This is a genomic window from Bartonella tribocorum CIP 105476 (assembly GCF_000196435.1).
GTDB classification, from domain to species: Bacteria; Pseudomonadota; Alphaproteobacteria; order Rhizobiales; family Rhizobiaceae; genus Bartonella; species Bartonella tribocorum.
Genome location: NC_010161.1, coordinates 1,786,854 through 1,844,524 on the forward strand (window position 1 = coordinate 1,786,854; position 57,671 = coordinate 1,844,524).

42 protein-coding genes and 1 pseudogene (2 of these 43 cut by a window edge) are annotated in these 57,671 nt (G+C 38.3%); 29 read left to right on the plus strand and 14 right to left on the minus strand.

Going from position 1 to position 57,671, the window contains the following annotated elements; genetic code table 11:
- The 5 genes from BTR_RS07960 to parA form a co-directional block, all read right to left on the minus strand.
- Positions 1–345: the 5' portion of a hypothetical protein gene (locus BTR_RS07960; protein ID WP_012232107.1), read on the minus strand. It extends 60 nt beyond the left edge of the window; 345 of the gene's 405 nt are visible here — the first part of the coding sequence; the start codon lies at positions 343–345; its stop codon lies off the left edge, out of view.
- Between the two features lie 3,450 nt (positions 346–3,795).
- Positions 3,796–4,008: an EexN family lipoprotein gene (locus BTR_RS07970; protein WP_038473794.1), complete on the minus strand. Its 213-nt coding sequence runs from the start codon at positions 4,006–4,008 to the stop codon at positions 3,796–3,798.
- A gap of 186 nt (positions 4,009–4,194) precedes the next feature.
- Positions 4,195–4,482 (minus strand): EexN family lipoprotein, encoded by a 288-nt coding sequence (locus tag BTR_RS07975; RefSeq protein ID WP_038473797.1) that lies wholly within the window; start codon positions 4,480–4,482, stop codon positions 4,195–4,197.
- 1,085 nt (positions 4,483–5,567) lie between these two features.
- A complete protein-coding gene (locus tag BTR_RS07980; protein ID WP_012232108.1) occupies positions 5,568–5,795 on the minus strand; it encodes a hypothetical protein in 228 nt (75 codons plus the stop codon).
- Positions 5,795–6,421 (minus strand): ParA family partition ATPase, encoded by a 627-nt coding sequence (gene parA, locus BTR_RS07985; RefSeq protein ID WP_012232109.1) that lies wholly within the window; start codon positions 6,419–6,421, stop codon positions 5,795–5,797. Before parA ends, BTR_RS07980 begins: the two co-directional genes overlap by 1 nt.
- 1,310 nt (positions 6,422–7,731) lie before the next feature.
- Between parA and BTR_RS07990 the strand changes: the two genes are divergently transcribed.
- Entirely contained in the window at positions 7,732–8,061 is a 330-nt protein-coding gene (locus BTR_RS07990; protein ID WP_012232110.1) for a protein tyrosine phosphatase family protein, read from the plus strand.
- 591 nt (positions 8,062–8,652) lie between these two features.
- Here BTR_RS07990 and BTR_RS08000 read toward each other — a convergent pair.
- Positions 8,653–9,669, minus strand: a complete 1,017-nt coding sequence (locus BTR_RS08000) for a bifunctional riboflavin kinase/FAD synthetase (protein ID WP_038473803.1) — start codon at positions 9,667–9,669, stop codon at positions 8,653–8,655.
- The gene (locus BTR_RS08005; protein ID WP_012232112.1) at positions 9,669–10,514 is read right to left on the minus strand and encodes a TIGR01459 family HAD-type hydrolase; all 846 of its coding nucleotides are present in this window, start codon (positions 10,512–10,514) and stop codon (positions 9,669–9,671) included. The genes BTR_RS08000 and BTR_RS08005 overlap by 1 nt, the downstream gene beginning before the upstream one ends.
- A gap of 1,236 nt (positions 10,515–11,750) precedes the next feature.
- Here BTR_RS08005 and BTR_RS08015 point away from each other — a divergent pair.
- A complete protein-coding gene (locus tag BTR_RS08015) occupies positions 11,751–12,110 on the plus strand; it encodes a helix-turn-helix domain-containing protein (protein WP_012232113.1) in 360 nt (119 codons plus the stop codon).
- A 137-nt stretch (positions 12,111–12,247) separates the two neighbouring features.
- On the opposite strand, the gene BTR_RS08020 is transcribed toward BTR_RS08015, so the two are convergent.
- A complete protein-coding gene (locus BTR_RS08020) occupies positions 12,248–12,964 on the minus strand; it encodes a hypothetical protein (protein WP_038473809.1) in 717 nt (238 codons plus the stop codon).
- A gap of 397 nt (positions 12,965–13,361) precedes the next feature.
- Here BTR_RS08020 and BTR_RS08025 point away from each other — a divergent pair, with 397 nt between their 5' ends.
- From BTR_RS08025 to BTR_RS08150, 24 genes are all read left to right on the plus strand, one after another.
- On the plus strand, positions 13,362–13,682 hold the full coding sequence (locus BTR_RS08025) for a TrbC/VirB2 family protein (RefSeq protein ID WP_012232115.1): 321 nt from the start codon (positions 13,362–13,364) through the stop codon (positions 13,680–13,682).
- Positions 13,683–13,991, plus strand: a complete 309-nt coding sequence (locus BTR_RS08030; RefSeq protein ID WP_012232116.1) for a VirB3 family type IV secretion system protein — start codon at positions 13,683–13,685, stop codon at positions 13,989–13,991.
- 22 nt (positions 13,992–14,013) lie between these two features.
- Positions 14,014–16,368 (plus strand): VirB4 family type IV secretion/conjugal transfer ATPase, encoded by a 2,355-nt coding sequence (locus tag BTR_RS08035; RefSeq protein WP_012232117.1) that lies wholly within the window; start codon positions 14,014–14,016, stop codon positions 16,366–16,368.
- Entirely contained in the window at positions 16,365–16,850 is a 486-nt protein-coding gene (locus tag BTR_RS08040; RefSeq protein WP_012232118.1) for a TrbJ/VirB5 family protein, read from the plus strand. Before BTR_RS08035 ends, BTR_RS08040 begins: the two co-directional genes overlap by 4 nt.
- The gene (locus BTR_RS08045) at positions 16,837–17,814 is read left to right on the plus strand and encodes a TrbL/VirB6 family protein (RefSeq protein WP_012232119.1); all 978 of its coding nucleotides are present in this window, start codon (positions 16,837–16,839) and stop codon (positions 17,812–17,814) included. The genes BTR_RS08040 and BTR_RS08045 overlap by 14 nt, the downstream gene beginning before the upstream one ends.
- Positions 17,815–18,025: 211 nt before the next feature.
- A complete protein-coding gene (locus tag BTR_RS08050) occupies positions 18,026–18,340 on the plus strand; it encodes a hypothetical protein (RefSeq protein ID WP_012232120.1) in 315 nt (104 codons plus the stop codon).
- Positions 18,294–18,998 carry a VirB8 family type IV secretion system protein gene (locus BTR_RS08055; protein ID WP_197537137.1) on the plus strand — a complete coding sequence of 235 codons (705 nt, stop codon included), beginning with the start codon at positions 18,294–18,296 and terminating at the stop codon, positions 18,996–18,998. The genes BTR_RS08050 and BTR_RS08055 overlap by 47 nt, the downstream gene beginning before the upstream one ends.
- Complete coding sequence (virB9, locus tag BTR_RS08060) at positions 18,995–19,861, plus strand: P-type conjugative transfer protein VirB9 (protein ID WP_012232122.1); 867 nt, start codon at positions 18,995–18,997, stop codon at positions 19,859–19,861. The genes BTR_RS08055 and virB9 overlap by 4 nt, the downstream gene beginning before the upstream one ends.
- Positions 19,854–21,026, plus strand: a complete 1,173-nt coding sequence (virB10, locus tag BTR_RS08065; protein WP_012232123.1) for a type IV secretion system protein VirB10 — start codon at positions 19,854–19,856, stop codon at positions 21,024–21,026. Before virB9 ends, virB10 begins: the two co-directional genes overlap by 8 nt.
- Positions 21,023–22,093 (plus strand): P-type DNA transfer ATPase VirB11, encoded by a 1,071-nt coding sequence (virB11, locus tag BTR_RS08070; RefSeq protein ID WP_012232124.1) that lies wholly within the window; start codon positions 21,023–21,025, stop codon positions 22,091–22,093. Before virB10 ends, virB11 begins: the two co-directional genes overlap by 4 nt.
- A 62-nt stretch (positions 22,094–22,155) precedes the next feature.
- On the plus strand, positions 22,156–22,371 hold the full coding sequence (locus BTR_RS08075; RefSeq protein WP_012232125.1) for an antitoxin VbhA family protein: 216 nt from the start codon (positions 22,156–22,158) through the stop codon (positions 22,369–22,371).
- A 10-nt stretch (positions 22,372–22,381) separates the two neighbouring features.
- A complete protein-coding gene (locus tag BTR_RS08080) occupies positions 22,382–24,016 on the plus strand; it encodes a BID domain-containing T4SS effector (RefSeq protein ID WP_012232126.1) in 1,635 nt (544 codons plus the stop codon).
- A gap of 145 nt (positions 24,017–24,161) precedes the next feature.
- Positions 24,162–26,078, plus strand: coding sequence for a Ti-type conjugative transfer system protein TraG (traG, locus tag BTR_RS08085; protein ID WP_012232127.1), 1,917 nt, complete (start codon positions 24,162–24,164; stop codon positions 26,076–26,078).
- Positions 26,079–27,476: 1,398 nt separating this feature from the next.
- Entirely contained in the window at positions 27,477–27,716 is a 240-nt protein-coding gene (locus BTR_RS08100) for a hypothetical protein (RefSeq protein WP_145972899.1), read from the plus strand.
- Positions 27,691–29,289, plus strand: a complete 1,599-nt coding sequence (locus BTR_RS08105; protein WP_012232128.1) for a BID domain-containing T4SS effector — start codon at positions 27,691–27,693, stop codon at positions 29,287–29,289. Before BTR_RS08100 ends, BTR_RS08105 begins: the two co-directional genes overlap by 26 nt.
- 309 nt (positions 29,290–29,598) lie before the next feature.
- A complete protein-coding gene (locus tag BTR_RS08110) occupies positions 29,599–31,173 on the plus strand; it encodes a BID domain-containing T4SS effector (protein ID WP_012232129.1) in 1,575 nt (524 codons plus the stop codon).
- 343 nt (positions 31,174–31,516) lie between these two features.
- Positions 31,517–32,335 carry a BID domain-containing T4SS effector gene (locus BTR_RS08115; RefSeq protein WP_012232130.1) on the plus strand — a complete coding sequence of 273 codons (819 nt, stop codon included), beginning with the start codon at positions 31,517–31,519 and terminating at the stop codon, positions 32,333–32,335.
- A 352-nt stretch (positions 32,336–32,687) separates the two neighbouring features.
- Positions 32,688–33,980, plus strand: a complete 1,293-nt coding sequence (locus BTR_RS08120) for a BID domain-containing T4SS effector (protein WP_012232131.1) — start codon at positions 32,688–32,690, stop codon at positions 33,978–33,980.
- Between the two features lie 304 nt (positions 33,981–34,284).
- Complete coding sequence (locus tag BTR_RS08125; RefSeq protein WP_012232132.1) at positions 34,285–36,252, plus strand: BID domain-containing T4SS effector; 1,968 nt, start codon at positions 34,285–34,287, stop codon at positions 36,250–36,252.
- A 335-nt stretch (positions 36,253–36,587) separates the two neighbouring features.
- Entirely contained in the window at positions 36,588–38,960 is a 2,373-nt protein-coding gene (locus tag BTR_RS08130; protein ID WP_012232133.1) for a BID domain-containing T4SS effector, read from the plus strand.
- Positions 38,961–39,807: 847 nt separating this feature from the next.
- On the plus strand, positions 39,808–41,379 hold the full coding sequence (gene murJ, locus BTR_RS08135) for a murein biosynthesis integral membrane protein MurJ (protein ID WP_012232134.1): 1,572 nt from the start codon (positions 39,808–39,810) through the stop codon (positions 41,377–41,379).
- A gap of 61 nt (positions 41,380–41,440) precedes the next feature.
- Positions 41,441–42,511: a tryptophan--tRNA ligase gene (gene trpS / locus BTR_RS08140; protein ID WP_012232135.1), complete on the plus strand. Its 1,071-nt coding sequence runs from the start codon at positions 41,441–41,443 to the stop codon at positions 42,509–42,511.
- A gap of 63 nt (positions 42,512–42,574) precedes the next feature.
- Positions 42,575–43,066 carry a universal stress protein gene (locus BTR_RS08145; RefSeq protein WP_012232136.1) on the plus strand — a complete coding sequence of 164 codons (492 nt, stop codon included), beginning with the start codon at positions 42,575–42,577 and terminating at the stop codon, positions 43,064–43,066.
- 61 nt (positions 43,067–43,127) lie between these two features.
- A complete protein-coding gene (locus tag BTR_RS08150; protein WP_012232137.1) occupies positions 43,128–43,706 on the plus strand; it encodes a NifU family protein in 579 nt (192 codons plus the stop codon).
- 1,250 nt (positions 43,707–44,956) lie between these two features.
- Here the strand turns inward: BTR_RS08150 and BTR_RS08155 are convergent.
- Both BTR_RS08155 and BTR_RS08160 read right to left on the minus strand, forming a co-directional pair.
- A complete protein-coding gene (locus tag BTR_RS08155; protein ID WP_012232138.1) occupies positions 44,957–45,292 on the minus strand; it encodes a zinc ribbon domain-containing protein YjdM in 336 nt (111 codons plus the stop codon).
- A gap of 782 nt (positions 45,293–46,074) precedes the next feature.
- Complete coding sequence (locus tag BTR_RS08160; protein ID WP_038473823.1) at positions 46,075–47,703, minus strand: alpha-D-glucose phosphate-specific phosphoglucomutase; 1,629 nt, start codon at positions 47,701–47,703, stop codon at positions 46,075–46,077.
- Between the two features lie 217 nt (positions 47,704–47,920).
- Here BTR_RS08160 and BTR_RS08165 point away from each other — a divergent pair, with 217 nt between their 5' ends.
- Positions 47,921–48,445: a peroxiredoxin gene (locus BTR_RS08165; protein ID WP_012232140.1), complete on the plus strand. Its 525-nt coding sequence runs from the start codon at positions 47,921–47,923 to the stop codon at positions 48,443–48,445.
- 576 nt (positions 48,446–49,021) lie between these two features.
- Here BTR_RS08165 and BTR_RS08170 read toward each other — a convergent pair.
- The 4 genes and pseudogenes from BTR_RS08170 to pyrF form a co-directional block, all read right to left on the minus strand.
- Complete coding sequence (locus tag BTR_RS08170) at positions 49,022–49,552, minus strand: hypothetical protein (RefSeq protein WP_012232141.1); 531 nt, start codon at positions 49,550–49,552, stop codon at positions 49,022–49,024.
- Positions 49,553–50,159: 607 nt separating this feature from the next.
- The gene (gene hisS / locus BTR_RS08175; protein ID WP_041582682.1) at positions 50,160–51,647 is read right to left on the minus strand and encodes a histidine--tRNA ligase; all 1,488 of its coding nucleotides are present in this window, start codon (positions 51,645–51,647) and stop codon (positions 50,160–50,162) included.
- Positions 51,648–52,954: 1,307 nt separating this feature from the next.
- Positions 52,955–53,313 (minus strand): annotated as a pseudogene (locus BTR_RS08185) (helix-turn-helix domain-containing protein).
- Positions 53,314–54,391: 1,078 nt separating this feature from the next.
- Positions 54,392–55,237: an orotidine-5'-phosphate decarboxylase gene (gene pyrF / locus BTR_RS08195; RefSeq protein WP_012232144.1), complete on the minus strand. Its 846-nt coding sequence runs from the start codon at positions 55,235–55,237 to the stop codon at positions 54,392–54,394.
- 504 nt (positions 55,238–55,741) lie between these two features.
- Between pyrF and BTR_RS08200 the strand changes: the two genes are divergently transcribed.
- Both BTR_RS08200 and BTR_RS08205 read left to right on the plus strand, forming a co-directional pair.
- Positions 55,742–56,818 (plus strand): YrzE family protein, encoded by a 1,077-nt coding sequence (locus tag BTR_RS08200; protein WP_012232145.1) that lies wholly within the window; start codon positions 55,742–55,744, stop codon positions 56,816–56,818.
- A gap of 780 nt (positions 56,819–57,598) precedes the next feature.
- A protein-coding gene (locus BTR_RS08205) for a site-specific DNA-methyltransferase (RefSeq protein ID WP_012232146.1) crosses the window boundary here: on the plus strand, positions 57,599–57,671 show its 5' end (the start). 1,760 nt of this gene lie beyond the right edge of the window; the window shows 73 of its 1,833 coding nt (coding positions 1–73); the start codon lies at positions 57,599–57,601; its stop codon lies off the right edge, out of view.

The following is a 57,671-nucleotide window of genomic DNA, read 5'->3' on the forward strand; positions in this document are numbered from 1 at the left end:
TGCATTTAAATTCGTTTGAAGCAATTCACTATTACGCTGTAATTTTTCTTGTAAATCAGACAACAAACTTTCAACCTCATGCTCAATATCTTGATTCATGTAGCGTCTCACATCGCTCATGGATTTATTAAGATCACGCAAACCACGTATTTTACATAAATTTATTTCTTCGTAATCTGGAATACCACTGCTCTCTAGCATATTACTTTCATAATCAACCACTTGAGCTAATCCTTTAACAGCAGCGACAAATTTTGTCATCGCCCAATCACGATCAATAAGATTATTATCAAGAACTTTTGCTTTTGCCGCAAAACTATCATCACCATATTGCACTACAGACATTTTTATTTCCCCTTCAATCACAATTATTTAATCTAGCTTTCACTTTCAAATGAGGGAGATTAAACAGTTTTTCTTCAATGCTGATACACTCAATCACGCGCGTGGTGCGAACATTGCTCAGACAACAGCACGACAATCCTAAAAGCGTATACCACGTCAACTTTCAACGCATTCTTTGAAATATTTTCTTGCTTTGCTCCAAAACCATTATTGCTACTATACTTCACAAAACGCTATAAACTTAAACCTCTGCACAGCAATATCGAAACTTCGAAACTTTACTCTGTCTATTTCGCCTTGCCTATTTTATCTTTGCCTATCTTATCACCACCAAGCCTTCAACAGAAAACAACAACACCCTGCCGATAACCTTGGCAATAAAAAAACACCTGCCAAAAAAATTCGCAGCATATTAAAGACTTAAGCCCATTAAGGGACTTCAGCATTTCACCGATAGCAGCATTTACCCTCCATAACTTTATGGCTTTCCCTGCACCTAAACCTGCACACCCTCTTTACACCCCCCTGGCGCCTCCATAAGATAGCACCTACAAGATTAGTTTGCATCCACTCAAAACACACCCCCTCGCGCTATGCTTTTTCTGCATACATGCAGTATTTTGCACAAAACGCAAAAAGAATGCTCTTTTGAACAGATCAGCCATACAGCACTCTCAAAAAAGACATCTTAAAACAGCTAAATAGCCATCAATCTCCCTTTTTCAACTATCATTCGCTTTTCTTTGCAATAAGCGACTATATAAGATTTTTGGAACCTTTTCAAGCATTTCTTACCCCATCCGCTCGATACGCCTTCAATCACATATTCACGCACTTGTTTTGAAAAAAATAATCTCTTAAGGGCTCCTAAACCCATTTCGCACAAGTTCATTTCGCACACACCCATTTCGCACTGGCACCCGTGAATGGTATAACAATAAATCCCCCATGAAATGGATAAAATCCATTAAGCTCCCCATCTTTAGGTTTTATAAAAGAGCAAGCCCAACTCCATCACACACTCAGCCCCCAATGTTGCCCCCATGGCACTTGAGACAAGGTATAAGAGGTATGCCTTTCTTGTACAGTTTCACGCTGCACAGCTCTCTCTGCTTGTAATGTTTAAGAAACATGGTTTTGGTTGATTTAAGATAAAAAGACTTTAAGTAAGAGAATCTTATGGTATTCAGGGTTCTCATTTAAGTTGAATAATGCTAAACTATCCTTATAAATAAAAATATTATCAAGGAATAACGTTTAACTCTCCCCCCTTGATATTTTCAAAATTTCCCCTCATCTTCCTGTCAATTATTTCACGCCACAACGCGCAACACGCTCTTAATATCGCAGCTTTACATGCACTCCTAGCCTAAAAACATAGAAATAATCATTTTATAATAAAGGCACAATTTCTACGATGCCCCCTTCTCATCATCACCCCTCTAAATGAGAACTTTCTCTTTCATAAACATACTGAAATATTTATCATTATTTTGTATGTTCGATGAAAAACTTAAAAATCGTAGAATTATCACATTTCAAATCTATTCTAGGTTCAATCAATTAAAATCACTTCCTTGCACATCACAATCAGAACCTGACATATCAATAAAATACGCTGAAAGAAAAAAGCTTCTTATGCCCCCCTCAAAGCGCTAAAATGACTATAAAAAACAAAGCCGAGGGCTTTAGTCAACATTAAGAACAAGTATATAATAGTGCCTGCTTCCTCTTTTATTAAGCGTAAAGATAGTAGGGCTCTATAGCTTTTATATCATCTAAATTTTATATTATTTCCATGGAGGCTTTACCGTTATACCCTTCATAGGACCGATGCGAAATGGGCTTACTTTAAGAGATGCTTCTTTTAAAGCAAGCGATCAACATGAAAATAAGTATATTCCGTTTGGAACATTCCTTTTTTCCTGCAAGTCTATACCCAAAAGCAGCATTAACAAATTTTGTATAAGATAAAATCGATTAGAAAGCATGTTTGACTTCCTCCCCACGCCTTAAAGGACAAAAACCTTAGCTCAATCTGCTCTGTATACAACCCGAATTTTTGTCAAGCGAGCTCCTCTTAGCTGCCTCCGTATGTGAATCACTTAAACAAAAGACCTAACAAATAAGCCTACAAATATTCATCGCACACCAAAAGACACTTACACATTTCAAGAAAGCTTACATGCCTTATATTACCGCCATAAATCACCGTGTTTTATGGCATAACAGGATACAAAGAGTTTACCACAATACAAAATCTATAAAATCAATCAATATTTACTTTAAAGCTTTCCTTGTTTATGCCTCACAATGCTCCAACGCCTTTATAAAAAAGAAAAGATTTTAAGCTTGTCGAATATGTTGTATCAGCATATATTACAGGCTGTAACATATTGTTATTCATAAAATCACCTCCAAAAGAGCAGAAAGAGGTTCTTATGGCTGATCTTGTAAAAGCCGCAATGCTTTATTCAACCTTAATTATCACTATCAATGCTTTTGTTGTTATTTTAGCGCTCATCATAGAGCTATACTAAGCATAATCTCTTAGCTTTTTGATAAAATCTCCAGAGAAGCGTCTCAAATTTAAGATCCCAAAAGAGAATTGAACACTGCAGATTAATCATATACCAATTCAGCTGCTGCATCTAACTATTCTTTATTCTTTGTCTCAGCATTTTTTACCATCAGACTCAACATTTTTATTCCCCTTTGAAGCATGATGATCCTTTTAAAAATAACCTTATCCTCTTCGACATTCTATTAGTAGAATCCCCCCAAAACTTTGTTGGCTTTTCATGAAGTGCATGCGTCTCATGCACCTGTACGCATAGTTTAAATATAACTCTATTTTCACGCGTAAATACTGTAAAATCCGTATGTCGATCTAAACACAATAGTCTTTAAAGAAGCTGTATGATAAAGATTTATTCTGCTTCTTTCATCCTAAGTTTCTGCATCAAAGGGGATTGGTTGTTTCTGCTAGCCAATTTGCTAAACTAGAATGAAAACTATAAAAACATAATCAATCCCAATCTGTTGGCATATATCGTGATATTTAAGAAAAAATGCGCTCTCTCTTGAAAGGAAGAAAAAAGCGCTGTTGTCACAATTACTTTTGTTTATACAAACAAGATATTGATTTATAATGATAATTTATCGTTATTCATATTGAGTTAGACCCCTAATAACGTAAGATTCTCTTATTTAAAATCTGTTTATCTTGAATCAATATCACTTGCTTGCACATTACAGCGGGATTAGCGTGTGGATAAAATTTGTATAAGAAAGGAGTAAAAATGGCTCTTATGAACGCTCTCAAATGCAAGGGCTGTCGCAACACCCACGAGCTGGCACATAGTGTGATGGTGCCGGCTTACTTCTCCACATACCATACCTTTCTCAACTATCTTTTTTCCCCAGATTTACAAAGTCTGAGCACGGTTTTTAACCTCCAAAAAGAAGTTGCCTCTCTGCTATTACTGCATTCTCACAATTTTTAGATTTATGCATAGAGGCCCCACCTAAATAACATTTCTTTTGCCATTCGAGGCGTAATTCTTTATCTTTCTTAAATTCTTCTACGCTATAAGTTTTTTCGCAACCAGCAACAGCAAGTCCAGTACAAAGCAGCAATGCTGGGATAATGACTTTCTTCATCAATAAATTCCCCTTCTTTCGGATTTACAAAATTTGAGATACAATTGAATATCCCCTTAAAATTGCACATTAGGTTCAGTGTGCATTTTCAAAAATCTTAAAATCGACCTCTGGAAGCAATTCTTCGCAACTTGTAACGATAAATTGCGTACAAAGAAAAATACTGCGATCAATATTTTTTGTAATTTAATTGTTATTCTTCTGTTTTTCAGTTTCGTTCCCATTTTTGCTATTTTCACGAAGTTCCTTTGCAAGATTTCTATAATGCTCTTGAAAAAGTTCCATATCGGCTTGCATGGCATTTTGACAATTTTTCGTAGAAAAAGCAGAGAGTCCCATTTTATCGCATTTCTTTCCCCATTCTTGCATCAACTTCTTATCTTTCTTAAATTCCTCAACACTGTAGTTTTTCTCACAACCAACAGTGACAAGCCCTGTGCAAAGCAACAGCGCTGTTATAATAGCCTTATTCATGGTTTTACCCCTCTCTTTGTTTTATACTTTAATAACGATGTCGTTGGATTCACAAAATCCTTGTATCGTGCTTTTACGTATAACTTTCCTTGGACAAATACGTACACTTTTAACGCCAATAGGTTGAATCATGAGAGCCACTTTATTATCAGACTTGCATTTGTAACGTTATCGATACAGCTGCTCTTGAGTATTTGAATTGTTAAAACTTCAGCAGAAATTTTGATATCTTGACATTTTCAAGAGGCTTTTTAATCTCTTCTTTTCTTTCAAGAGCTTTCCTTCAAAAACCAGCTCATCATGAAAAGCAGCACGAATTCTTATCAAAAATTCATCATGCCCATATCCATTGCAAATTTTCTGCAAACGAAACGATATATCTTTTAATAATCTGATTGCGCTCTTACTTATTTCTTCATCTGCCGAGAAAGAAAAAAACTTAACTCCCCCCTACACTTTTTAAATGCCAATAGAAATTCTAATAAAGCAATCTTATACATCCCGGTAGCACAAAAAAAGATTATTCCTTGCCTACCATCAAGTAGCATTCAATACTTAGACTATAAAATCATGTAAATGAAAGAAATACTTTCCATATCATGCTCAATGATTTCTTTTTGTTATGAGGAAAACTTATAGCACACCTCTATCAATCAATTTTATTGATTTTATCCCCCCTTATAAACATGAATATAATTTCAAAAAGAAAGTGTCACATAGCAGAAAAAAATAAGCAACGCTACTGTTAATTTACATTATTTACCCTGTATTTAGTAAAATAAACAAAGTATTCAGTAAAATAAAAAAATAACTTCACATTTAAAATCATGATCAAGACAATTTTTACGGAAAAATAAACTTACCTATCCAGCGACGATACAAATAGCAAGGGGGATGATGATGATCTCATCCATAGGAGAAAAGTTGAAACGAAGAATTTTTCATAGGTTCATAACTATTTTACGAGATGCCCCCCCCCATAAAAAATGGACGCTTTTATAACAATTAACCTCATGGAAAAGCGACCAATATCATCTTTTTAAAAACACTCAAACCAACGCACACTTATTATCGTATATTATCTTTTATTTTCCGTATTTTTTTGAAAGCAATTCGCGCACCTCATCGGCCATTTTAGTTCCACGACTTGCACAACTAACCTTAATTAACCGATGCAAATTTTCCGGCACATCAATTGTGAGACGCTTCATACCGCCATCCACACTGCCTTTATTATTTTCCACCCATGCATCAGCGGTTAAAGGAATGGATTTATTGGTTGGTTTCGTGCCAATTTTAATTTTTTTATTCATCACGCTAACTCCTTGATTTCGGCTGCAACAGCTTCAATCTCTGCGGTTGCTTGTCCTTGCTTATCCACTTCGTAAACAGCCTTGCCCTGTGCAGCAGCTTCAGCAAAAATCACACGTTGCGCAATGCTCGAAGAAAGAACATGCACGGGATATATGCTAAGAGCTTCATTCACATCACGCCCTATTGCTGTATTGACTATTTTACGATTAATAACAAAAGCAGATTTGAGATTTTCTTTATAAACGCGTGCTTCGTCAATCAGCTTTACAATTCCATCAGCAGCCCAAATATCATAGGGACTAGGCAAAACAGGTATAAGCACAAAATCCGAAGCCATAAGAGCACTACGCGCAAGATCAGTCACACGCGGAGGACTATCAATAATAATATGATCATAACCATGACCAATCTGTGTAATCTCTTTGTGAACTGTTGCACGTGGTAAACCAATAACTGAAAATAAAGGCTCCTCTTCACGCGCAGCAGCCCAATCCAATGCGCTCCCCTGTGGGTCAACATCAATAAGCAATACCCGTGCACCGGTACGTGCAAAACTGGCTGCAAGATTCACGCTCAAAGTGGTTTTTCCGACACCCCCTTTTTGATTCAAAAGTCCAATGATCATTCATTACGTCTTTCAGTATTATCGTTTTTGCGATTATACTGAAAATAATAAAAGAAGCAAGCATACAACACCTGAAAAACAACCATTTGTCTTAATTTTTATGATAAAAACAAAAGCCCCCAATTTTATCTTTATAATACTCTTTTAGCATGAGCCCCAAATATTATGAAGGGAGTGTTCTTGCGAATAAAAGATAAATTGAAACAAGAAATAGGGGCTTCTTTCCCCGCCTTAAAATGAAAATTTCTTAAATCTGCGCTAACCTATAAATAATGGTCTCTCCATAATCTTTACTTCTTGGGGCTACCCTTCATAGGGTTTCACTACATAGGACTCGACAAATAAGCTCTGCCCTGAATAGATAGCAAATTAGCAAGGAGAATTCATGGTTTTACAGGTTGAATGAGAGAACAGAAGTCCATAAAATTCTCTCGTTTTTTCTCTCTTATATTCAATCAATTAAAATCGCTTGTCGTCTACCATCACAAGTAGAGCTGACATATGAGAATAAACACTGAAAAAAAGGAATAAAAACACTTCTTATGAAATGTCTTAAATATTAAGAACTGTTGGCAGCATTGATAGTGAGGAAGGTATGATAATGCAGGCTTGTCCCTTTTCTTGAACTAAAGAGGGGCATATACAATGAATTTTATACTCTTTATGCGCAACAGAGTAAAAAGAGTAAAATAAGCTTGGAGACAAATAAGAATAGCTCTACGCATAAACAAGCAACACAATAGGATGTTCTACACTTCGTGAGAACAATAAGTAATTCATAGAGAGCATTACCTTTCATAATGGTAAATTTATTGAACACCCCTATATCTTTCCGCTTGAGAGAAGGAGCAAACCGCCCCCATCACACACTCTTGCCATCTCGTGATGTTACACAGGATCTTGGTCTTCGCAACGATTCATGAAAAAATATTTTTTGTCCTTATCTTGTATAGTTTCACTCCGCATGAGGTTCCACTTATTGAGGTTCCCACTTATAACGTGCAAACAAGGGATCTTGATTGATGCAAAATGAAACAAACTTAAAACAAGAGAATTTTACGCATTTCAGAGGTCTAATTCAAGTTAAGAAATGCTCAATTATCATTAGAAATCAATTCATTGTACAAGATCGAATAGTAAACATATTGCGGCGTTGAGAAGCTTTGCATCTTACAGTGCGTTTTTCCAAGGCAGTCTTCTCGACAAAAAGAATATTTTTGTTAAGATGCCATTGAAAGATCTTACCTTCATCATGTTCTTTTATAAACTTAAGGGTATCGTAAAAATCGTGCAATTGGGAATAAACAAAAATGAATTTACAACAAATTGACCCTGATATTTTTATCGGCCCCCAAATTAGCATAGAAGATATCAAAACATTGGCAGAAGCTGGTTTTAAAACAATCATCTGTAACCGTCCCGATCACGAGGGACCTCATCAACCTGATTTTTCAAGCATTAAAGCGGTTGCAAACGACTATGGCATACAAGCCTATTACATTCCCATTTCTCCTCCGACCATAGAAAAAGCAGATGTTGAAACCATGAAAACAATTTTAAAAACAGCGTCTCTCCCTCTTCTCGCTTACTGCTATCATGGAACGCGTTCGCTGCATCTTTATCGTTTAGCACGTCTATAGATTTCATACGCTCCTCACACACTCTAAAAGACAAAAAATTTTTAATTCACACCAATCTGTAAACAAGAGTCGGTCAATAATTTTAGTCTCACACCTTCCACTTGAACTTCTCCCTTCATGGTGGACACTTCATACAAGTCGATAAGCAATTTTCTCTTAAAGATACAACAAATATCCACTCCTGAAACCATAAAAACGCATGCAAATTGATAAAACGATAAACTTTTAAAATAAAAAAAATATCGATTTCAAATTTTGTGAAATTCTAAAGTTAAAGCGCAAAAAATCTTAAAAACTGTATTTTCTCTTCTTCTCATCGATTTTTTTCAAATACGCTGTGTGTTTATTCATGTACTTTTCATCATGGATTTTAACGGATCAGAAAGAAACAAGCAGTAAAATCTTAAATGATAACAAAAGCCATAAAATTAACTTTGAAAAAGATAATGCTTAAATCAGATCTTCAGATATTCGATTCTCCCTCTCAACAACGTGAAAAACGTATATTCCATGATGTTTTGGAATATATCTTTGTGATTATCATCACTTTAAGTGCTATTTTTACAGCTTTTCTTTCTTTTTCAGATAAACTTAGAGTATATTTTTAAAAGTAAGCAGCCTATCTAACTGTGATAATGGTTGTACTGTCTTTAAAATTTCTTTTGCTTTTTTTTCATCACGGTGCATTTGTGCAATCAAAGGTTCAAGCCCATCAAATTTTTCTTGTCCGCGCAAAAACTGGAAAAAAGAAACGGTACAGCTTTCCCCATAAAGGTCGTCGTTAAAATCAAACAAATAAGTTTCCAAAAGTGGCGCTCCATCTTTAACAACCGTTGGACGACACCCAAAGCTTGCAACCCCATCATACAAAACACCGTCTGCACGACGCAGGCGTACCGCATAAATGCCATGTGCCAAACGAACTTGAGGAGGCAACATCTGATTAGCGGTAGGAAATCCCAAAAGGCGTCCAAGTTTGTCGCCTTGAATAATATTGGAGCACACCCGATAGTGATACCCTAACAAATGGGCTGCTTTGTCCACTTCCCCTTGAGAGAGAAGTTGCCGAATAAAACTAGAAGAAATGATCAACGGTTGTGAATCTTGATGACGAGAAACGGATGGATCAGAAACGCAAGAAACTTGCACAACCTGAAATCCATCTTCTTTTCCTCTTTGGCAAAGAAGATGGACGTTTCCACTTTTCTGATGACCAAATTGAAAATTTTCGCCTGTCACCACAACGGAAACATCAAAGGCTTCCTTTAAAATCGACTTGATAAATTCATCTGCTGAAAGAGCGGCAAACTGTGCATCAAACGGCTGTTCAATCACGCCATCAAAGCCAAGAATTTTAAAAATTTCAGCTTTTTCAACCGCCTCTGTCAAACGATAGACAGGAGCTGAATGTTGAAAAAAACTTCTTGGATGAGGTTCAAAAGTTAAAACAACAGCGGGTTTGTTTTTTATCCGCGCGAAATCAAGCGCTTTTTGCAACACCACCTGATGCCCACGATGAACACCATCAAAATTTCCAAGTGCCAACACAACTCCCCGCCAAGCCGAGGGAAACATATGGGTTCCCTGAAGACGCAAAAAATTAACCATTACTGAAGTGCCCACATGATTGCTTGTGGCCTATAACCATGACGTTCTAGAAAAGAATGCAAAGCTTGCTTATCCACCACATCATTTTGCATATAATCATAACGATGAATCCCCCCCATAATATAAAGGGCATCAAGACCAAAATGAGCCGCCCCCTTAATATCCGTCAAAAGACCATCACCAATAGCTAAAATTTGACTTTTTTCTACTGTCCCACGTATTTTTTGAAGTTTTTCAAAGGCACATTCATAAATAGGCACATGAGGTTTTCCAGCAATGCGAACTTCCCCTCCTAATTGTTGGTAAAGACGCGCCAATGCACCAGCGCACCAAAATTCCTTATTTCCATAATGGACAATCACATCAGGATTAGCACAAATAAAAGGTAAATTCCGCACGCGCATACGACGAAACATCTCCTCATAAGCCGAGGGTTCTTCATCAAAATCTTCAAGAAAACCGCTACAAACGACCACAGAAGCTTCCCATTCTTCAACAAATTCACACGCTAACCCTTCAAACAGCACCAAATCACGTTGTGGACCAATGAAAAAAACTTTACGCGGCCCAGCACAAATGAGATCACGTGTTACATCTCCTGAAGTGATAATGGCATCATAATAATCACTATGAATATTCATGCTTTGTAATTGGTCCGCAACATCTCCCTGTAGTCGAGGAGAATTGGTCAATAAAATGACACTTTTTTCCATTTGTCGAATTTTATATAATGCTTCCAACGCTGGCTCAAATGCCTGCACACCGTTATGCACAACACCCCACACATCACAAAAAACAGCATCATAATGCGCTATAACAGTCTCAATATGGGTCAGTTCATTCATGGTGCACCTATCTCTCTTTGTCATTGATCAAGCTGTCTTTTACTTCAAAACTACTTATCGAAAGATAAGAGTCCTGTCATCTGCTTTCTCAAACCATATCCCAACTTTTTATCGTCTATAGAGATCATAAGAAATGATAAAATAAATAAGTTATCATTAAATTGTGCAAAATTCTAAAACGCTTGATCGTAAAAGCTTATCATTCTCAAACACTCATTTTTCTCATAAAAATTTCAATTCTAATAACAACCGCGTTAATACAGTTTTTTAGTGAAAACACTCAAGTTTTTTACTTGGAAAATAAACGAATAACGTTCCCCTTTAAAAATCGCTTTCTTCAAGATAACAAATTGATTTATAACAATAATTTATTACTCACGAATAATGAAAACCCGAATATCTTTTTTCATTTCAAATCTGTTTATATTGAATTAATCAAAAACTATTTTCTTGCACATTATAAGTGGGCTGAACGTATAGATAAAAACACTTGAAGAAAGAAATAAAACACCTCTTAATAATCTCTCTCAAATGTAAAAACTGTCGTAATATTTTGGACGATCAAAGAGTATGTAGAGTATATGCCGTCGTACATCTTTTTTCAGTAAAGATAGAAGTATAGCTTTTATTCTATCCATAGAAGCTTTTACTTTATACTCTTCAAGAAGTGCCGTTATGAAATGATCTCGAGCATTGAGAAATGTTCCTTTAAAACAAACTCGTAAATATCCGAACAATCCGATCTATTCTGTTTTTATTTTTTTGCATGAGGGATGTTCACTGATGAAAGCTTTTCCCTCTCATTATGATATCTCAGCCGCATAACAACAAACCATTTTGCTTAGAGACAAGGACCTCACTAAGCGCCCCTAGGGGCTTAATTAAACCCACGGGTTTCTCTTGCTTTCTTCGCCAAATTCAGGGCTGAGGACATAATTTTGCTGAGCAAATCTTAAAAAAATTGAAAGGCAAACAAGCCTTTTATTAAAAAAGCTATCCGTTTCAAGAAAAATTACTTTATGAATGGAGGTGTTTTTGTCGCATACGCAGCAACCAATAGGGCTCTAAAACCCGAAAGCTAAAATAAAAATTTACTCCGCTTTGCGGATATCCCGGAATTCCGGGAGATTTTGCACTGTCCAAGTGCTGTAAGCACTAAAAGCAAAATGCTGATTTAGCTTCAGTTTTAGACTCCCGGAATACCAATGCGAGGGCGCTCGCAACCGGAGGGGGCAAATGCAAGCTCAGAACCTTAATATTGATCTTTTTGTTGGCAAAAAAATTCGCTTGAAGCGAAAAATATTAGGAATGTCTCAAAAAACCTTAGGAGACGCTTTAGGGGTAAGTTTTCAACAAATTCAAAAGTATGAAAAAGGCTTAAATCGTGTAAGCGCAGGGCGGTTAAAGGAAATTTCCGATATTTTGAATGTTCCGGTTTTCTTTTTTTACACGGATATCATCACAAACGAAAACACCTCGTACCCTCATGAAGAAATTGCATCAAGCAAAGAAGAATTTTTGCTTTTAAAAAGCTTTAGAGTCCTGACCTCTGTCAAACAGAAAACCATTTTAAAATTAATTTCTGATCAGAATTAAAACGTTTTAAATAGTTTCTATACTTTATTAATCTGCTTTCTATCTCAAAGAACAGCATTTCATGAGACTTATAAGTAAAGTTTTTCCCGATCTCATACACTTTTGCAATAAACATCAAGAAAAATCAATAAAACCGATCATGGACCTTCAAACGGATTGTAAGATCCATTATCACGCCGCCATTTTAAAGGTTCAGTGAAATGACTTGACCAAAGACCAATCTTGTTGTCACGTGCTTTTTCTTCCGCATGATGATACTGTGTTGGAATAGGATTTTTACCCTCCTTTGAAAGGACCAACATACCTTCTGCAAGACCGGCTTCCGCCAAATCAACCCCTTGAACAAAACATTGCGCATAATAAACACCATTGTGCATAAAAGCCTGCTTACAAGATAAATCCTGACCAAGTGTTTTTGTAACAAGCCAAGCCATTGTAACTGCACCACAGGGCCATTCTTGATCCTTTAATTTTGCTTTTTGGCGTGGTGCGCATGTGTCCACACCATAAAGATGAATATCACGGGTAATACGGGATCGCCAAGATTGTGCAGAAGGTGTTAGTAATTTAAATGTAACCCCACTTGTAACAGATGCCCTACCATGAAAAACAACAGCATTATTAGCAATATCGTTTGATGCAACACTCTTCTGCAGATCGAGTGCTGGTTCATTTTTTTCTAATGGTTGTTGAGTGATCGATTGACTCAATTTTTTTTCTTCTTGATAGAGATCGACAATATCTTGCATCTTCAATGTTTCAAGAATGCTGAAATCTATTTTATCTTTATATTGGCTTAATCCCCACACTATGGACCCCATAATGTAAATAATAACAATCACTTTAAATAGCATCTCTTAACACGCTCGCTCAAAAAATTCATTGTTTTCCTATCCTTGTCAGATCATTTACCAGCAATCCCCTTGTTTTTAAAGAAAAAATCCAAATATAAGTGTCGCAGATTAACTACATTTTGTAAAGAATAATATTCTTTCTTGCCTTGTTTTAATATTGTTATTTTTACCAAAAGATACAACTTAAAATTGCCATTTTCATATAACACAATCTCAATTTGAAAAGACTTCTGTCTCTTTAAGAAGAAAAGTTTGAGAGTGAAGAGATCTACTATCAGGACTTTTAAAACAAAAAAACGAGGAGTTTAGACTGTCATAAAATAACAGAATTCTCCAGTTGTTAGAGGCAATGGAATGTCGACAGATGAACAAATATTGTTTGTTAAAGAGAGGTAAAATGACAGATAATAGATTCCAAAACATCATTTTTATCGTGACCATGCTGCTTTTTACGGCAGTGTTTATATCTGATTTTTCTTATGCTGCTCCTGCTGCAAATGGAGGTGGTCTGGGAAATCTTGATGGTGTTTTAGGCAACATTGTCACAATGATGACGGGTGGAACGGCAAGGCTCATTGCTATTATATGTGTTGCTGCTGTGGGGATTGGCTGGATGTACGGCTTTATTGATTTACGCAAAGCAGCTTACTGTGTTCTAGGAATTGCTATTGTGTTTGGTGCCCCTACTCTCGTCACTAAATTAGCGGGCACAACATAAATGAACGAAGATACTCTTTTCCTTGCCTGCACGCGCCCAGCCATGTTTGCTGGTGTTACAATGGAAGCGATGGCGCTCAATGTCATGGCGACATCCGTTCTTTTCATTTTGACCAGTGATTTTACCATGTTTGGTCTTGGGATTGGGATGCATTTTATTTTGCGAGAAGTGACAAGGTATGACCACAACCAATTTCGCGTATTATTTGCATGGCTCAATACACGAGGAAAACAAAAAAACCTCAACCGATGGGGAGGAGGTTCAACCTCCCCTTTACGCCTTGTCCGCACGTATAAGGAACTAAGCTGAAGGAACGAAACCGGTGAAACAGATGTCAATGATGAAACGGGAAACTTTGCCTGAAGAATATATTCCCTATATACGCCACATTAACCAGCATGTCATTGCTTTAAGTTCACGCTGTTTGATGGTTGTGTTGGCCGTTGAAGGTGTAAATTTTGACACTGCAGATATTGATCAATTAAATTCTTTACACAACCAATTAAACACTCTTTTTAAAAATATTGCAGACGAGCGGGTTGCTTTATATTCTCACATCATCCGCCGTCGTGAAACGATTTATCCAGAAGGCCATTTTCTTTCATCTTTTGCAACAAAATTAGATGAAAAATATAAAAAGAAAATGGTTTCGCAAGAGCTGTATCGAAATGATCTATTTATTTCACTGCTTTGGAATCCCGCAGCAGATAAAACAGAACGATTGGTTGCATTTTTTCAGCGCTTGAGCAAAGCAAAAAAAACACAATCTGAACCCGATGAGGAAGCCATTCGTAAACTCGAAGAGCTAAGCCAAGATCTCATGCAAGGTTTGGAAGAATATAAAGTTCGTCTCCTATCAATCTATGAGCACGAAGGACTTTTATTTTCCGAACAAAGTGAATTTCTCCACCAGCTGGTGGGTGGAAGACGTGAACGTATTCCTCTTACATTTGGCACCATTGCCTCAACGATTTACTCAGATCGTGTTATTTTTGGGAAAGAAATTATCGAAATTCGTCATGAGAGCAATGAACGGTTCGTTGGCATGTTTGGATGGAAGGAATACCCTTCTAAAACACGCCCAGGGATGACCGATGGTTTGCTTACGGTACCATTTGAATTCATCTTAACACAATCCTTTGTTTTTAAAAGTAAAGCGGCTGCTAGTGCCATTATGAGCCGCAAACAAAATCAAATGATTAATGCGGCCGATCGTGCGAGCTCACAAATTGACGCACTGGATGAAGCCCTCGATGATTTGGAATCAAACCGTTTTGTTTTAGGCGAACATCACATTTCTTTAGCCGTTTTTGCAGATCATCCAAGAATATTGACTGAAAACTTATCAAAAGCACGTTCCCATTTAACCAATGGGGGAGCTGTAATTGCTAGAGAAGATTTAGGATTGGAAGCCGCATGGTGGGCACAACTTCCTGGAAACTTTAGCTATCGTGCGCGTTCAGGCGCCATCACCAGTAGAAACTTTGCCGCTTTATCACCCTTCCATTCTTTTCCCGTTGGCAAATTAAACGATAATGTTTGGGGCGCTGCTGTCGCGTTGCTAAAAACACAGGCTGGTTCACCTTATTATTTTAATTTTCATTATGGTGATCTCGGGAATACTTTTGTTTGTGGTCCGTCAGGCTCTGGTAAAACAGTGATTGTTAATTTTCTTCTTGCACAATTACAAAAACACAATCCAAGAATGGTTTTTTTTGACAAAGATCAAGGAGCAGAGATTTTTGTACGCGCTGGCGGTGGAAAATATAAGCCTTTAAAAAATGGACAGCCCACCGGTATTGCTCCCTTAAAGGGCATGGAATACAATGAAAAAAATAAAATCTTTCTTCGTAATTGGATCTTAAAGCTTGTGACCCCTGAAGGGCAAACGGTGACCGAAGAAGAGCGACAAGATATTGCCAAAGCCATTGATTCCTTAGAAAACTTACCCCCAACACAACGCTCTCTTGGTGCCCTTCAGCTGTTTTTTGACAACACATCCAAAGAAGGAATTGCCATGCGGTTACAACGCTGGATTAGAGGCAATGATTTAGGATGGGTTTTTGATAATGATCAAGATGATCTCAACTTAAATGCACAATTCATTGGCTATGACATGACCGATTTCTTAGACAACGAAGAAATTCGGCGTCCCTTAATGATGTATCTCTTTCACCGCATTCTTGATCTGATTGATGGACGACGCATCATTATTGTCGTTGATGAGTTCTGGAAAGCTTTGGAAGATGATTCATTCAAAGCTTTTGCGCAAGATCGGCTTAAAACAATTCGTAAACAAAACGGCTTAATGCTCTTTGCGACACAAAGCCCCAGAGATGCTCTAAACTCCACAATTGCGCACACAATTATTGAGCAATGCCCCACTCAAATATTTTTTCCCAATCAAAAAGCAAATTACAATGATTATGTCGAGGCTTTTAAACTCACTGAGCGCGAATTTGAACTGATACAGTCAGAATTAAGCAGAGAATCCCGTCGTTTTCTCGTCAAGCAAGGACAAAGCTCTGTTGTTGCAGAACTTAACTTACGTGGAATGAACGATGAGATCGCCGTTTTAAGCGGCACAACTAAAAATATTGAACTCATGAATGAAATTATAAACGAATATGGAACAGATCCTGAAAAATGGCTGCCCATATTTTATCAAAGGAGAAAAAATCAATGAAAAAATATGGCTTAGTGACACTATTATCTTTTTCTTTTATTTCTCATGCAATAGCACAAATGGCACCAGATGCTGATGAATATTATAAACAAGCACTTGAAAACACACAAAAATTAGATGCTGCAAAATCAGAAACGGCTGAAAGTATTTATAAAAGCGCGACTGAAACTGCAAATAAAATCAAAGAAATCAAAAGCCAGCTTGAAAACATTCAATCAAAAGCAGAGGCAAAACCTGAAGAATTACAAGCTCTTCGGCAAGATCTTCAAGTGAATCTTTCTCTTCTTCAAGCAAGTCTTCAAGCGAGTTCTTTAAAACTTCAGTCTCTTGATATGATTCAAGCAAGAGATACGAAGACAAAAGATGAACTCCGTGAAGAAAAGGAGAAAGAAAAGCATAAAAAACTTGAAGCAACATTAGACGAAAAAGAAAAAAAATTAAAAGAAAAAATTGAAAGTGCGCATACAGATGTCAGACTATAGTTTCTCTCCCTTTGAAAGCATTTCTGGGTATATTTTGAAACCTCTCGACAATGTGATGGACACAACGGTGAGTGGGTTATCTTCTGCTATTTCAGCCCCCTTAAATCTTGCCGCAATCATTTTTATCTTCCTTTATGGCTATAATGTTATGACAGGTCGCGTTGCGCTTTCCATGCATAGTCTTCTTAACAACGTTGTTAAAATTGTCGTTGTGACAACAATGGCAACGAATGCGGAGACGTTTAATACATATGTCAAAGATATTTTCTTCAATGATTTATCCAATGCTATTGGAAACGCGCTAAACAGCAATCCTGCAAACTCCAATGTTTTTGATTATATTTTGTTAAAAGCAAGTAAACGCTATCAAGACGTCTTATACAATGCTTGGTTTTTTGAAAAGATCGTTGTGGGGCTTCTTGGTTCTATAATGCTTCTCGCTGTTATTCTCTTTTGTATAGGTGGTTTTATTGTTCAAATGTTTGCACAAGTTGCACTCGTGATGATTATAGGTCTTGGACCTCTGTTCATTAGTTTATATTTGTTCAATGCAACACGAAAATACTCCGATGCATGGATTACAACTTTGATCAATTTTACCATTTTACAAGTTCTTGTGATTATGCTTGGAACCATTATATGTCAAGTTATCTTGCAAGTTCTCAAAGTTTCATATGATTCAATCTATGTTCTTTTCCCTCCTGTCATCGTCATTTCGATCATAGGGGTTATTATCTTCCGCGCGCTTCCCGGTATTGCAACAGCACTCGCCTCTGGCGGACCATACTTTAGCGCTGGTGTCTCTTCAGGAGGTCAGATTTTCACGATGATTGCCAATGGTGCAAGATCAAGTGGCAATGCCGTAAAGAGTGCCGCTTTACAAGTCTCAGGGGCTGCCGGTAATGCCGCTAAAGGTGCAGCGGCAAAAGCAGGCAAATTTGGAGGTGGTCGTGGTCGGTTTTAAGATAAAGCACCTCCTTAAAAGAATGAGCATTTTTGTTTTTGCCTTGCGTGCGCCCTTTGGCGCACGCACCGTGATCCTGTTCCATGAAAGACCTAAAATCCTAGGTCTTACAACAAAATCAATCACAATATTACATCACATAAATTTATAAAAGTGTTCAGGAATAAAAGCTCTTATGCATTGCATTCCAAGATATTTGTGAGTTCAAAAAATGAAACGAAAAATAACTTTTGTTATGATCCTAACAATCGCCCTTACCGGCTGTGCTTCTTTGAGTGGACCTAAAAAACCACCACGCTGTAATGGCAAACATACGCGTGCTTTAAATAAAGATAAGTGGGATTGGAACAATAAAAATATTGTCCTGCAAGAAAAGGCTGTAAAACCTGTTACCTCACCCATCATTCTCAATACTTTAGATAGTGAAAAAGAAACAGCCAACCTAACACTTCATCCAGCTTTATTAAAGCCGGTTATTCATGAAGCACAATTTGATAAAACTGTGGAGGTTACGCGTGAAAAGTGATGCCCTTGAAGAATATATAAAAGAAGCACGCTCATTTGACATTGATCGCATGCATGGCATGCGCGTGCGGATGAAAATTTCCATGGCTTTAACAGTGCTTTTTGGATTGATGACAATTGCGCTCGCTTTGGCTGTCGCAGCTTTGACGCCCTTGAAAACTGTAGAACCTTTTGTTATCCGCGTTGATAACTCAACAGGCATCATCGATACTGTAAGTGCCCTAAAAGAATCCCCTAGCGACTATGATGAAGCGATAACGCGTTATTTTGCTAGCCAATATGTTCGTGCTCGTGAAGGTTTTCAAGCATCAGAGGCAGAAAACAGTTTTCGCTTAGTCTCTCTTTTATCTTCTCCAAAAGAACAAAATCGTTTTGCAAAATGGTACGCGGGCAATAATCCAGAAAGTCCACAAAATATTTATCATAACATGATTGCTACAGTCACAATCAAATCAATCTCTTTTATAAGCAAAGATCTTATCCAAGTTCGTTACTATAAAACGGTCAGAGACTTTAGTGAAAAAGAAACTATTTCCCATTGGGTTTCAATCTTAAATTTTTCTTATGTTAACGCACACATTTCAACCTCTGACCGTCTCATCAACCCCCTTGGTTTTCAAGTATCGGAATATAGATCTGATCCAGAGGTGATAAAATGATCAGACTTTTACAAATAATCTTTTTAACTTTTATGATCACTCTCGGCTTTCATACGGTCCTCTCGTTTGCGGAAACAGCGCCTGTCAGTGCACGTAAAGATAACCGCATCAGATTTATCAATTATGACCCCTACAACGTCGTACAAATCATTGGCTCCATTCGCTCTTCAGTTCAACTGGAATTTGCCGATGATGAAGAAGTAACCTATGTAGGAATTGGAAATTCCGTTGCTTGGCAAGTTGCGCCAGCTGGCCACTTTGTTTTTCTCAAACCGCGTGAAGTTCAACCTGTAACTAATTTACAAATCGTCACAAGCCGCCAAGATGGAACAAAACGCTCTTATCAATTTGAGTTGCAAATCCGTGAAGGCGATGTTTCCGCCGGCAATGAGACCTATTTCTTGGTAAAGTTTCGCTATCCAGAAGATGAAGCCTTGCGTAAGAAATTAGCCGAAGCTGCAAAAGCCGAACAACGTGAAGAAAACTTTGTCAATGATATTTTAAATATCCATGAAGATTTTGGACCGCGCAATTGGGCTTATGAAGCCCAAGGCTCAACCCTCATTGAACCTACTTCTGTCTATGATAATGGAAAAACAACAACCTTTACCTTTTTAGGCAATGTTGAAATCCCAACCATTTACCTTGTAACGCCTGATGGACAAGAATCCCTCATTCCTAAATCAATTAAAGGCAACCAGGTTATTGTTCATGCGACAGCGGCACAATTCACGCTACGGCGTGGTAATGAAGTCTTGTGCATCTTTAATAAAAGGTTCGTCCCAGAAGGAATTAACCCTGAAACAGGGACAACATCACCATCTGTAAAACGTAAAGTGAACATAGGAAACAGCCATGAATAACAACGTGGATGAAAAAAATATTAACGATCGCGATACAATAAAAAATGCTCAAGGAAAAAGTCAACAAAGCAATGTAGGCAAAGCAATCGCTCTTGTTATTCTTTTCAGTGTCTGTCTTTATTTAGCCTATTCAACGCTTGTTACAGACAAAAAACAACCGATTGAATCTTCAAAAGAAGCATCAAAAGAAGGTAAAGTTATTAAACAAACAGAACTTTTTCGTCCTGCCCAGCCTGCTCCTCCCTCCGTTGAACCGGCTCACAGAAAGAACGCTCTGTTACCCAAAGTCGAGCTACCAACCCCCAACATCAATCAATTAAATTCTGATGATCCCCTGTTGGAAGCAGCACAACGTGCTCCTGTATTAGCTTACGCGAATACACAACAAGGCAAAACAAATTCACAAGCAAATAACGGCACTTTGCCACATCAACTTGAAAGCAAGCCTGATGAGACAACACAGCGCTTCAATCATCTTCTCAAACCTACAGTGCTTGAAGGTATTCGTGCTTCAACCCTTGGCAATCGAAATTATATCATCACGATGGGAACTTCTATCCCTTGTATCTTAGAAACCGCCATCAATAGTGATCAACAAGGGTTTGCCAGTTGTATCGTTTCCAGAGATATTTTATCAGACAATGGTCGCGTTGTTCTTCTTGATAAAGGTACCCAAATTGTTGGTGAATATCGCGCCGGTTTGAAAAAAGGCCAAAAACGTCTCTTTGTGCTATGGAATAGAGCAAAAACCCCCAATGGTATCATTATATCCTTAGCTTCACCGGCAACAGACAGTTTAGGGCGTTCTGGTATTGACGGTGATATTGATAATCATTGGTTAGAGAGGATTGGATCTGCACTTCTTGTATCCCTCATAAAAGATGCAACAAGCTATGCCAATAAACGTTTATCAAAAAAGCAAGACAAAGAAGAGAATGAAACAATCTCTTCAGGGCAAAACATTGCAAATATTATTGTCGAAAATTACGCGAATATTCCTCCAACTTTATCCAAAAACCAAGGTGAAATGGTGAATGTTTTTGTTGCCCGCGATTTAGATTTTTCCAGCGTTTATAAATTGAAAGTCATCGAAAACAAAAAGCAGATCATCAATCGGGCTGTTTCAAGAAACTTTTACAAGAATTCTGCGATACCTTTAAAATGAATCCAAATTTACGCACCATGAATGATGAAGCAGTCGCGATTGTTCTCACAAAACTTGAACCTATCAGTACTTTTTTGAGAGATGAGGGTCTTTTTGAAATTGTTATCAATCGTCCCTATCAAGTGATGACGGAAGGAATTGATGGGTGGAAAACGATAGAAGCACCTGCTCTCTCTTTTAATGAACTGATGGGAATTGCGAAAGTTGTCGCGTCCTATTCTAAGCAAAATATATCAGATAGGAATCCAATATTATCAGCGACTCTCCCAGGCAATGAGCGCATTCAAATTGTCATTCCACCCGCTGTCGAAAAAGACACAATTAGTATGACAATTCGTAAACCATCGTCGCAGAGTTTTTCTCTCGAAGAGCTTGCCAATAAAGGTCTCTTCTCATTATGTGAGCAGGTCTCTTTCACACCATTGAATGATTATCATGCGCGTTTTAACGAACTCAAAATCATCGAGCATAATCTAGCCAATGCCTACTGCAATAAAGACTTTGTTTCCTTTTTAAATCAGGCTGTAAAATGCCAAAAAAATATTCTGATTGCAGGAAAAACTGGTTCGGGTAAAACAACATTATCAAAGGCATTAATTGCAAAAATTCCTCAAGACGAGCGTATTATCACCATTGAAGACACACAGGAATTGGTGATACCGCACCCTAACCATGTCTCGATGATCTATTCAAAAGATGGACAAGGCTTAGCTTCTGTTGGTCCCAAAGAATTACTTGAATCATCTTTACGGATGCGTCCTGATCGTATTCTTTTGCAAGAGCTTCGAGATGGTACAGCCTTTTATTATATCCGCAATGTCAATTCAGGCCACCCAGGTTCCATTACGACCGTTCATGCATCAACAGCCCTTGCAGCCTTTGAACAAATGACCCTTTTGGTCAAAGAAAGTGAAGGAGGGGGGGATTTAGAGCGTGATGATATTCGAGGTTTATTGATTTCAATGATTGATATTATCATCCAATGCAAACGGGTTGAAGGAAAATTTAAGGTCACAGAAATTTATTATGATCCCTTCAAGCAACGTAACATTTTTGGCGGTGACTAAGACAAGATCATATCGGTTGAAGGCTCTTTTAAAGCAATGATTGTCCATAAAAGGAAAAATACATGAAAACCAAAACAACAGAAAACAGAGAAAACCTTTTATCAATGTCAGCAGAAGAATTAAAACAACGCCGCCAAACCGTTGATGCCGCCATCAACACCCATGCGATAGAGGGAATAAAGCTTCATTCCACAACGCTCAAAATTTTAGAAAAATATGCAAAAGGGAATATTTCACTCGAGGAATTTAACACTCTTATGGACAACGCTAGATTATAAGGAGATGACAATGCCAAAAGCCAAAGAAAAAACCAAAAATATAGAGACATCTTCTCCTCATCATTATGTCTATCCGAACACCACAACACTCAAAAATAAATATGGAATAACAAACTTTGACGCTTTTACTGCAAAATATACGCATGATACAGCAAAAGCCATAGTTAACCTGCGTGAAGCCCCCCTACCAGAAAAATTTGATAGCTCCTATCTATGCTCTATTCACCATCAATTGTTTAAAAATACCTTTGAATGGGCAGGACAGCCCCGCAATGTTCCCTTTACATTTTTAGACGAAAGCGTTACCGCCATGCCAGAGATGAAAAGGGCGGAATGGAACAATGTTTTTGCGAATGATGATGAGATTGAAGAAGGTTTACAAACATTAAATAAAACACTTGCAGAAAAAAACGCTTTGAGAAGCTTAACGCGCGAAGATTTTATTTCAGAAGCCGTACCACTCTTTGTCTCTCTCAAAAATATACGTCCATTCATAAATGGGAATGAACATACAATACACCTCTTTTTTGAAAAGCTTGCTCAAGCAGCAGAGCATCAGCTTGATTTTTCACTTGTTACAAAAGAACGCATGCTGGTTGCTAGTGTTGCAGCAATACAAAATGACAATCTAGAACCGATGCAACATCTGTTTGAAGATATCTCCAATCCCCAAAAAATTCATCTTTTAAAAGAATTCATGAGCAATATGAAAGAACTTGGACGCGATATTAATGATCGTTCTGTTATGGTCACAAAGGAAGGTGAAACTTACACGGGCACCTATAGGGGGGCTGGTCATGATAGCCTTGCTTTCAATGTGAATGGCGCTTACATCATCGGTGATAAAGAAGATCTCACACCAGAACAACTCAAAACATTAAAGCCTGGTGATAAATTTACCTTCACTGCCTCACAAACCCAAGAGTTAAAAAATATTCTCATTCCTAAAGAAACATTAGCGCCTTTATCAAAAACTGAAAAAGCTGAAATGATTGCAAAAGATGCCTGTGTCCACACCGCTCGAAACCAAATCCAACGATTGTCAAAAACTGTTTATGACAACGCAAAAACATTAGACAAAAAGATGGTTGCGATTATTAAAAATCCAGCCTTAGGTCAGCAACTTGCAGAGCAGATTGAGAGGTCACCCGACTCTGTTGCTCATCTTGCCGGTTTCAGTTTATGTGGACTCCAAAATCAGGCACGTGCAAACGCTAAAAATCATCTTGAGATGCTCTGTAGTGCTGTTGCAAATTTCGCGCATGCTGTCAAACATGCGGAGAAAGAAATTACGCAAGAACATGCAACAGAACAGAAACGCCGTGCAACCACAGTAGAAATGCCCAGTAAAAGCTTGCAAGATCTCTTCACCTTGCCAAAAGAATTACAGCAAGAATCTTTAGCAAAAAATCTTGGACTTCAAAAAGAGCTGAGCAATCTTGTAAAAAACATCAATAGCCGCCTCTCAGCAACTGAACATAAAGCTGTCAAAAATAATGATTACGAAACATTGGCTCAAAGTATTGGTGTCTCAGAAAATAAAGCCAAGCAAATTACACAAACCGTTAAGCAAGCCAAAGAAGTACACCAGCAAGCCTGCACGCGCACAGTTAACCATTCAAATGTACTCGCTATAGCCAGCTAAGAACAGATAAAACCTTCCTTTGAAGAGAAGCGCGCATAAACAAAAACGAGTTATTCTTATCTACGCCTTTGCAAAAGAAGTATTACACATCTGAAAAAAAGAGCATTTCACAGCAAATTCTAAAGAGAATTGAAAGCAAAATACAATGAAATATACCAAGACACAAATGGTCCTTATTTTAATCCCTATTGCTTTAGGTACTTTAACGATATTCCTTGTCCCTCATTTTTTGTTGTTGATAACAAATGGACTAAAGAGTAATCAAATTTATTGGACTCTTCGTTCAGAGCCTTTATTAATCTTAGTACTAACAGCTGCTATTTCATTGTTATACAGTCTCTCTCAAAAACTACACCTACGTAAAACAATTACTTTTGTCTCCGTTGTCTTTTTTGGAACCATTGCTCTTTACTATGTTGGGAGTGAAATAAAACGCTTAAGTCCCTATGTTGGTCAACAAGGAATAACGTGGAGTTATGCGCTTCAATTTATGGATCCTATGGTTGTCTTTGGCATCATCATTGGTACTTTTTTTTCTCTCATTCAATTCATTACAACCTCTCCACCTAAAAATAAGGTCAAGCGTGCCAAAAAAGAGGTTTTTGGGGGAGCGGCATGGATGGATTTAAGAGAAGCAGCAAAAATCTTTCCTGCCGATGGGCAAATTGTTGTGGGGGAAAGATACCGTGTTGATCAAGATAATGTATGCAAAATTCCATTTGCACCTGGCAATAAAACAACATGGGGGAAAGGTGGAGCAGTACCTTTGCTAACCTTTAATCTTGATTTTGGTTCAACCCATATGATCTTTTTTGCTGGTTCTGGTGGTTATAAAACCACAAGTACAGTAATTCCTACGTGTTTAACCTATCCAGGGTCTATTATTTGTCTTGATCCTTCAACAGAAGTTGCCCCAATCGTCAAATTTGCTCGTCAAAAGATGGGCAATAGAAATGTTATTATTCTTGATCCTAATTCACTTTTAACAAAAAGTTTTAATGTCATCGATTGGCTTTTAGACGACAGTGTACCCCGCACACAACGTGAAGCAAATATTGTTAGCTTTTCCAAATTGCTTCTCACGGATAAAAAATCAGACAATTCTTCGGCGGAATATTTCTCGACACAAGCCCATAATCTTTTAACGGCTCTTCTTGCTCATGTGATATTTTCTGATGAATATGAAGACCATGAGCGCAACTTAAAAACATTGCGTGGAATTCTCTCTCAATCAGAAACAGCTATTATCAATCAATTACGCATGATTCAAGAAACAACCCCTTCTCCTTTTATTCGTGAAATGGTGGGTATTTTTACAGAAATGGCAGAACAAACTTTTTCAGGAGTCTATACAACTGCCTCAAAAGACACCCAATGGCTTTCTTTGTCTAATTACGCAGATCTTGTCTGCGGTGATGATTTTTCCTCCTCAGATATTGCCAATGGTAATATAGATGTTTTTCTCAATCTCCCCGCCAGCATTTTAAACAGCTATCCAGCGATAGGACGTGTAATTATTGGTGCCTTTCTCAATGCTATGGTTACAGCAGACGGTAACTATAAAAAGCGTGTTTTATTTGTCTTAGATGAAGTTGATCTTCTAGGCTATATGAATATTTTAGAAGAAGCTCGTGATCGTGGACGTAAATACGGCACATCCTTAATGCTCTTTTATCAATCCACGGGTCAGTTGGTCAATCACTTTGGTGAATCAGGGGCACGTTCATGGTTTGAAAGCTGCTCCTTTGTCAGTTATGCTGCCATTAAAGACCTCCAAACAGCGAAAGAGATTTCAGAACGCTGTGGTCAAATGACCGTTGAAGTCACCGGAGTAAGCAAATCAAGAGGTTTATCTTTAGGAAAGAGCTCTTACAATATCAATTACCAACAAAGAGCTCTCATTTTACCCCACGAGGTTATTCAAGAAATGCGTCAAGATGAACAAATTATTCTTATGCAAGGGCAACCTCCCTTGCGATGTGGCCGTGCCATCTATTTCAGAAGAAAAGAAATGTTAGCTGCTTCTGCAAAAAATCGTTTTGCCCCACAAAAGAAAAACTAGCTTCCCCATTATAGATATTGAATAAAACAACAAAAAGTCATACATCCCTGTTTTTTAAAAGCCTATAAAAAAACATCTACATACAAAAAAACAGGGGCAAAAAAATCCATGATTTTTCCTTTTATATTTTGTGAATCGCCTTTCCAGCACCCATGATCTTAAAAAAGTCTCTATACCCCCCATACACCAACCAATAGCGACACCAATCCCCCCTAAAAAGGAACACATTCCTAAAAAGTTTTTCATATATAACTTTTAAATACATTGATTTATAATGATAATTCATATTTTTGTGTTGAATGAGAGACTCTGTAGCATAAGATTTTCTCATTTCAAATCTGTTCCATGTTGACTCAATCATAACCCTATCATTGGCATGTCAAAAGTGGGGTCCTCAAGTAAAGTAGAACTGCACAAGAAAGACATACCTTTTCATAAACCACCTTAAAGTCCAAGGGGTGGTCCGCAATATTTTAGCGCTGGCACAAATTGGTGATGCTATCAGCTTCTTTATGAAGCGTAAAATGGGAGCGCTCAATAGATTTTATACACTTTATGAGGATACCATTATACCATTCACGAGCATCGTCGCCAAATGGGTATGTTAAAAAATACCTCTTTAAAACAATCCTAAGAAGACGCAACATAATGGCGTTCTATTTTACGCAAAAAGCACACCTCCGCTAAAGAATATAATCAACAAAAGATTTGCCTTTGAGACAAAAAACGCTCAAAATACCCACGCGATAGACAGCCTTTCCCCCAAAAAAACATCCACGATATACACCAAAATGAATAAAACATTCTTAGACAAGTTTTTCCCCTTTACGATATCATTACGTGTTCTATTTTAACAACTAAGCGCTGAAAAAACACTTTTTTCCTAGTCCAAAGAAAGTTTTCCCCTCTTATAGATCTTAAAACAGCACAATCAATTAATAAGAGCAACGAACAAAGTTAAAAAACATTTTATTGCAAACATACCCAAACAAGATGTCCACACAAACCAATAAGAAAAACATAATGGAGAAAAATTCTTGATAATTTCTTTTATCCATAGACTTCCCAATCTGAACACTATGCATGAAAAATCCCCAAGCCCTCCGATAACCAAGAGCAATCCCCTCCGCCATATTCACGCCCTTCATCAAGGTGCTCTTGCAAACAACTTTTTTAAAGGCAAAACAACGAAAATCTTAAGCAATATTTTCCTTTTTGACCTCTTCCCTCCTCCTTCAAAGGATGAAGATTTCACCCAGAGTCTCTTTATCAAAAATCTGTTTTTTCCCCTTATGGGATTCCTACCGCCGTCTTAACTACCAGTATTTTACAGCACAACAGGATCATAAACAAAAGGAAACATCAGAGAAGCTAAAATAAATGAAAAAAGGAATAGGCATGAAAATAATCGCAACAAAACATTCTGTATCTCTCCTGCTGAAAACCTTTCAAAATCCCCACAAAAGGATTGATACAACTATCCGTACACTTGAAGGAAGAGCACTTTCTCTCAAAACACTCAAAATCTCAAAAGAATACGCGAAGGGGAATTTTCACATGCAACGTTTAAAACGCGCCTCAACCGCCACCCTATCCTTTAAGGAGAGTTTATATGTTAGAGCAAAATTATCTATATAAAGGAACCACAACACTCAAAAATAAATATGGCATAAAAGACCCTAATAAACTGTATGAACGATGTAACCATGACGTTGTTAAAGAAGCCGTCAACTTTCGCCATGAACCACCTCCACAAAACTTTGATGCCGCTTATCTAAGCTTAATCCACTGGAGTCTCTTCCACAAAACTTTTGAATGGGCAGGACACACCCGCGATACATCCTTTACATTTGAAGATGGCACCACTGCCCGCATGCCAGCGATGCGTCCTAAAGGTTATGAAGCTCCTTTTGCGATCGGTCCACAGATAAAAAAAGAACTCAAACAACTTGAAAAAACACTGAATCAGAAGAACAATTTAAAAGGTTTATCGCACCAAGAATTTGCTGAAAATGCCGCTGACGTTTTTATGGCACTCGAGCACGCACACCCTTTTAGAAAAGGCAATGGGCGCGCCAATCGAATGTTTATGGAAAAACTGGGACAAGCCGCAGGACATACCGTTGACTTTTCTTTCATCACAAAAGGACGCATGACAACAGCTTGTATTGAAGCCATGCAATATGGCAATTCCCAACCGATGAAAGATCTTTTTGAAGATATCACTCATCCACAAAAATCCGTTATTTTAAAAGAATTCATCTCCCAGATGAGAGAAGCTGGACTGAATGAAATTAACAATCGTGTTGTTGTTGCTGCAAAGGAAGGAATCCCCTATGAAGGCATCTTTAGAGGCACTTCAGCGGAAGGGTTTGTTATGGAAATAGAGGGAGCTTTCGTCGTTGGGCACAAAGATGATCTCTCCCCAGAACAGATCAAAACATTACGCAATGGCGACCACCTCTGCTTTCAAAAAACCAATGTTCAAAATGTAAAAGAAACACTGATCCCAAAAGAAACATTATCCCCTCTCACCCATGAAGCGTTATTCGCAAAGATTTCAAATGACGCTTATGTAGAAGCATGCCGAAAAGAAATCGAACATTTATCAAAGACTGTTTATGGTAAAATGCAAGCCTTAAAGACAAAATTGGATATCGTAACAGCCGCTCCAAACTTAGGAAATCAGTTTGCCGATGAAATTTTAGAAAACCCTCAATCAATTTCTAAATTTGCTGGGCGTAAAATACTTGGCATGAAAAGCTCAAATCGCAAGTACGCAGAACAAACTGTTCCACAACTCTGCCAAGCCCTTAAAAATTATGGTACAATAACACAACAAGCAAAAGATACAATTCTAGAACAACACCAAAGAGAACAAAATCGCCTAAGCCATTCAGTCGAAAAACCTAAAAAAAATTTACAAAACCTTTTTTCCTTATCAGAAGAACAACAAAGGGAAGCTTTATTGCATTCTCCAGCACTACAACAAGAACTCCATACCTTTTCACGTCAACTAAAAAATCGTCTCTCTTCAGAAGAGCATAAAGCCATACACGAAAAAGATCATACAAGACTGGCGTGCCTTCTTGGTACATCAGAAAGCAAAGCAAAAGAAATTGCACACACTGTAAAGAATACCAAAGAAGCACAATGTCAAGCCCGCAGCTTAAAAGTTAGTCGTTCCTCATCACTGGCTCTTACAGGCTAAAAACGTATCAACTTTTACCTTCCAACAGAACTCTTGGTTTCAATCATCTCCTCTCCATTGCACACACGAATTGTTTTAGAATATTACAAAAAATAGTCCTAAAAATAGATCCTGTAATTTATTATAACTTATTGATAAAATTTCATAAAAAAACTTTATAAAAGACATAAATTTCCATTACACACTCACATGAATAGCGCGAAATCTTTGGAAACCATTCAGTTTGATATTCTTCTTTTATCCTAAAAGATATCAAGAAAGCGGGGAACGTACCAAAGAGGTTTTCTAAAATATTGAAAGGAAACAGCCGTGAAAAAAAGTCACCCACAACCAGACTCCCAAAATCCAGAAACCCAGAATCCAGAGGCTCTCTACGCTAAAGTTAATAAACCACGCAAAAGAGGAGGTCCGCGCATACTAAGCCCAGAAGAAATACAAGCAAATACTAGAAGACACCCCCCCAGTGACTATGATACGCCTCCTTCTCAACAACAAACAGAAAACATCTATGCTCCCCAAAATCCATCACTAGAAACTGCCTATGCTCCTCAAAGACCACTAGGGAATCCCTATGACAGACCTGGTGGGACGCCAAGTAATGGGCGGCGTGCTAGCAGGCTCGCAGATCCCTATGCCGTCGTTAATCTGGCAACGGGTGAGACAGAGTCCGAACAGCGAATAAATCCCCTCTACGACTCACCGAGCGGAAGCAATCAAGATCTGCGCCCTCCGCAACGACCAGAACATCTCTATGCAGAGCTTGATTTTAGTGAAAATGGTGGAGGCTCTACCCATAAACCAATAGAAGCTCTCTACGCAAAAGTTAATAAACCACACAGGAGAGGAGGTCCGCGCATACCAAGTCCAGAAGAAATACAAAGCAGAGATGCCAGAGAACCTAACAGAGGACAGCCGCCTAGAGGCTATGATACGCCCCCTTCTCAACAACAAGCAGAAAGCATCTATGCCCCCCAAGATCCCCTACAAGAAACTGCCTATGCCCCACAAAGACCATTAGGGAATCCCTATGACAGACTTGGTGGGACGCCAAGTAATGGGCGGCGTGCTAAAAAGCTCGCAGCCCCCTATGCCGTCGTTAATCTGGCAACGGGTGAGACAGAATCCGAACAGCGAATAAATCCCCTCTACGATTCACCAAGCGGTAGCTCTCAAGATCTACGCCCCCCTGCCTCGGAACCAGAAGAACATCTCTATGCAGAGCCTAACTTTGGTCTCAATGGACGCTCTCCCCAAAAAACTGTAGAATCTGTCTATGCAAAACTTGGCATGGGTGCTGAAGGCGGTCAAGAATCCCAACAACGGACAAATCCCATATATGAAGGTGTTGGCAGAGCAACAACACCTCCTCCCAGAAGCCCGAAAGATCAGCTTACAACAAGTCTTTTAACAAACGTAAGCTTTCAAGAGAATGTAGAAGAAGTCCAAAAGTGGTGTGAAATTGTTTATGGTAACAGGCACGCTTTAAATGTACAACTTGCCAAGGTTCTTGACGATCCTAAAAATGGGGAAAATATCCTATGGGAGCTTGCAGAAAATCCTGAAGGTTCTGCTAGACTTGCAGGTAGAACAGTCTTTGGCATAAAAAGCCCTGATCGCAGAACCGCTGAAGATGGCTTTAATCCCCTTTTCTCAGCTTTTGAGAAACATGTACATGTGACACAAAAGCTCCATAAACAGTTTACACGTGAGCAAGAAAGAGGTCAAGAACAAGAGAGAGCGGAAGGAACCCCAGAAAACAGACGTCGTCATCACCACCATCATCATCGCCATCATCACGCAAGAGGACAAAACCAAGACAGTCCAGAGCACAGCCCACAACGACAAAGACAGGCAGAAAACAAAGGAATGTCTTATGCCATGTAAGGGGAGCATAGAATAAAAACAGATCGTTTTTGTTTTTCATGTAATTTCTTTTTCATAAGTTCTCTTGGTGCAAATCGTTTTATCGTGATTGCACCAAGAATTGTTTTAGAATGTTACATAAAATATGTCCTAAAAATGTATTCTGTAATTTATTATAACTTATTGATAAGATTTCATAAAAAAACTGTATAAAAGACATAAACGTCCATTACATATCAACTTGAATAGCGCGAAATCTTTGGAGGTCATTCAGTTGGATATCTTCCTTTGTGTAAAAGTTATCAAAACTAAAAGTGGGGAATGCACCAAAGAGGTTTTCTAGAAATATTGAAAGGAAACATGTATGAAAAAACATCATCCACACCCAGAGCCCCTCTATGCACAAGTTAATAAACAAAACAGAGGAAACCAGCGCACCCAAAACCCAGAAGAGGACGTTCTATATGCATCTGTTAGCGAGGTCTCCCCTCTTTCAAGAGGGAGGCGTCCTGATCGGAAAAGTGGGGGGACTGAAACTGATTACACAGAGGTTGCTCCCCCAAAACGTGAAGAGGAAATTCTATACGCATCAGTGAGCACCTCCTCCCCTCTTTCAAGAGGTAGACACCATACTCAAAGGAATGAAGGTCCTGAAACAGACTATACAGAGGTCTCTCCGCACCAAAAAGGAAGATCATCTTCACCTTCTCTCACAACTGACCAAAAGAGTGTAATGCTTTTAAAAAATCCGCAGGTCCAAGCACGTGCAGAAGAGGTCATACATTGGAGTAAAATTGTTTATGGCGATGATACAATTTTCCAAAAACATTTGCAAAGCATACTTACAGATCCCAATAAAGGAAAAGAGCTTTCAGATCAACTTGCTGAAGATCCTGAATCTATACATAGGCTTGCTGGCCGCTCCGCACTTGGACTAAAAAGTCAAACACGCAGAGCAGCTGAAGACGGTTTTAAACCGCTTGTTGACGCCATTGATGATTATACAAAGACTGTAGAAGACGCAACAAAGAGGCTATCGCAAACCCCTCTAGCGGAACAAAAACGTCATCACCATCACCACCATCATCATCGTCATCACGAAAGGGGACTAAACCAAGAGAGTCCAGAACACAGCCCTCAACGACAAAGACATGGAGACAAAGGAATGGCTTATGCCATGTAAAGTGGCATAAACATAAAACAGATCATTTTTGTTTTTCATATAATCTTTTTTTATAGGTTTTCTTGGCGCAAATTGTTTATCGCGATTGCGCCAAGAATTGTTTTAGAATGTTACAAAAAGTGATCCTAAAATAGTCCTAAAGATGGACTCTATCATTGATGATAACTTATTGATAAAATTTCATAAAAAAACTGTATAAAAGACACAAAGCTCCATTACTCTGATCTCAAATAGCGCAGATCTTTGTAGCTCATTCAGTTCGATATCTTCTTTTGTCTCCAAGCGATCCAAGCATAAAGGACGAGAATGCTCCAAAGAGGTTTTCTAAAACAATTCTTGAAAGGAAACATGCATGAAAAAAGACCACCCTCATCCTTTTCCATCCTCTTCAATACAAGAACTTATAAAGCTCTATGAACAAGCAGCGGCAGAGGTCTCTGGTCCAGCCCCCCTCCCTAAAGAAGCTCCTTCAAAAAGCAAGAGGCTGTCAACAATACTGGAAAAAGATGAGGAAAGACAATCTCTTTTAAGAGAAGAAACTGTTACGGAGGAAGTTACACAAGCATCCGGTAGGATGACGAATCCAACAACACCATTCACAAGAAGCAGCTCGACCAAAAGGCCACAAGAACCTGAAACAACACGCGCAACAGTTGCTTCACAAAGGGCAACAAGAATTCTCTCAGAAGAAGAAATCACTCTGTTGCTTCAACACAATTCATTGGTTCGAACATATCAAGAAGAAATACAACATTTATCCGCAAATGCCTATGGCAACCCCAATATTTTGCAAGAAAAAATGCAGGAAATTCAAAGAAATCCCGCTGCAGGAGAAGAACTCTCATGGCGCATGGCAGCTTATCCTGAAAGTCTTGCTAAACTTTCCGGCACCAGCATGTTTGGCTTCAAAAATCGAGCGCGCCGACAAGCGGAAGAGAATTTTTCCGCCCTATGTGTCACCCTTGATGGTTATACAGAAGCTGTAAAACAAGCAAGAGAGAGCCTATCACGATCTCCAGAGCAAGAACTCAAAAACTATGAACGCTTCATGGGAAAGTCCGCCGTCGCTGAACTTCTAAAAAAACCGTATCACCGTGAAAAAGAAAGCTCTTCAGAAGCAGAAATTTCCATCCAAATTCACCAACATTCAAAAGTCAAAAGACATCATGCTCAAATCCAGTATTGGTGTAAAGTTGTTTTTGGCGACGAAAACATTTTGCAATCACACGTAGAAGTTCTTTTCCAAAACCCTGAAATGATAGAGCAGCTAGCACAGCAACTTGCCGGAAATCCTCAATCTTTTCACAAATACGCTGGTCGCAACTTTTGTGGCTTAAAAAATAGAGCACGCAGACATGCTGAAGCAGGTCTTTCTCACCTTATTGATGCCACGGACAACTATGCAACAGCTGTAACACAAGTAAGAGAGAGCCTTTCAAGAACTCAGCAGACAAACCAAGAACACAATGAAACATCTGAGAGAACGCAAGTCTTGCATCAACAACAAAGTGTCTCACAGTCTGTGCAACGCCCTGATCCTTCAACAGTAACGCATGAAGGAGCAACGCCCTCTACGCAACAAAGAGAAACAGATTTTCGTCCTCGCAAAACTGCCGCTCCAAAATCGATGGCTTTTGCCAGCTAAACAAACGTAATTCTCGCCTTTGAATCTAACATCTTGGCGCAATCATGAGAAAGGTGGTTTGTGCCAAGAAAGAGAGGAAGTTGAAACAAAATTCATTCTCCCATCACTTCATCTAAACACCTGATAAAACAGTATTGAGACAGTGATCATGAACTACAGTAAGAGAGTAAAATCTTATAAAACTCCTTAGTTTCATATCCTCTCTCATAAAAATACGTGAAAAAGCATAAAACAGAATAAACACTAAGGCACGTTCTTAAATAATATTTCAAAACAATATTGGAAGAGCTTGAAAGGAACATACATGAAAAAAAGAAACCCCTCCCCTTTAATAGCCGAAATGATGGCAAAATTTCAACAACAGGCTGAACAATCTCCCACCAGTCCCTCCCATTCCCAAGTTTCTCAAAGTGTGCCAAAACCACCTGTACAAAAACGCCCAGAGAATTTGTCACATCCCCCAAAGGTTGCGCCACCGCCCCCCCTACGTATGAGAGATAAAACACCAGCTGATACAAAAATCCAAAAGCCTGAAACCCAAGAAAGCTCCTCCGCGCACATAAAAACGCCTCCACAAAGACCTCCACGTGCAAAAGATAGAGAACAAAACAAACAAACGGCTCAAGAATCCCCCTCTCTACAGACAAAAATGGCTCCGCCCAAACCTCCACGCATAAAAGATAAAACACCAGCCGACACAAAAATCCAAAAGCCTGAAACCCAAGAAAGCTCCTCCGCGCACATAAAAACGCCTCCACAAAGACCTCCACGTGCGAAGGATAGAGAACAAAACAAACAAACGGCTCAAGAATCCCCCTCTCTACAGACAAAAATGGCTCCGCCCAAACCTCCACGCATAAAAGATAAAACACCAGCCGACACAAAAATCCAAAAGCCTGAAACCCAAGAAAGCTCCTCCGCACACATAAAAACGCCTCCACCAAAACCTCCACGTGCAAAAGATAGAGAACAAAACAAACAAACGGCTCAAGAATCCCCCTCTCTACAGACAAAAATGCCTCCGCCCACCCCCCCACGCATAAAAGATAAAACACCAGCCAACGCAACAATCCAAGTGCAAACCAGCACAAAAAACCAAAATCTAGAAACCATTGCTCCAAGTGTTAGACCCAAAACACCACAGCACAGGCAAGTCAGGCAGCAAAGCAGTTCATCATCACAAAACAGTGAGTCATATGCAGTACCTCCTTCAAGAAAACCACACCAAATAGGAGACAGACAAAAAAGTGAGGCTGCCATCCAAAAAACAGCAATTAGACAACCAAAACCGTCTCAGGAGCGTAAAGCATCTATTAATACAATGGAAAAAAAGCTATTGCTCGAAGCATACCATGAAGAAATACGATTTTTATGTAAAAAGACTTTTGGTGACCGACTCATTTTAGAATCAAGAATAGAAGCCATCAAAGAAAACCCCAATATGGGAGAACAACTCTTATGGGATGTTACAAAAAAACCTCAGTCTATTTCTAAGCTTGCTGGTAGAAAAGTTCTTGGCATAAAAAATGGAGCGCGCAAACAAGCTGAAGAAACGCTTTCCCCCCTATATGCTGCCATAGAAGGCTTTGTATATACTGCAAAATATGTACAAGAGAATACTTCACAAAATTCTCACACAAAACAACAACAGCATCAACAAGCGCAACAGGAAGGAGCAATTAGTCAACACGCACGAAATCCTCTCCATTCAGAAAAGAAAATCCAGCCTCTCTCAAATCAAGAAATTGCCCGCAGAGTTCAACAAAACCCATCGGTTCAATATGGTCAAAGAGAAGTCCAATATTGGTGTCAAAAAGTTTATAGAGACCCATTTATTTTTAACGACAGAATGGAAGATATGCAAAAAATTCCAGAGATAGGAGAAGAGCTCGTATGGCAAATTGAAAACCATTCTCAGCTTTTTACTCCACTTGCTGGTAAAAAAGTCCTTGGTGTAAAAAACGAAGCACGCAAAACTGCTGAAGAAAGTCTTTCCACCCTTTGTACCGCCATTAAGGATTATGCAGACACTATAAAACAGGTAAGAGAAAGTATCGTGCTGCACAATCAAGAACAACAAAAACACCATCAGCCTCTTAGCGAAATAGATAAAAAATTACAAAAACAGCAAAGCCTATCGCAGTCCGCAAAACCACTTGAACGCTCAACAGTAAAGCAGCATAAAGAGCTTACTGAAGCATCGAAACAAGAAGAGCGACCGCCTATTCGACCACGCAAAGCCGAAACATCAAAAACAATGGCTTTATCCTGATAGTCTCATCATCGTTGGCTTTTCATATAAAACTTTGGTGCAACTATCTCGCCAAGATTGCACCAAAGACAGCGTGTAACATACAGAAAAATTTGAATAAACTGTCATATGACAAAACGCATTGATAAAATTTCACGATAACATTTCATAAAAATTACTACCATTAACGTTGTTCCATTATTAACTTGGTTTCACGCAAATAAGGTTAATTTTTTTCAATCATTCGAATAGACATTCTTCTTCGAAGAAGAAAACGCTACGAAAATAATATAAGGCAAAAAGTGCAAAAAAAGCTTTTAAAAAAACAAATATTAAAAACTTGAAAGGAAATATGCATGAAAGAAAACACAGAACAGAGTGCCTCCTCCACAGAAGAATTGCAAGAACACCCCCCTGCAATTAATGCCGCCATTTCTAAGAAAATCAATGAAGAAGCGCAAAATTTTTTCTACCCCAATAGCAAGGTGCTTAAAAATAAATACCGCATCAAAGATAAAGAAATATTAATGGAACGGTGTTCTGATGATGTCAAAAAAGAAATGATCAAACTGCGTCAAGAACCTCCCCCAGAACAGTTTAATTCCTCCTATCTAAAATATCTTCATCAACGTCTTTTTTCCCGTGCATTTGAATGGGCAGGACAAACCCGCCAAGCACCTTTTACCTTTGCAGATAGCAGTGTTGCTTCCATGCCCATTTTGAAAAGAAAAGAATTTACACAACCTTTTGCAATTGGCAGAAAAGTACAGGAGGGACTAGAAAAGTTAGATAAAACACTTGCTGAAAAAAATAATTTAAAAGGCTTATCCCGCGAAGAATTTGTTGAACATGCTGCTCAACTGATGATAGATCTACACCACTTGCATCCTTTCAGAGAGGGTAATAGGCGCACAAAAAGACTGTTTGTTGAAAAACTTGGGCAAGCCGCAGGACATGAACTAAACTTTTCACTTGTGAGTAAAAAACGCAAAAACTTTGTCCGCGCGGCCGCCATGGAACGTGGCGATCCAGAGCCCATGAAGCATCTGCTTGAGGATATCTCCCATCCAGAAAAATCGCTCATTTTACAAGAATTCACCGACTCTATGAAAAAGCTTGGAATGGGTGAAAAAAATTATTATCTCGCTGTCGTCGCAAAAGAAGGAGAAACCTATCATGGGACCTATAGAGGCTGTGGAAACAAGGGCTTTATGATGGATGCTCAGGGAACTCTTATCTTGGGAAATAAAAAAGATCTCACCCCAGAACAAAGACAAACATTAACAATTGGTGAGGCCTTTTCCTTTACAGCACCAAAGGCTCAAAGCCTGCAAAAAATACAGCTTCCAGAAGACAAAAGAGCCGCTCCCAAAAACGATGAAATCACTGAAAAGCGCAAAGACAACGCATCCATTCACACAAAAAGAAAGGTAAAAGCTCATTTTGCACCATGGACTGCCTCTCATGCTTTACAGGACAGCGTTGAAGTTATGCCCCAAAGTCTACCAGAAAAAGAACAAATGGCACAGCCAATGGCGCAATCTTTTTCTGCGGAGCAAAGGCAAAAAAAATTCCAAGAAACCATTTTACAGACCAACAATAGAACAACAAATGATCAAATATCTGTCCAAATAACAAAGGAAAAACACTCTGATCATCAAGAAAGAGCAAAACAACACCCCAAAAAAGCAATGGTATACTGGGACATTGCTACAAAGAAAACGGAAACCGCCTCTCTCCCCTCATCTGAGAAATTATCCTTATCGCCTGAAACCAAAGAAGAGCGCACACCAGAACAAAGACAAACATTAAAAAAAGGTGATCTCCTCTCCTTTACTGCACCAAGACCTCAATACCAGCAAGAAATGCTGATCCCCGCAGAAAAAATACCTCCTCTTACAAGCGACGAAATTATCACAAGAATAAAAAACAACGCATCACTTCAAGAAAGAAGAACAGAAATCCAAACTCTATGCCAAATCGTTTACGGCAATCGGCATATTTTGCAGGAAAAAATTGAGAGAATCCATGAAAATCGCACGGAGGGAGAACAGCTCACTTATCAAATTGCCACATCTCCTCAATCGATTGCTAAGTTTTCTGGAAGCAATAGATTTGGCATAAAAAATAACGCGCGCACCAATGCTGAAGCAAATATTTTACCCCTCTGTAGAGCCATTGAGTGTTATATCGATATTTTTAAACAAACAGAAAGAGACATTCTCCATGACCATCACGCAAAACAAAGGCGCTGTAAACAAGCGGTAGAAATGCCTGAAGCGTGGATGCAAAATCTCCTGTCCTTGCCAAAAGAACAGCAGAAAGAAACGTTATCAAACTCTCCTGAATTAAGAGGAGAAATAAGGGATTATATCAGAAAAATCAATGAACGTTTATCCTCAAGCGAGCATGAAGCGATAAAGGAAAGCAATTCCGAAAAACTAGCTAAGAGTCTTGGTACATCAGCCGTCAAAGCAAAAGAGATTCTGGCAATCGTCAAGCAAACAAAAGAGATAGAACATAACATACACTCCATGGATTTTTATGACCGCAAATTGAATGAGTGTTCAGCGCCAAACCAACGTCAATCCATCCAGCATCAGTTGATAAAGAAAAACACTGAAAAAATATGTTTGAATACGCTTGATAAAGAAGCAAGTAAAGCGCAGAAAGTAACAGAAAATATTCAATCATACAAAACGCAGTACACAAAAGCCATGACTCTCTAAAATTCATATAAGCTTTAATTTTTTTGCTCTCTCTGGTAGAAAAGGTTGCCTTTCCTCTCTGCTTTTATCGGCAAACCAATCGTGCATCCACAAGATGCTAAAACCATAAGAGAGCAACTTTATTTTCTCAGATTTTTCTCTCATCAACTGTGAAAAGAAATCCGAACAGAGCAATGATAAAGATTAATCATTTTTAAAAATGATCATTAATCACTTTCATTGCCTATGGTGCTCTTACCCGTAGTGCTAAAAATAGGCAAGATGCTGGTGAAAGATCACGTCTTGCTATCCTCTATTTGAAGAGTTTCTAAAACGGGAAGAGCGCCTCATTTGGGGAGAACATAAAGCCGTAAAGGTGAAAACTAATCGACGTGCTTTGCCATCACCTTTAGCTCAGACTTATGACTTTTAAAAACATCTAAAGTACTGTCTTTTAAATCATAAAAACTGTGCATTGCTTCACGCTTTTATTTTATTTGCGTTCTTTGAATAAAATCCACACCCCTCACATAAAACAAAACACTATTGGGTTGCACTCTTCATGAACATCCCCCTAGAGAGAAATGATCACTCTATATCCTCCAACTGTTATGATATCGCTTCTACATTTCAGTTTGAAAAAGAAATTTTAATTATTTTATGGCAACAAATAAAAATTGTAATGCAATAATAAAGAAGGAGCATTTTAAAAGTCTTCACGCACTCTTGTTGACAGACAGATAAACACCGTCGTAAAACACTGTCAAAAATGTATTCTTATGGGTATACAGATCAGATTTTCACGATTTAAAACGGTTTATTTTCTTATTAACGCTTCTCTTTTTTCTAACAAAACCGATATATCTTTATGACATTGATTAAAAAAATTGCAACAGTTGCTTCCGGAACTCTGATGAGCCGTATTTTTGGCTTCATCCGTGAAATGCTTATGGCAGCAGCCCTAGGGACAGGTCCTGTTTCTGATGCCTTTAATGCTGCTTTTCGTTTTCCCAATACATTCCGCCGTTTTTTTGCTGAAGGCGCTTTTAATTCTGCTTTTATTCCTCTTTTTGCAAAAAAAATCACTGAAGATGGTCAAGAAACTGCTTGCAAATTTGCAGAAGAGGTCTTTGGTGTTCTCTTTTCCCTGCTGTTACTGCTAACGATTGTTATGGAACTGAGTATGCCTTTTTTGGTACGAACCATTATTGCTCCAGGTTTTACGGAAGATGCAACAAAGTTTAACGCCACAATTCATTTTACTGCAATTATGTTTCCCTATTTAACCTGCATGTCGCTCGCCGCCATGATGGGAGGCATGCTCAACGCTCTGCGCCGCTATTTTATTGCCGCCATTGCGCCGCTCTTTTTAAATATTATTCTGATTGGTGTGCTTGCCTATGCTTGGGTCTATAAACTTGACGCTTGGCATATCGGCTTAAATCTCTCTTGGGGTGTGTTGGCTGCAGGGCTTCTTCAACTCACTTTAATTGCTGTTGCTTTACGTCAAAGTGGCATGAAAATTTCCTTCCGTCCCCCCCATTTAAGTGCTAATGTTCGCAAGCTGTTAGCTTTAGCATTTCCTGCTGCTATCACGGGCGGCATCACACAAATTAATTTGCTCATCAATACCAACATCGCTTCTAGTCAATCAGGAGCTGTCTCTTCTTTGATGTATGCTGATCGCCTTTATCAATTGCCTCTAGGCGTGGTTGCCATTGCCGTTGCAACTGTTCTTTTGCCAGAATTAACCCGTGCTTTGCGAAGCAAAAAGCATGAAGAAACCCACCATTTGCAAAATCGCTCTATTGAATTAACGCTATTGTTAACACTCCCTGCATCCATCGCTTTTTTGCTACTCTCCACTCCCATTGTTAGTTTACTCTTTGAACGCGGACAGTTTACCAGTCAATCAACACAGCATGTTGCACAATTATTGGAACTTTATGGACTAGGACTTCCTGCTTTTGTTCTCATTAAGGTCTTTATTCCTAATTTCTTTGCCCATGAAGATACCAAAGCACCAATGATTGTTACAGGCATTTGCGTTTTCATCAATGTCAGTCTTGCTTTAACATTATTTCCTATTCTATCCGCACGAGGCATTGTTATTGCTGAAATTACTTCTGGATGGGTCAATACGCTATTACTTTGGGGAATCCTTATCAAACGTGGTTATTGGAAATACGACCTCCAATTGATCAAGCAAATATTATGCCTTACGATCGCTTCCCTTTTGAGCGCTCTAACTCTCTATTACGGATTAAATGTGTTTAGATTTTTGTCTTTTCCTTTATCCACACAAGCCTCCTTTTTCTTGCGCGCCAGCACCTTAGCCGGGATCATACTCGGCATATTCTTGATCTATTTGAGTGCCTATTTTTTATTCAACACCCGTTCCTTTTTTCACACGCTTAAAAATTTGAAAAAACGTCCATAATATCTATACTTTGTCAAAAACAATAAAACGAATAACCTTGAATTAAAGAAAGAGCGCTCCTATGGATACCTTTACACCCCTTGTCTTTTCTGGCGTACAACCGAGTGGTCATTTACATCTTGGCAATTATCTTGGAGCCCTTCAGCATTGGGTTGAACTGCAAAATTCTCATCACTGCCTCTATTGTGTTGTGGATATGCATGCGCTTACAGTCAACCCAGATCCCCTTATTTTACGCGAATCCACCAGAACAGTGACAGCCGCCTTTCTCGCTGCTGGTATTGATCCCCAAAAACACATTATTTTCAACCAATCACGTGTTTTTCAACATGCTGAACTTGCTTGGATTTTTAATTGTGTTGCGCGCATCGGCTGGCTTCAACGTATGACACAATTTAAAGATAAAGCAGGAAAAGATCGTGAAAAAGCATCCCTTGGGCTTTTTGCTTATCCAACTCTGATGGCTGCTGATATTTTAGTCTATCGTGCAACGCATGTTCCGGTAGGAGAAGATCAAAAACAGCATGTTGAACTCACACGCGATATTGCACAAAAATTTAACAATGACTACGCACAGCGTATTGCTGACTTAAATTTTGGCGTCTCTATGCAAACGGATGAAGAAAAAAGACAAGGCTTTTTCCCCCTCCCAGAAGCCCTGATTGGAACAACAGCCACACGCGTTATGTCCTTGCGTGATGGGACAAAAAAAATGTCAAAATCAGATCCTTCAGATTTCTCACGCATTAATTTGACCGATGATGCTGACCTTATTGCAAAAAAAATACGCAAAGCCAAAACAGATTCCGCGCCTCTTCCCGATACCCTTGCCGCTTTAAAAGAACGACCAGAAGTTGATAACCTGCTTGGTATTTATGCTGCCTTTGCCAAAGTCAGCAAAGAAAAGGTCCTTTTAGAGTTTTCTGGTCATCAATTTTCGCATTTTAAAACAGCTTTAGCCGACCTTGCTGTCCATAAGCTTGCCCCTATAACAGAAGAATTACGTCGACTTCACCAAGAAAGCGGTTATATCGACTCTGTTTTGCATGATGGTGCTAAACGTGCTAGTATGCTCGCAGAAGAAAATATGAAAAAAATTCGTGAAATTGTTGGATTTTTGCTCAATACATAAAAACAATAAACCTAAAAACCGTAGAGAGCAAAAAAGATCGTTTGTACAAAATAGAGAAAGTGCATGATTTCTAAACCCAAAAATCCGAAAAAAAAAACCAAGAAAAAAAACTTAGTCATTATCGATGAAACACCAGAGTGTCGGCGTGCCGTTGCGTTTGCCGCACAGCATGCCCAAAACACCAATAGAACTTTGGTCTTACTTTGTGTCGTTGATAGTACAGAATTTCAACATTTTCTGGGTGTAAACAATATTATGCGCACAGAATCAACGCAAAGTGCTCATAAAATATTAGGAGACATTGCCAGTGATGTCCGCACCTCCCATGCGCTTGAAACAGAAATAGTGGTGCGTGAAGGGAAAAAGATTGATGAAATTTCTAAACTGATCGACGAAGATAAAAGAATTGCACTGATTGTCTTAGCAGCCAGTGGACATACAGAAGGACCAGGCCCCCTTATTCAATTAATCGGAAATAAAGGGACAGCTTTTTCCATCCCTGTCATTGTCATTCCCAGCAATCTTGCCGATGAAGATATTCGATCTATTGCCTAAAAAATACAATATTTTAAAAATGTAATGATCTTTCTAATCCTTCATCATAAAAGGAGAGACTATGTTTATTCAAACTGAAACCACCCCAAATCCTGCAACACTTAAATTTCTACCAGGGCGCGTGGTGCTTTCCGAGGGCGTCTTAGAATTTCGTGACCGTGAAGAAGCAGCTAAAAATTCACCTTTGGCAGCTAAACTGTTTAATATTCCCAATGTCAATGGTGTCTTTTTAGGCTATGACTTCATCACCGTAAGCAAAAAAGAAGGAGAATGGCAACACCTCAAGCCTGTTATTTTAGGCACAATTATGGAGCATTTCCTGTCCAATGAGCCTGTCATCACCACCAATGCGACAACACAAGCCCATGCCCATGCTCTCAACGAAGAATTTTATGACGAAAAAGATGCTGATATTGTCTTAACCATTAAAGAGCTGCTTGAAACACGTATTCGTCCAGCCGTTGCCAATGATGGTGGCGATATCACTTTTCGCGGGTTTGAAAATGGTATTGTTTATCTCAATATGCGGGGCGCCTGCGCTGGATGTCCTTCTTCAACAGCAACGCTCAAACATGGTATCGAAAATCTTTTACGCCATTTTATCCCTGAAGTTTTAGGCGTTGAAGCCATGCCACAATAAATATCGACCTCAATAGGTAAAACGACCACACAGATTGTCTTTCTTCAACAAGGCTTAAAACAACATGGGGGGTGAAAATCCTCGACCATTTTGTCCCTTATAATTTTAGACGTAAGCCGTGCTACTATAAAATACAGTACTGCTTAAAAAAATCGTATACAATGATAAGGTTTCTTTTTCACTTCCCCATAGTCCTTAAAATGATTTTTGTCCCCTTTAAAGGCATCATTTCAACGAACCCATCACATAAAAACCATGAACGCGGGGACACGCTTTAAATTTATTTTGCCTCATGACCTTGTCATACAAACTTTACCCCCAAAAACAAGGAAACCATTCCAGTAAAAAGAAAAGAGTGTAAGATAGAGCACACACTTGTTTCCTGGTGTTCCATCATTTTCAGTGTTTCCGATAATAAAATCCCGCAAAATGTTGCTTATAGCAACCAATCGACAAGGATCACACTTTTACACCTTGAATGGGAATCTTGACAGTCTTTTCATTTCAATTGTATTTATCGCATCAATCAAAATCATTCGCTTACACATCACAAATTGGAGGATAACAAAAACGATTTTTAAAATATCTCTTATGAACATTTTCAAATATAAGGGCTGTTGCAACATTGAGAACTGATAAAGAGTGTGATGGTGTTGGCTTGCCTTTTATGAAACATAAAGATGATAGCGCTCAACGGCGCTTACCTTATATCATTCATGGGCATCATTGCGAAAAAAGCTTAAGCGTATTGAGAAATATTTTTTAAGTATCATACCAACTTTTCCTATTCTTGAAATCAAGAATTCCCCTCTCTATCACCTTCAATCTCATCTCATAAATACAATGGCAGAAGGTTTCAATACCTGTAAAAAATAAATCAAAGCCAGATCTATTATGACTATTTTGGAAATGATTTGATAAAAAGCGGAAAAGTTCCTTCAATTTAGCCAATCGTAAATTTCTCACTTTACGGCGTTATCCTCCTCATAAAGCGCGTATTTTTACTGTTTTCTTATCAATCAACATCCAGTCCCACTCACCAGCCGACATGTCTGAAAGAAAAGAAAGCTATTTCTCTCGCAAGACATAGCTTTTGTATCCCCATAAGGGAAAAGATAGTGTGTCTATCCGATGAGCGTAATCTATGAAATAAGAAAAGAACCCACTTGGAAAAGAATAGTCCTACTTGGAGCAGAATATGAAAATAGCAAACCAACGAAAGGCAAAAACAATTGCAAGAGGATAAAGGCCTAAACTTTTTTAACAAATTCCGACTTTAAACTCATTTGACCAATCCCTGGAATTTTGCAATCAATATTATGATCGCCATCCACCAGGCGAATATTCTTCACCTTCGTCCCTCCTTTTAAAACAGAGGAAGCGCCTTTTACTCTCAAGTCTTTTATCACCATAACGGTATCGCCGTTTGTCAAAATTTGACCATTGGCATCATAAACAGTATCGGAAAGAACAGTATCGTCGTTCTTTTGTGGCCATTCATGGGCACACTCAGGACACACAAAATTTTCACCTTCTTCATAAGTATAAAGACAATCACAACGAGGACATTTGGGATACTGGGTCATAAATTTCCCTTTTTAAGAAAAACCATTCATGATGACTGGTCATAAAGCAAGAAGTGCTTATTGTCCATTATTTTAAGAAAAATATGTCCCTTTGTTTCACCCCCCATCTGCCGCCTGTGTTCGTAAATGCGATCATCGCCATACAACAGATACGTTAAGGATGATTGCTCATTGTACAATGAGCCCCCATAATCATAAGATTCCTCTCAATATTGAAGCAACAAAAGTCTTTCGCTTACAAGTTACAAGGAGAAAGAGCCGTGTAAAACGATTAAGAAAAGACTCAAAAGACTAAAATGCTCTCAAAGGGTAAAGGCCAATATTGAGAGCAAACCTTAAATGTATGACTTTGTTCCTTCATAAAAGTAAAAATGATGGTGCTTAATGGATAAACCGTTATCCTCTCCCATAAACGGCATGCATAAGATGATTTCTCGCCTCTTGAGAGAGGCTTCTTTAAAACAAGCATACAGAAAAGTGCAACAACGATAATGTTCTGTTTGACTTAAAAAACATCCCTCCATGACTCTTTTTAAAAAACATTTCTATTAAACCATCAAAAATCATTGGACATAAATGTTCCGATTATGCCTGATTATGACGCCCTCCCGCATTCGGTTTTAAGAATTCAGCAATTTTTAAGAAGCCCGATATGTAAAGGGAGACAGAACGAAACGCACCTAAAAAGAGAGGAGCGCCCTTATGGCAAATAACATCACGCCCCAATCATAATACCCTATGTGATCAATCATGATATCTTTGCAAGAAACATTCCCATGATCTCATGTGATAATATCAGGACGGTTTCGTCCCAATTCTTGTTGTATGTTTAACAGTTTGAGTGCCACCTGTTGCAAAGGCTGAAGAACTTCTTGCGGATTTAAATTGTATTTGCGCGGATCACCTTCATACTGTTCAAAATAAAGCCGTAAGGTCGCACCACACGTCCCTGTTCCCGATAAACGAACCACCAACCGTGCACCATTTTCAAAAAAAATACGGATACCTTGTCGCGTACTAACGCTCTGATCAACAGGATCATGATATGTAAAATCATCTGCTTTTTTGACCAAAAATCCAGCAATTTCGGTTCCGGCTTGCGGTAAGTGCTCCCGCAAGTGGTCCAGTACTGCCAAAGCTTTGTCTTCTTCAACTTCTTCATAATCATGACGTAGTGCGTAAAAACGCCCATAGCTGTGCCAATGCTGTTGAACAATTTGTGCAACCGTTTTCCCTGTTACCGCTAAAAGATTTAACCAAAATAAGACAGCCCATAAACCATCTTTTTCGCGGATGTGATGAGAGCCGGTTCCAAAGCTTTCTTCACCACAAAAGGTTACTTTTCCCGCATCCAAAAGCGTCCCAAAAAACTTCCACCCTGTTGGTGTTTCAAAAAAGTTTAATCCGTGTTTTTCAGCAACCAAATCCGCAGCAGGCGTTGTTGGCATAGAGCGAGCAACCCCCACAATGCCTTTTCGATAACCTTTAATAAGATGGGCATGCTCCACCATAATCGCCAAAGAATCAGAAGGCGAGACAAATTGTTGACGCCCAATAATGAGGTTACGATCGCCATCACCGTCAGACGCAGCACCAAGGTCCGGTCCTTGCTCTGATATCAATAAATCATAAAGAGCCTTGGCATAAACCAAATTGGGATCTGGATGACCGCCTCCAAAATCTGGTAAAGGAAGACCATTGACCACCGTCCCTTCAGAAAATCCTAAGCATTTTTCAAAAATTTCATGCGCATAAGGCCCTGTTACCGCATGCATGGCATCAAACCGAAAAGTAAGACCTCGAGTAACGGCCTTGGCAATACAGTCAAAATCAAAAATCTCTTGCATCAAAGCAACATAATCGACGACAGGATCAATAACATCAATCTGCATGGCTCCCATAAAGGTCGTCCCTTGCCGATCTAAATCAACATCTGAAGCTTCAAAAATTTTATAAAAGGAAAGACGTTGCGATGTTGCAAAAATAGCATCACATAAAGAATTAGGCGCCGGTCCACCATTGGCAATATTGTATTTGATTCCACAATCTCCCTCTGGACCTCCAGGATTATGGCTTGCAGAAAGAATAAGCCCACCATGCGCATGGTATTTACGAATAAGATGCGAAACAGCAGGCGTAGAAAGAATACCGCCCCTTCCCATTTTTACACGAGAAACACCATTTGCTGCCGCCATTTTCAACACAATCTGAAGGAGAGTCCGATTAAAGGTGCGTCCATCTCCCCCAAGAATCAACATTTTCCCTTCAAGAGGTCCAATATTCTCAAAAAGAGACTGTATAAAATTTTCCACATAATGGGGTTGTTGAAAAACAGACACTTTTTTGCGCAAACCAGATGTTCCCGGTTTTTGCCCCTCAAAAGCCGTGGTCAAAACTGTCTTTATGGTCATGGTAATACCTTCATATTCTTTCATTTAATTTTAAGATGAAGAGTATTCAAAGTCGACCGTTAATTCTACTTGACGCAAGTGTGAAATATTTGCACACTTGTTAAAAGTAATATTTTTTTAAGAAGCCCTTTTATTTAAAATGATCTTTCCCATATGTTTTAAATACAAAGGTTGTTTTAAAACAAAATTTTCGTTAAAAAATACAGGAGCATCCTTAATGGTAAAAAAAACAGTTCCCAATGTCACATTTCATACACGTGTACGCGATGAATCAATGGGAGGAGATAATCCTTATCGATGGCAAGATGTTAAAAGTGATGCTTACTTTAAAGGAAAGCGCGTTATCCTTTTTTCTCTTCCTGGCGCTTTTACGCCTACTTGCTCAAACTTTCAGCTGCCTGATTTTGAAAAACTCTATGATGAATTTAAACAAGCGGGTATTGATGAAATTTATTGCCTTTCCGTCAATGATGCTTTTGTCATGAATGCTTGGGGAAAAGAACAAAATATCAAAAACGTGAAACTAATTCCCGATGGTTCTGGTGAATTCACGCGTAAAATGGGTATGCTGGTTGCAAAAGACAATCTTGGTTTTGGCATGCGCTCATGGCGCTATGCTGCTGTTATTAATGACGGTGTAATTGAGCAATGGTTCGAAGAAGCAGGTTTTTCAGATAATTGTGCAACCGATCCTTATGAAGTTTCTTCACCACAAAATGTTTTAAAAGCCTTGAAAAACTAATTTCAAGACTAATTATACATTTGTCAAATGTAAACTTTCTAACATAAATTCCTTCGCAAGAAGGAATTTATGCTTTTTGTATTTTCTAAAAACATCCATTCGTGACAACATCTTGATTGATAATGATCCTTTAAGCGTACCTCAACTTGAGTAAGATACTGAAATATCGCAATATGTTTCAATTTTAAATCTGTTTCCTGTTGCATCAATCAAAATCACTTTTTTGCACATCATAAGCGGAGGACCCATGTGGGTAAAACACTAAAAAAACGAGATATGCCTTGTCTAAACGCTCTTAAGTTCCAAGGGAATTGATCGTCCAGGGTTCACAAAACATCAAGAAGAAAAATACAGATCAACGATCTGTTTGAAAAGGCGTACCCATCAAATTTATCTCATGAAAAGATAATAAAATATGGCATACAAACTGCCCTGCACAAATAAGCACCAACAACTGTTGATGAAAAGGATTGAAGCAAAACAGCTCCCGCAAACATTCCAATTCACACAACATCAACGTTACTATTCTCATAGCCATTTATTCTACGCTTTTATTTTTCTCTAAGAGAGAAACAGTTAAAGCAGGCGTTTATTGGGGTGTTCTTCCGTAAAGTATGTTTTTGTTTCTTCTTCATCGAACTCAAAAGTTTCATCACATTCAGGAAGACCAAAAATATCAGGATTAATGAAATAACAACCTTCTCTTGTTCCTTTCTCTATAATCTGAATCCTTTCTAATTCCTTGATACCTTCTTTAAAACTTTCAAAATTAAGATATTCTGGTTCTTCACTTGAAAGATCACAAATCAAAAAATCCTCCAGAATATCACGATCCAACGTTATCTGATCAAACCATAAATCCACATCATCCCCCTCATCGAGCATTTTCCCTACTTGCCACAACATCACAAAAAAAGCTTTCAACCCACTAAATGATAACCCAAAAATCATACGCCGACACGACGAGGCGCCTGAAAATGTAATTTGCGGAAGATCTTCACACTCGAAGTTTGAGAGAGGAAGTTTAAATGATTTTCCAATATCTTCAGGTTTTTTCAAAATAAAGGGATTTCTTTCATAGAGCACAGTAAAATCATATTGAGCCATTTTCATTTCTCCATTAAAAAATTGTTTTTTACAATAAATGAATAATTTCAAATAGTTATCATTATAATCTCTTACAATGAATCCTCCTATTCTCCCTTTAAAAATTGTCTGATTTAAGTTATTCGTTGCTTTTGACACTAAAAAAATCTTCTAAAACAAAACTCTTGAGATCTCTTTCATCTCTCACGGATGTAAAATTTTAGACTGTCAATAAGAAAACAGCAGAAAATATGATACCAGCAAAGGAAAATTCACAAGTTAAACGCATCTGAATGGTCAATATTTCTATAAGCTATTGGTTTTCTCTTATTGACCATTGATTTTTCTAAACACAGGGGCGGGACAAAGATCTTGAACGCTTCAAATCCCATATTGTACCTCACGAAGACGTTCACACGCCCCCCTTAAAAGAACTTTTTTTCGTCCTTAAAATAATTCATTTTATCATGAATACAAAGCCTTTTTCACCTTTTAAAAGAATTCTTTTTATGCCGCAGAAACTTTAAAAAAATAAGATTTTAAGAACATGAAAACAGATAAAAGACACATTATGAAAATTGAAGAGGAAATGTTCAAGCTCTTCGCAGCGAATGCTTTCATAAAACCATTACCGTTTTTGGGCGGCTAAAATGTCTTGTACGGTTTGCACCAATTGCTCTTCATCCACCATCACTTGTGCAGGACGGCTTTCACGCCATGTTTGATTATCCTTAATTTCATGAGACAAACGCGCTCCTTCAATTAAATCTTTGATCTGTATTTTTCCGCTCTCACGTTCTTGTGAACCTTGGATGATCACACAAGGAGCTTGACGCCGGTCCGCATATTTCATCTGCGCTTTAATTCCCGATGCCCCTAAATAAAATTCCGCACAAATTCCCGCATTTCGCAATTGCATCACCATTTTTTGATAGCATGCAACAGCTTCTGGCTCTTTATCCATCATCAGCACCACAACAGGTCCAAGACTATTTTTTACCGGCAATTTTTCAAGGTTTTGCAAAGCAGCAATCAAACGTGAAATCCCTATTGAAAAACCTGTTGCTGGAATATTTTCTCCACGAAACCGCGCAACCAGCCCATCATAACGCCCCCCCCCCCCAACAGAACCAAAGACAACTTTTTGCCCATCATCATTGAGAACATCAAAAAGCAATGCCGCCTCAAAAACAGGTCCCGTATAATATTCCAATCCACGGACCACCGAAGGGTCAATTTTAATACGATTGTGATACCCATTGACCGCAAAGATCGTTTGCATTTCTTCAAGTTCGCGAACCCCTTCAAGCCCTTGATCACTTTGACCAACGATTTGTCTGAGAATATCAAGCGTTTCTTCTGCCGTTTTCGCTTCTATCGTGAGTAGAGAAAGAATACACTCAATCTCTTTATCTTGAAGTTCAGCTCCTTTTGTAAAATCACCACTTTCGTCCAAACGCCCCTTGCCTAAAAGCAAACGCACGCCTTCAGGACCAAATTTATCCAGTTTATCCATTGCTCGAAGAACCGTTAAGCGCTTTTCACTCTGCCCGCTTTCCCCTAAGCCAATCAACTGCAAAACACTTTCCAGAATTTTTCGGTTATTCAAACGAATGGCATAATCATGCGGCTTAATACCTAATTTTTCCAAACTATCTGCTGCCATCATGCAAATTTCAGCATCCGCCGCAACGGTTGGTGTTCCAACAATATCCGCATCAAATTGCATAAATTGCCGAAACCGCCCTGGTCCAGGCTTTTCATTGCGAAAAACAAAACCAAGCCGATAACTGCGATAGGGTTTTGGTAACGTTTCAAAATTTTCAGCAAAATAACGCGCAAGAGGAGCTGTCAAATCATAGCGCAAAGACATCCATTGTTCATCATCATCTTGGAGCGAAAAAACCCCTGCATTGGGACGATCTGAATCAGGTAAAAACTTCCCCAACACATCCGTATATTCAAAAATGGGTGTTTCAAGTGCTTCAAAACCGTAAAGTTCATAAACTTCACGAATTTGCGCAATCATGGTTTCAGTGGCATACAATTGTGCACTTGTGCGATCAACAAAACCACGAGGTAAACGGGCTTTGGTTTTTTCTTGTTTCAATGACATGTTATTCTCTAGCAACAATATGTGTTTACGGATAACCATTATCCCATAGCAACAAACGCTGCAATGACTTTATCGCTCTCAAAGCTTTTAACAACATGTTAGAGGCTTTTATTTTACAAAAGCAATCCGCCTTAAAGCAATCCTCTAAAAAATTTCCCCTTCATAAAGTCACGCCCCCACACATAAAACAAAAATAAAACAAAACACGTGCAATAAAAAACATCATTCTATTGCCAATTTATTGACCTATTTAAAAAACAGCGCTCTATACCCTCTCCCCCATTTCAAAAAAAACTTATGAATCGTATAATGATATTCGCATAAAGTCTTCTGAGCGTAAGATAAAATCTTCATGAAAAATATAAAGTCCATTATACTTTCATCCCTCTTAACACCTCAATAAAAGCTGCAAGCCGGTCATACGCTTTATCCTTCAATGTTGCAAAAACTCTTGGTACTTGAAGGAGGCATAAAAAGCATTTTTTTCTTGTCTTCAAGTGTTTTGGCCACCTCCCAAGACCACTTATCACATGCAGAGAAATGACCTTGATTGACCATAAAAAGCTTTAAAATGAGAAAAATCTCATAACATGAAGGGATCACCCAACCAGCAAAACAATGAACGATAATCCTTCTGTACCGTAAAACATGATCATTTGAAATACCATGATATAAAATCAACCACTGAACCCCACTTAAGAAAAACCAGACTGTTTATAATCTCCAAACTGTTTCCAATCTTTTACAATCTATTATCTATAACTCATTGAAACTTTAAGAATCTTTATCCTTTAGAGCTGTTAAAAGGTCAAAGCGAAACAAAAGCGTTATCGCCATAATATGTTTCTAGACATTTTCATAAATCTTTACGAATAGACATGGCTCACCTATTCATATAAAGACAGCAGGGCACAAGCGAGACAAGACAGCGGGCTGTTTACAGACGATTTAATTGACAGATGAACGCTTCTAAACACAGAAGCAAAACGATAAAAGGAAAGCAACCTTGCGAAATTGAAACAATCAAAAGAAGCAGAGCTTAAAGCTCATCTCATAACGTTTAATCGTTTTCATTATGAAAAAATGGAAGCTTTATAACCATGCTGCATCTAAATACTTTCATGAATATTTATAAAAAGAAGTGGCTTATATATTCATATGAAATTAGCCCAATGGAATGTGTTAGAAAAGACACCAGATTGTTTACAGACGATTTTTTTTACAAGTCAGCGTGGATTAAAAATCTTCGTCTTTTAAGATAAAGAGGAAATAAAAAGAATAGTGGGCCATCCATCATTTAAAACGTTTTAATTCTGATCAGAAAGCAGCTTTAAAATTGCTTTTTGTTTGACAGATGTGAGGACTCTAAAACTTTTTAAAAGCAAATATTCCTCTTTGCTCGCTGCGAGTTCATCATAACGGTACGAAGCGTTTTCTTTTGTGACGATATAGTATAAAAAAAGGCAAGTGGAACATTCAAAATATCGGAAATTTCCTTTAAACGCCCTGCGCTCACACGGTTTAAGCCTTTTTCATATTTCTGGATTTGTTGGAAACTCACACCTAAATGTTGACCTAATGTTTTTTGAGACATTTTCAGCATTTTTCGCCTAAAGCGAATTCTTTTGCCAACAAAAAGATCAATATTAAGATTTTGATTTTGCATTTTCCTCCCCCACCGGGTGCGAGCGCCCTCGCGCAAGTATTCCGGGAGCTTGAAAATACTGAATCCGAGTCAGCATTTTGCTTTTAGTGCGAAAACGCACCTGGACATAGCAAAATCTCCCGGAATTCCTAGATACCTGCAAAGCAGGTTTATCTTCGTGTTCGGATTTAGGGTTTTCAAGGACCTATTGGGTCATTGCGTATGCGACCAAAACACCTTTTAACGTGTAAAGTAATTTCAGGATCTTTGCAATAAAAATAGTTTTTCTTAAATTTGCAGAATTCATTTTTAATGAGAAGTTATCTGCTTCTCAAATTCTTTACCACACACGCATCACAATCATACCATCAACCCCCCATTTCACGAAAAGATCTCACCCTTGTTTCTTAACAAGCCCCCCAGCCCCCAGCTTGACAGCTTCCTTAACCAATACAAAACAGCTTTTGTCTTATCCTTCATACAGGCTCCAGATGGGTGATTATTCTGCTCTCCCGTAAAAATATCATCATCGAGAGAATAGAGTCCCCATGCAAAACCAAAAGGTGAAACCTTTTTTAAAGAAAAAATCAGATTATTGATAGACCAGAATGGATTAAGAATTTTCAACTTTTAAGGCAGAGAAAAAATTAAAAATCCATCTATTGTATGGACCTCACAGCCTTCATCCCTCTATTTGATTGAAAATGTGCACACTCTCAAATCCAAGGCTTCCCAACTCCCCAAGACTCTGTATGCTCTACCTCTTACTTCATCTCTGAGACCTTTGAACCTCCCTTTTGCACATTTCCCCTTATCTCATCGCCTTTGCAAGAACTCTTCCCGTCAATATCTTGTCCAAAATCTCTGTATTTTCCTGCCTCTCTTTTTTCAAAAACTTATTTTTTAACATTTGCTTACAGAACTCTCCCTATACCAACATCAAATAAAAGACACATGCTTCTTCAAAAGTTTCAAGAGGAACATTTGCTTTTGGATAAAACAATAATTTTCCAGCATCTCTTTTGATACTGAATAAAAAACATCCTTTTTTATAAGGAAGATTAGGAAGAGACTCCCCCTTAGAACAAGAGCCCAAAACTTAAGATAGAAGTGTGTTTTTAGATTGCTCGGCAAAGTTATGAATAACACTTTTTAAATCAACACTCTTTCGACCAGCCTCTGTAATTGACCTTGAAATTGAAGGAATAATATTCTGCCATAGCCTTTGAGGAAACTGCTGAGTTAATTGTGTTATTGTTCCCCCTTGAGCCCCAATGCCAGGAACGAGAAACAGGCTATTTTCTAACTGTTCAATTGTCTCTTTTGCGTCACAGCCTAATGTTGCACCAATAACCGCCCCGATAGGACCAACATGACGATATTGACTTGAAGATTGGCTATTATAGTCAAAAATACGCTCTGCCAAATGAACAGAAACCGTTTGATCGCCAATGCGTGCATTGCGAATATCTTTACCCTCCGGATTAGACGATTGAACAACCATAAAGGCAGCCGTTTTTGTTTCTTCTGCAATCTTTATCAACGGAATAAGAGCATCAAACCCTAAAAAAGGATTGACTGTTATAGCATCGGCTTTGAAGGGACTATTGACGCCAAGCCAAGCTTTACCGTAAGCTTCAGCGGTAGAACCAATATCCCCTCTTTTTGTATCAACGAGAACCAATAAACCTTGTTTCTGTGCATTTTCAATGAGTTCTTTCAAAACTTGAAGCCCTTCCACCCCATATAATTCAAAAAATGCAGCTTGCGGCTTTATGATCCCCACCTTCCCCACAACCGCTGTTAAAAGGATATCGCAAAAATCTTTTAGACCTTTATAATCGCAGCTCAAATTCCATGATTGTAAAACTTTATGACTCGGATCAAACCCCACACAAAGGGGGCCATATTTTTCACTATTTTTAAAAAAAGCTGAACAAAACATTTTATATCCTAACACGGTCTCTTCTTAAACTTTTTGATACAAACAAAAAGAAAAGCATTTGTCAAAAGAATACAATCTTAAAAACACACAGAAAGCACTCTCATAAACAAAATCTGCTCTTACTTATAAAAGTTATTCCCATTCACAATACTTATCGCATAATTTTCAACCAAGACGTTGTCATGAGACAAAAATTTAAACTTTATGACAGAATGCGAACAAAAAAGCATTCCATCCTATTTCATTCTATTGCCTCGTGAAGCTAAACCACACACCCCCACTTTATTTCTTTCACGCCCTTTTTTTACAATCAACAAAACTTCTCGATAAATACACTTTAAACGAACGTTTCAAAAGAAAATGCTCCACCATAATGCTCTCTATCTTAACTTTGGATCTTTCCTCTTCATTTTTAGCGGCTAAATTATCCATTATGGATCATAAACTTTGGAACATAATTAGCAAAAAGGCATTGTATCTCCAGCATATTCAAGGAGATAAAACATGGAAACCCGCATTCCTGAAGGCACATCTTTCGATACGAATTTTCTAGGAGAAACATCTCTAGAAACAAAATATTCATTTTTTCATACACCTATTTCATGGTCTGCCATTTTTGCTGGATTGATAACAGCTCTTGCCGTCTCAATCTGCCTCTCTTTCCTCATTGCCGCTTTAGGCTTAAGCCAAATGGACTTTACCTCGTCCTCCCCTTTTATAGGTTCTTTTCTCTCTATGGGTATTGGCTCCCTCATCGTTATGCTGATAAGCCTTGCTTTGGGGGGCTTTGTAGCCGGACGTTTTGCTGAAATCTCAGGGGCTCTTCATGGTTTCTTAACCTGGGCGCTCATAACACTGCTGATGACGCTCCAAGCCATCCACGTGGTTTCTAGTACAGCAAACTTAAGCGCTAAAGCGGTTGGAAAAAGCACTTCTATGATCCAACAAACCGTCGACAACCTCCCTTCCCTACTGTCAAAAATAAACAGCGAAAGCTTTGAAAAGTTTTTTGCAGAAAAACGCGACAATGGAATTAATTTTGACCAACTTGGCAGTGAGTTGCGCACCCTTCTCAACAAAAGTGATATTCCGGCCCTCAATCCTGAACGCTTGAAACAAACCTATCAGGCTGCGCTCAACGATATTGGTTCTGCGATAACCGCTTTCAAAAATAATCCTTCGCATTATCGCAGCACTCTGAAAAATCTAGGGGATAGTCTTTCTCATCGCATAGAAGCTCTAACGGAAAAATTTGATCAAAGTGATATCATCAAAGCCTTGATGAACAATGGCATGTCGCGTACAGATGCACAAACAACAGTCAACCGTGCCATCCATATCTATCAAAGGGCAGAAGAAAAAACGGAACAAGCCGTCAAAGCCCTAGAAAAACAAGCCGGTACCTTGTCTCAAAAGCTTGATACAAAGGCAAAAAATGCTCTTCAGATGGCTGATAAAGCCACAACAAAAGCATCACACATGGGATGGTGGGGCTTTTTAGGAAGTCTGATTGGTGCCCTAATTTCCAGCATTTTTGGCTATTATGGTTACAGAAGCCAAAAAGATTTTTTCAAGCTTTAAAAAGCAGAAACTTTTTTACACTTTAATTTTAAAAACTTATGCTTCTAAAGCAAAACAAACCGATAAAAAGCTGCACCATCTGTGCAGCTTTTTTACGATATTTTCTTGATTTTTTCATTCTTTTCAACACAGCAAAATTTTTTCAAAAGCCAATTTTAAGTTTTTATAAAAGCAAGAAACAAGCTTCAAAATAAAAGCAAGTTTTTCAATAATTTTATCTTTTTATGTTTTTCCTAAAAAAATTCTTAAACGAAGCATTGACTTCATCGCTTATATAGAAGCGTTACAGCAAAACAAACATGCGACTATTGCTCTATTTTTACTATTTAAACCAAACAAATTTTGTAGAAAAATATTTCTCTGTAAAAAACAACTTTTTTCAATATGGAAAACATCTCAATCTTACATCCCATGCAAGAAGATGATGATGCGATTAATCTTTCATCCACGCACAATATTAGAAATAAGGCAAATTTTCTATAATCATGCGTTCTTAATTTTTTTTGTAAATCTTTTGTGCTTATTATACAGACATCAAAAAGCGTATCATTACTTTCAATACAAGTAAGCGACATAAGAAATTTCATATGGAATAATAAAAATAGTCTTTTACAAATTGCAATATTAGAGCAAAAATTGCACTTGCTAATTGATACAAAAAAATAAAATAGGAAATGCATTTTAATCAATATAAAAGCAAATTATTTTATAAAAGAAAGTACAAAAAACCACAAAGCACCCAGCACAACTTTAAAAGGTAATAAAAAACACGTGAGCAATATGAAAAAGCTAGACAGCAAAAGCATGGATATCGTGAAACAAAATATTCAACAGTTGAAACAACTGTTCCCTG

Bases quoted from the DNA above. Each gene is read 5' to 3' on its own strand.
- BTR_RS07970 (WP_038473794.1), bottom strand. From the start codon at position 4,008: ATGAAGAAAGTCATTATCCCAGCATTGCTGCTTTGTACTGGACTTGCT.
- BTR_RS07975 (WP_038473797.1), bottom strand. From the start codon at position 4,482: ATGAATAAGGCTATTATAACAGCGCTGTTGCTTTGCACAGGGCTTGTC.
- BTR_RS07980 (WP_012232108.1), bottom strand. From the start codon at position 5,795: ATGAATAAAAAAATTAAAATTGGCACGAAACCAACCAATAAATCCATT.
- parA (WP_012232109.1), bottom strand. From the start codon at position 6,421: ATGATCATTGGACTTTTGAATCAAAAAGGGGGTGTCGGAAAAACCACT.
- BTR_RS07990 (WP_012232110.1), top strand. From the start codon at position 7,732: ATGAATTTACAACAAATTGACCCTGATATTTTTATCGGCCCCCAAATT.
- BTR_RS08000 (WP_038473803.1), bottom strand. From the start codon at position 9,669: ATGGTTAATTTTTTGCGTCTTCAGGGAACCCATATGTTTCCCTCGGCT.
- BTR_RS08005 (WP_012232112.1), bottom strand. From the start codon at position 10,514: ATGAATGAACTGACCCATATTGAGACTGTTATAGCGCATTATGATGCT.
- BTR_RS08015 (WP_012232113.1), top strand. From the start codon at position 11,751: ATGCAAGCTCAGAACCTTAATATTGATCTTTTTGTTGGCAAAAAAATT.
- BTR_RS08020 (WP_038473809.1), bottom strand. From the start codon at position 12,964: ATGCTATTTAAAGTGATTGTTATTATTTACATTATGGGGTCCATAGTG.
- BTR_RS08025 (WP_012232115.1), top strand. From the start codon at position 13,362: ATGACAGATAATAGATTCCAAAACATCATTTTTATCGTGACCATGCTG.
- BTR_RS08030 (WP_012232116.1), top strand. From the start codon at position 13,683: ATGAACGAAGATACTCTTTTCCTTGCCTGCACGCGCCCAGCCATGTTT.
- BTR_RS08035 (WP_012232117.1), top strand. From the start codon at position 14,014: ATGTCAATGATGAAACGGGAAACTTTGCCTGAAGAATATATTCCCTAT.
- BTR_RS08040 (WP_012232118.1), top strand. From the start codon at position 16,365: ATGAAAAAATATGGCTTAGTGACACTATTATCTTTTTCTTTTATTTCT.
- BTR_RS08045 (WP_012232119.1), top strand. From the start codon at position 16,837: ATGTCAGACTATAGTTTCTCTCCCTTTGAAAGCATTTCTGGGTATATT.
- BTR_RS08050 (WP_012232120.1), top strand. From the start codon at position 18,026: ATGAAACGAAAAATAACTTTTGTTATGATCCTAACAATCGCCCTTACC.
- BTR_RS08055 (WP_197537137.1), top strand. From the start codon at position 18,294: ATGAAGCACAATTTGATAAAACTGTGGAGGTTACGCGTGAAAAGTGAT.
- virB9 (WP_012232122.1), top strand. From the start codon at position 18,995: ATGATCAGACTTTTACAAATAATCTTTTTAACTTTTATGATCACTCTC.
- virB10 (WP_012232123.1), top strand. From the start codon at position 19,854: ATGAATAACAACGTGGATGAAAAAAATATTAACGATCGCGATACAATA.
- virB11 (WP_012232124.1), top strand. From the start codon at position 21,023: ATGAATCCAAATTTACGCACCATGAATGATGAAGCAGTCGCGATTGTT.
- BTR_RS08075 (WP_012232125.1), top strand. From the start codon at position 22,156: ATGAAAACCAAAACAACAGAAAACAGAGAAAACCTTTTATCAATGTCA.
- BTR_RS08080 (WP_012232126.1), top strand. From the start codon at position 22,382: ATGCCAAAAGCCAAAGAAAAAACCAAAAATATAGAGACATCTTCTCCT.
- traG (WP_012232127.1), top strand. From the start codon at position 24,162: ATGAAATATACCAAGACACAAATGGTCCTTATTTTAATCCCTATTGCT.
- BTR_RS08100 (WP_145972899.1), top strand. From the start codon at position 27,477: ATGAAAATAATCGCAACAAAACATTCTGTATCTCTCCTGCTGAAAACC.
- BTR_RS08105 (WP_012232128.1), top strand. From the start codon at position 27,691: ATGTTAGAGCAAAATTATCTATATAAAGGAACCACAACACTCAAAAAT.
- BTR_RS08115 (WP_012232130.1), top strand. From the start codon at position 31,517: ATGAAAAAACATCATCCACACCCAGAGCCCCTCTATGCACAAGTTAAT.
- BTR_RS08120 (WP_012232131.1), top strand. From the start codon at position 32,688: ATGAAAAAAGACCACCCTCATCCTTTTCCATCCTCTTCAATACAAGAA.
- BTR_RS08125 (WP_012232132.1), top strand. From the start codon at position 34,285: ATGAAAAAAAGAAACCCCTCCCCTTTAATAGCCGAAATGATGGCAAAA.
- BTR_RS08130 (WP_012232133.1), top strand. From the start codon at position 36,588: ATGAAAGAAAACACAGAACAGAGTGCCTCCTCCACAGAAGAATTGCAA.
- murJ (WP_012232134.1), top strand. From the start codon at position 39,808: ATGACATTGATTAAAAAAATTGCAACAGTTGCTTCCGGAACTCTGATG.
- trpS (WP_012232135.1), top strand. From the start codon at position 41,441: ATGGATACCTTTACACCCCTTGTCTTTTCTGGCGTACAACCGAGTGGT.
- BTR_RS08145 (WP_012232136.1), top strand. From the start codon at position 42,575: ATGATTTCTAAACCCAAAAATCCGAAAAAAAAAACCAAGAAAAAAAAC.
- BTR_RS08150 (WP_012232137.1), top strand. From the start codon at position 43,128: ATGTTTATTCAAACTGAAACCACCCCAAATCCTGCAACACTTAAATTT.
- BTR_RS08155 (WP_012232138.1), bottom strand. From the start codon at position 45,292: ATGACCCAGTATCCCAAATGTCCTCGTTGTGATTGTCTTTATACTTAT.
- BTR_RS08160 (WP_038473823.1), bottom strand. From the start codon at position 47,703: ATGACCATAAAGACAGTTTTGACCACGGCTTTTGAGGGGCAAAAACCG.
- BTR_RS08165 (WP_012232140.1), top strand. From the start codon at position 47,921: ATGGTAAAAAAAACAGTTCCCAATGTCACATTTCATACACGTGTACGC.
- BTR_RS08170 (WP_012232141.1), bottom strand. From the start codon at position 49,552: ATGGCTCAATATGATTTTACTGTGCTCTATGAAAGAAATCCCTTTATT.
- hisS (WP_041582682.1), bottom strand. From the start codon at position 51,647: ATGTCATTGAAACAAGAAAAAACCAAAGCCCGTTTACCTCGTGGTTTT.
- pyrF (WP_012232144.1), bottom strand. From the start codon at position 55,237: ATGTTTTGTTCAGCTTTTTTTAAAAATAGTGAAAAATATGGCCCCCTT.
- BTR_RS08200 (WP_012232145.1), top strand. From the start codon at position 55,742: ATGGAAACCCGCATTCCTGAAGGCACATCTTTCGATACGAATTTTCTA.